Genomic DNA, 57,270 nt, shown 5'->3' with positions numbered 1-57,270 from the left:
CCCCGCGGGTCCGTCGGATCCGGGTAGACGTCGACGGAGACGATGTCCTCCTGCTCCGCCCAGGCCCAGGCGTCCTGGCCCGACCACAGCGGCATGAAGTTGGTCGTCACCGGGATGTGCGGGGTGTGCCGGGCGACGATGTCCCGCTCGGCGGTGTAGCACTCCATCAGGGCGTCGGAGGTGAACCGCTTGAAGTCCAGCTCCTGCGCCGGATTCCGCATGTACTGCGCCCGGCGCGGCGGCAGGATCTCGGCCCAGGAGCCGTAGCGCTGACTCCAGAACGCCGTGCCCCAGGCCTCGTCGAGTGCCTCCAGGGTGGTGTACCGGGAGGACAGCCACCGCCGGAAATGGGCGGCGGTCCCGTCGCACCAGCAGTGCGTGCAGTACTCGTTGTTGATGTGCCAGACGGTGAGCGCAGGATGGTCCGCGTACCGCGCCGCGAGGTCCTCGGTGAGGGCCGCGGCGTAGCGCCGGTACACCGGTGAGCTCGGACAGAAGTGCTGCCGGGAACCGTAGTTGACGACCGAGCCGTCCTCGGTGCGCGGCAGTGTCTCCGGGTGGAGCGCTCCCATCCACGGCGGCGGCGAGGACGTGGGGGTGGCGAGCACGACGCCGATGCCGTTGGCGTGCAGCAGGTCCAGCAGCCGGTCCAGCCAGCCGAACTCACGGGCCCCCGGGCGCGGTTCGATCATCGCCCAGGAGAAGACCCCGACGGTGACGGAGTTGACCCCGGCCTCCCTCATCAGCCGTACGTCTTCGGCCCACACCTCCTCGGGCCACTGCTCGGGGTTGTAGTCGCCTCCGAAGAGGACGCGGCCACGGGTGGCGTCGTGCAGGGACGGCATGGACGTCTCGTTCCTCTACTGGGGGTCTGCGTACTGGATGCCGCGGCCGTTGGTGCCCAGATAGACACGGCCGTGGACGCGGGGGTCGCCGGTGATGACCTCACCGGTCCACCCCCAGCGGTGGGCGTCGTCGTTGATGCGGACCCAGGTCGCGCCCGCGTCGTCGGAGCGGAGCACGGCCACGCCGTCGTACGTCGCCGAGACCCGTCCGGTCTGGAAGACCGCCGGGTAGCCGGCGCGCCCCTTCCGCGGGGCGGCCTTCCCGAATCCGAGGGCGTACGAGGCCTGGCAGCCCGCCACCGCGGTGAAGGTGCGGCCGCCGTCCGTCGAGCGCAGCAGCCCGTTGTCCTTGGCGGACAGCCACAGGTCGCCGGAGCGCCCCGGTGCCGCGGCGATGCGGAACTGCACATCCCCCGAAGGGAGGCCCGTCGCGCCTTCGGTGAAGGTCGCGCCCCGGTCCGTGGAGAGGAGGACCGAGCCCGTGTCCGTGTCGTAGACGTAGAAACGGGCCGGGTCGAGCGGGTCGGCGACCGGAGCGCCGCCCTTGGGGAACGTGGCCACCTCGGCCCAGGTCGCGCCGCCGTCCGTGGAGCGGTGCGCGGGGTACTTGGTGCCGTCCCAGTGGACGAACGACCACAGCAGCGTCGCCCCGTCGGCGGAGACCGCCACCGGGCCGGGGGCCGAAGGGGCGATCGCCGGCTGGGAGGCGAACGGCTGCCAGCTCGCCCCGCCGTCGTGGGAGTACGCGCCGGCCGAGTCGGACCCCGAGGGCCAGCCCGTCCGCACGACGTACGACGGCTTCAGGGCGGCCAGGGCGAGTCCGGTCGCCGTGCCGAACACGGGGTTCGACGCCATGCCGCGCGACGGGGAGGCGGTCAGGGAGTCGTGGTACATGACCCCGATGTCGCCCAGGCCGCTGAGCAGCCGGGCACCCGAGGGCGGTGCGATCAGCTGGCGTACCGAAGTCTCCTCCAGACCTCGGATCTCCGGCGCCCAGTGCACCAGGTCGCGCGTCCCGAAGATCGTGGCGCCGGTGCCGTACACGATGTGCCGCGAGTCGTACGGATCCAAGGCCACGGCCTGGATCCACCAGCCGAACTTGGGCTCGCCGCCCCACCTCAGAAACGGGGTCTCCGAGACGTCGAGGACCGCCGTGTCCTTGAGTGAGGTCCAGCTGGCCCCGCCGTCCGTGGAGCGGAAGAGGGTGTCCACCGGACCCCAGCGGTTGTTCGTGGAGACGACGACCGTCCCCGGGCGGGCCGCTTCCACGGCCACCCCGCCGTACCCGAACGCGTCCCCGGCACCCGGTGCCACCGGAGTCACGTCGGTCCAGGTAGCTGTCACCGTGTCGAGCCGGTGCACGGAGCCGTCGGCCTGGTTGTTGGGGCCCGGGCCGTCGGCGTAACTCACGTACAGCGCACGCGTGCCCGCGTCGTACGCCGCACGGACCGGAACCTTCGTCGCCGCACCCGACGGCTGTCCGGGGACGGCCTCCCAGCCGCCCGACGTGTTCGTACGGTAGAGGGCGGTGCCGCCGTCCCCCCAGCCCGCGTACACCGTCCGGCCGGCCGCCACCAGGAGGGTGACGCCCTGGCCGCCCGCCGACGCCGTGGCCGGGAACGACGTGTCGGCGGCCCAGGTGGCCCCACGGTCCGTGGAGCGCAGCAGCCCGTCGTGGCGCGTCCCGAGCCAGAGCGTCTCGCTGTCGCGCGGATCGACCAGGAGCCGCTCGCCGCAGCCCCGGCCGTCCTCGTTGGCCCCGAGGCGGACGGTGAGGTCGGCGCGCGTCCAGGTCGCGCCCTGGTCCTCGGACCGGAGCACCGCACCCGGGGAGGCGTACGCCTGTGTGTACGTACCCAGGGCCAGGTACAGCCGGCCGGGGTGTGCCGGGTCGACGGCCATCGCCTCGACCCCCATCAGGTTCCAGTCGTCCCAGCCGATGTGGTCGGTGAGCGCCGTCCACCGGGACCTGCGGTCGTCCCAACGGTAGGCGCCTCCGATGTCCGTCCGGGCGTAGGCGAGACCCCGCACGGCCGGATGGAACAGGATGCCCGTCACGAAACCCGTCCCGCCGATGGCGGCGGTGCGCCAGTGGTGAGGCTGGGTCTTCCCGGGCCGCCGGGCGGCCCCGGCCGCGCCCGCCGCCGGCAGCACGGCGGCCGCGGCCGCGGCCACCGCCGCACCGGCCAGGACGGTCCGGCGGCGGGGACGCGGTGCGGGTTCTGGCTGCGGGACGGGCGAAGCGCGCATGACGAGGACCCTCCGGTGGGGGAGTGACGTGGATGGACGGGGATGGAGCTCAGCCCTTGACGGCGCCGGTGAGCATGCCTTCCTTGAAGTGCTTCTGCACGAAGGGCGACAGGACCGCCACGGGCAGCAGCGCCAGGACCATGACGGCCATCTGGACGGCGAGCAGGGACAGATGGCCGGTGTTGATGACCTGGGTCAGGCCCGTGGGCCGTTCCTGCTTGAGGATCAGCTGGTTCATCACGTTCTGGAGCGGCAGCATGTCCGGGTCGGTGAGATAGATCGAGGCGTTGAACCAGGCGCTCCAGTAGCCGACCGCGTAGAAGAGCGTGATCACCGCAATGACCGCCCGCGAGAGCGGCATGACGATCTGCCACAGGATGCGGAAGTCGCCGGCCCCGTCGATGCGGGCGCTCTCGATCAGCTCCTGCGCGGTGCTCATGAAGAACGCGCGCAGGACCAGGATGTTGAAGACGTTCAGCGCGCTCGGGAGGATCAGCGCCAGATACGAGTCCGTGAGTCCGAGACCCTGCACCACCAGGTAGGTGGGGATCAGCCCCGCACTGAAGAACATCGTGGCCAGCATGAACACCAGCAGAGGCCGGTGCAGCACGGTCCCGGTGCGCGAGAGACCGTAGGCACACATGACCGACACGGCCATGCTGAAGACCGTTCCCACGACGGTCACGCAGACGCTGACCAGCGCGGCCCGGGTGACCTGGCCGCCGCCCAGCAGCTCCTGGTAGGCGACGAAGGTGATGCCGCGCGGAATCACCACCAGGCCGCCGGCATCCGTGATGGTCCTCACCGAGGACAGACTGGTGACGATCACCACCCAGAGGGGGAGGAGGACGCCGAGGCAGATCAGCACCAGGACCACGCCCTTGGAGGCGAGACCCGCCTTCGACGGTTCCTCCTCCCACGCGGGACGCAGACGGCCGCGTGTGCCGGGCTTCACCCCGGCGAGTCCGGTGAGACCGGAGAGCAGGCTGCTCACTTCTTGTACACCCCCTGCTCACCCATGAGATGGGCGACCTTGTTGGCCCCGAGGACCAGCAGCAGACCGAAGATTCCCTTGACGATTCCGACGGCCGCCGCGTAGCTGAACCCGCCGTAGGTGATGCCGACGTTCCAGACGTACGTGTCGAGCACCTCGGACGCTCCCGGGCCGACCGCGGTGCGCTGGAGCAGGATCTGCTCGAAGCCGACGGTCAGCGCGTTGCCCACCTGGAGCACCAGCAGCAGGGCCACCACGGGACGCAGGGCGGGCAGCGTGATGTGCCACATCCGGCGCCAGCGGTTCGCGCCGTCCATGGCGCTCGCCTCGTAGAGGTCCGGGCTGACCGCCGCCAGGGCGGCGAGGAAGACGATGACGCCCCAGCCGGCGTCCTTCCAGATCATCTCGAAGGTGATCAGGAACTTGAACAGACCGGGGTCGGTCATCAGGTCGAAGCCCTCGTGACCGTTCTCCCGCAGCGTCTGCGCGATGAGCCCGGCGCCGCCGAACATCTGCTGGAACACGGTGATGACCAGGACCCAGGAGAAGAAGTGCGGCAGATAGAGGATCGCCTGCGCCACCGCCCGGACCCGGGGCCGCACGAAGCTGTTGATGAACAGCGCGAGCAGGATCGGCACCGGGAAGAACAGCGTCAGCTGCAGCAGGAAGATCGTCAGCGTGTTCCGCAGCGCCGACCAGAACAGCCGGTCGTTCACCATCTGCTGGAACCACTCGAAGCCGACCCACGGGCTCTGCGCGATCGCCTGGAAGGCGTTGTCCGCTATGTACGGGTCGTAGTCCTGGAAGGCGACGACGTTGCCCGCCAGCGGGATGTACGCGAAGACCAGCAGCAGCACCATCGCCGGCAGGGTCATCAGGAGCAGGGTGCGGTCCCGGCGCAGCCGGTGACGCAGGGGCATGGCCCCGGTCACCTTGCTGCGCCGCGTGCTCCTGCCATTCTTCTCGGCCGACGGTGTGCGTGAATCCTGCGCGCGCCGGTCCTCTGTGCTCAGTGACATGTCAGGAAGCCGACTCACCGGTCTCGTCGAGCAGCTTCTTGTACCAGTCGCGAAGCTTGTCGCCGCCCTTGGTCTTCCAGTCCGAGACCTGCTGCTGCATGTCGCTGACCTTCTTGCGGCCGCGCACGATGTCCTTCTCCAGGTCCTCGAACTGAGCGTTGAGCTCCGTGTAGCGGGTCGGCTCCTGGATCTGCATGCCATGGAAGAGGGGCTTCTTGAGGAATGCGCCCTGACGCTGCTGCCACTCGATGACGCCCTTGGCGACGTCCGGGAAGTCGGGGTAGGCCCGGAAGGGGGCCGGGGAAGCAACGTACTCGTAGGTGGCGAAGACCTGGTTGTTGCCCAGCTCCGTCTTGACGAGCACGCCGTCCTTGAGGGTGTGGTGGGTGCCCTCCACGCCGTAGGCCCTCAGGCGCTGCTCCTTGGTGCCGTAGGGGGCGGCGGTGTAGTTGGCGAGGGCGAGGACGTCCTCGATGGTCTTCTTGTCCGCGTTCTTGTTGACGAAGCACCAGATGTTGGAGGGCTGCGCCTCGTAGATGACCGGGTCGCCGCCGTCGTGGGCGAAGAAGTCCATCGCACCCATCCGGAACTCCGGCTTGTCCAGCCGCTGGACCGCGGTCGCGGCGTACCAGTCCGAGATGTCGTTGTTGTACATGAGGGCATTGCCGGAGGAGAAGGTCGTCCGCATGTCACCCGTCTCGGCCTTGGCGTCCGGGTGCACGAAGCCGGCCGAGTACAGCGAGCGCGACCACTCCAGCGCCTCGAGGTACTCCGGGGTCTCGTAGCGGTTGACCAGCTTGCCGTCGACGAGCTTCCAGTAGTACGGCTTCTCGGGCAGCACCCCGAAGAAGACGAACGCCGACCACGTCATGTCGCCGCACGCCCACACCTTGCTCTTGGGGGCGTTGATCTCCTTGCAGAGGTCGTAGAACTCCTGCGTGGTGGTCGGGACCTCGTACCCCTTCTCCTCGAAGATGTCCGCTCGGTAGAAGGGGGTGATGTTCGGTGTCGCCTCGGCGGGCATGGGCAGGCCGCGCAGCTTGTCGGCGAAGATGGCTCGCTGCCAGGCGCCGGTGGGAATGGCCGCGAGGTTCGGGTAGGCCTTGACCTTGTCGCCCGAGAGGTAGGGGCCGAGGTCGGCGAACTTGTTGGCGATGGCGCTCGGTATCTTGCCGCTGAGCTCCCAGCTGGGGACGACGACCGCGTCGGGGATGTCGCTGGATGCGAGCACCGCGCCGAGCTTCTGGCCGTAGACGTTGCCGTCCTGGTTCTGCCACTTGACCTTGACGCCGGCCGCTTCGTCCATCGCCTTCCAGTACGGGTTGCCCTCACCCGGCGAGGTGCCCCACAACGGCGCCATGATGCTCAGCTCGCTGCCCTTGCCCAGCTTCTTGGGCACCGAGACCGCCAGCTCCGAGGCCGGGAGCGCGGTGGTGAATCCCACCGCGGAGCCGTTCTTGCTGGGGATGTCCGGGGTGACCGCCTTCGACGGCACATAGGCGGGAAGCAGGTCCTTCAGCTTCTTGCCCGTGGTCGTGCCCTCGTTCTTCGCACCGCCAGACGCGCCGCCGCAGGCGGCGAGGAGCGGCATCCCGCCGCCCACGGCTGCCGCGACAGCCACGGAGGAGGCGAGGAATCGTCTCCGGCTGGGAGCGGAGGGGGAGTTCGGCGTCATGGGGTCAACCCTTCGTGGTGCAACAGGACGGCCCGCGGCGGCGATTGCCGCTCGGCCCTGTGTCTGAGGTAGGGGGCGTTACCGGCCGAGCCGGTGGCACTGCACCGGCTGAGCTGAAGCGGTCAACGGACTGCCTCGTCGAAGCGCTTCGATGTTGCAGCGAGGTTAAGTGAAGGGTCACGGCCACACAAGAGTTCGTTTCGATATTCCTCGGACCTGTTTCCGAACCGTTTCCCGCCACGGTGCGGGTCCCGTGTGCCCGGGGGAGCTCTTCGATGCGGCAACGCCCTTGACACCTACGGGGTCGGCCGCAGAGCATCGAAGCGCTTCGAAAGATCTTCTCCTCGCGTCGAAGGACCACTCGGCGCCCGCAGAGCCCGAAAACCTCCCACCTCTCCAAGGGGACCCGCACGTGACGGACCATCCGTTTCCCTTCCGCGACCCGCAGCTGTCCTTCTCCCGGCGCACCGACGATCTGCTCGGACGGCTCACGCTCGACGAGCGGATCGCGATGCTGCACCAGTTCGCCCCCGCGGTGGAGCGGCTGGGCCTCGGCCCGTTCCGTACCGGGCAGGAGGCCCTGCACGGGGTCGCCTGGATGGGGCCCGCCACCGTCTTCCCGCAGGCCGTCGGTCTCGGCGCCACCTGGAACGACGACCTGGTCCGCCGCATCGGCGAGGCCGTCGGCGACGAGGTGCGGGCCAAGCGCGCCCAGGACGACCGCGTCGGGCTCAACGTCTGGGCGCCGACGGTGAATCTGCTGCGCCACCCGCTGTGGGGCCGCGGCGAGGAGGGGTACTCCGAGGACCCCGCGCTGACCTCCGCCATCGCCGTCGCCTACACCCGGGGACTGCGCGGGGACGACCCCCACTACTGGCGCACCGCGCCCGTGCTCAAGCACTGGCTCGCGCACAACAACGAGACCGACCGCGACACCGCCTCCTCCTCGGTCCGCCCGCGCGTCCTGCACGAGTACGACCTGCGCGCCTTCCGCGACGCCGTCCGCGCCGGGGCGGTCGCCGGGGTCATGCCGGCCTACAACCTCGTCAACGGCCGCCCCAACCACGTCTCGCCGCTCCTCGGTCAGTACCTGCGGCGCTGGACCGAGCAGCCGCTCGTCGTCTGCTCGGACGCGGGCGCTCCCTCCAACCTGGTCGACTCCGAGCACTACTTCGGCACCCACGAGGAGGCCACCGCGGCCTCCCTGAAGGCGGGCGTCGACAGCTTCACCGACCACGGCACGGACTCCACGGTCATGACCGGCCGCATCCGGGACGCGCTCGCCAAGGGCCTCATCGACGAGAGCGACATCGACACGGCGGTCCGCAGGCTGCTCACCATGCGCTTCGCGCTCGGCGAGTTCGACCCGGAGCTCGACCCGTACGCGAAGGTGGACGCCCTGGACACCGAGGAGCACCGGGCACTCGCCCGGGAGGCGGCGGAACAGGCCGTCGTCCTGCTGAAGAACGACGGCCTGCTGCCCCTGGAGCCGAGGCGCGGCCGGACCGTCGCCGTCGTCGGGCTTCTCGGCGACGCCTGCAAGCTCGACTGGTACAGCGGGACGCTCATGCACCGCTCGTCGCCGCTCGACGGGATCCGCGAGCGGTACGGCGCCGAGAACGTCCTCTTCGCGGAGGGCGTGGACCGGATCAGACTGAAGTGCTCCGACGGCTGGCTCCAGGTGCCCGCGGCCGAAGGGGCGGCGGACGGAGAGGCACGGGGCGCGGAAGGCGCCCTCGACCCGGCCCTCCTCGCCGGACGTACCGACCTGCCCCCGCTGACCTGCGGCGAGGAGGCCACCGAACTGGCCCTCGTCGACTGGGGCGACGGCGTTCTCACCCTGCGTACCGATGAAGGGCTGTATCTCTCGGTCGCCGACGACGGATACGTCAGGGCGTCCGCGGACGAGCCGGGCGGCTGGGTCGTCCAGGAGACGTTCCGCCTGGAAGCGGTGGAGGAGCACGACAGCGGGCACCGCCTTCTGCACATCGGGACCGGTGGGTACGTGTCTGTCGCCGCCGGCCGAGCGAAGGTTGCCGAGTCCGGCGAGAAGATTTCCCGGGACGCCGCCACGGTCTTCGAGCGGGAGACCGTCGAGCACGGCGCCGACGCCGTGGCCCGGGCCGCCGCGGCGGCCGACGCCGTCATCGTCGTCGCGGGCAACGACCCCCATATCAACGGCCGCGAGACCGAGGACCGCACGACCCTCGCCCTCCCCGCCCAGCAGGACCGGCTGTGGCGTGCCGCGCACGCCGCCAATCCGCGTACGGTCCTCGTCCTGACCTCCGCCTATCCGTACGCGGTCGGCGACGCGGCGGACGAGCTTCCGGCCCTGCTCTGGACGGCGCACGGCGGCCAGGCCGCGGGCACCGCGCTCGCCCGCGTCCTCGCCGGTGACGTGTCCCCGGCCGGACGGCTCCCGCAGACCTGGTACGCGAGCGACGACGACCTGCCCGGCCTGTTCGACTACGACATCATCGGCTCCCGGCAGACGTACCTCTACTTCGACGGGACCCCGCTGTTCCCGTTCGGGCACGGCCTCGGCTACGCCGACTTCTCCTACTCCACGCTGCGGACGGAGGTGGACGGCGAGCGGCTGCGGGTGTCCCTGACCGTCACCAACGACGGCAGTGTCCCCGCCGACGAGGTGGCCCAGCTCTACGTCCGCGCGGCCGGGCCGGGGGAGACGGACCTGCCCCTGCGCAAGCTCGTCGGCCACCGCAGGCTCCACCTCGCGCCAGGCGCGGCGGAGCGGGTCGAATTCGACGTGCCCGTAGCGGAGCTGGGGCACTGGAGCGTGGCGCACGGCCGGTGGGCCGTCGAGCCGGGCGCGTACGAGATCCTCGCGGGCGCGTCGAGCGCCGACATCCGGCTCACGGCCACAGCGGTCGTCGACGGGGAGCCGCAAGGCCCGCGCCCGGTGGCGGCACGCGGCCTGGAGGCCGCCGACTACGACGTCCAGCAGGGCACGGAGATCGTCGACCGCACGAAGGCCGAGGGTGACGCCGTCACGCCCGCCTCCGCCGACGCGGAGGGGCAACTCGTCTACCGGGCATGCGACTTCGGTGACGGTGTGGACGGCCTGAGGTTCCTGGCCGCGGGGGAGGGGACCCTCACCGTGCACGCGGACGGCCGCAGCCTGGGGCTCCAGCTCCTGGACACCGGCGGACCGTACGACTACCGCGTCCTCGAAACCGCGCTCGGCCTCCGGGGGGTGCAGGAGCTGCGTATCGGCCTCGAAGGCTCCGTGCGTCTCGCCCGCGTCGACGTCGTCCCCGGCAAGGAGTCCGTGTGAAGTTCACCGACGGTTTCTGGCTGATGCGTGAGGGCGTCCGCGCCTCCTACGCGACCGAGATCCGTGATCTGCGGGTCGACCCCGACCGGTTCACCGCGTACGCGTCGGTCAAGCGTGTCGCGGCGCGCGGCGACACGCTCAACACCCCGCTGATCACGGTCGAATGCTTTTCCCCGGCCGAGGGCGTCATCGGCGTACGCACCACCCATCACGCGGGCAAGGCCCGGCGCGGGCCGGACTTCGCCCTTCTGACGGACGACACCACGGGGCCCGGGGCCCGCACGCGCAGGAACGGCGCGGTCACCGAACTCACCAGCGGACCGCTGACGTTGCGCATGGACGGTGACGGGCCCTGGGGGATCACCTTCCTCGACGGCGAAGGACGGCGCCTCACCGCAGTGGATCCGAAGGGGACCGCCTTCGCGACCACACCTGACGGCATCCACCACATGATCGCCCAACTCGCCCTGGAGGTCGGCGAGAACGTCTACGGCCTCGGTGAGCGCTTCACCCCGTACGTGAAGAACGGCCAGACCGTCGACATCTGGCAGGCGGACGGCGGCACCAGCAGTGAACTCGCGTACAAGAACATCCCGTTCTACCTCTCCTCACGCGGCTACGGCGTCTTCGTCAACCACCCCGGCAAGGTCTCCTTCGAGGTGGGCTCGGAGTCCGTCGGGCAGGTGCAGTTCAGCGTCGAGGACCAGTCGCTGGAGTACTACGTCGTCGCCGGCCCGACGCCGAAGGACGTCCTGTCCCGCTACACGGCTCTGACCGGCAGGCCGGCGCTGCCGCCGGCCTGGTCGTTCGGCCTGTGGCTGACCACGTCGTTCTGCACGTCCTACGACGAGGAGACGGTCACCTCCTTCGTCGACGGCATGGCCGAGCGGGGCATCCCGCTGAGCGTCTTCCACTTCGACTGCTTCTGGATGCGCGAGTACCAGTGGTCGGACTTCCTCTGGGACCCCGAGGTCTTCCCCGACCCGGAGGGGATGCTGGCCCGTCTCAAGGAGCGCGGGCTGCGCATCAGCATGTGGATCAACCCCTACATCGCCCAGAAGTCGGCCCTGTTCGCGGAGGGCGCCGAACAGGGCTATCTGGTGCGGCGGGCCAACGGTGACATCTGGCAGTGGGACCTGTGGCAGCCGGGCATGGCACTGGTCGACTTCACCAACCCGGCCGCCCGCGCCTGGTACAACGACAAGCTGCGTCTGCTGCTCGACCAGGGTGTCGACTGCTTCAAGACGGACTTCGGCGAGCGCATCCCCACGGACGTGGTCTGGCACGACGGCTCGGACCCCGAGCGGATGCACAACTACTACGCGCAGATCTACAACCGCACCGTCTTCGAACTCCTGGAGAAGGAGCGGGGCGCGGGGGAGGCGGTGCTTTTCGCCCGTTCGGCGACGGCGGGCGGGCAGCAGTTCCCGGTGCACTGGGGCGGCGACTGCTTCGCCTCGTTCACGGCGATGGCGGAGTCGCTTCGGGGTGGTCTCTCCCTGTCGCTGTCCGGCTTCGGCTTCTGGAGCCACGACATCGGCGGTTTCGAGGGGACCCCCGACCCGGCGGTCTTCAAGCGCTGGCTTGCCTTCGGTCTGCTCTCCTCGCACAGCCGGCTCCACGGCAACGTCTCCTACCGGGTGCCGTGGGAGTTCGGCGAGGAAGCCGTCGACGTGGCACGGAAGTTCACCCTGCTCAAGCACCGGCTCATGCCCTATCTGTACGGAGTGGCCGCGGAGGCGCACCGTACCGGCGTGCCGATGATGCGGCCGATGCTGGCGGAGTTCCCCGGCGACCCCGCCTCCCGCACCCTGGACCGGCAGTACATGCTCGGCCCGGACCTCCTGGTCGCCCCGGTCTTCACGGAGGACGGCGACGTCGAGTACTACGTCCCCGAGGGCACCTGGACCTCCCTTCTCACCGGTGAGCGGGTCACCGGCCCCGCCTGGCGGCACGAGACGCACGGCTTCGACAGCCTGCCCCTGCTCGTCAGGGACGGCGCCGTGCTCCCGTGGGGCGCCGACGACCAGCGCCCGGACGGGGACTGGCTCGACGGCCTCACCCTGCGGATCTTCGGCTCCGGAACCGGCGAGAGCACGGTCACCGTGCCGGACCTGTCCGGCGCCACCGCGGCCGGGTTCCGCGTCGTACGGGACCGCAGCGGTACGCGGGTCACGGCGCAGGGCAGTGACCGGCCGTACCGCGTGAGCCTGGAGGAATCCGGTGCGGTGGCGGCGGGAGCGGGGACGGTCACGGTCGTCTGACCCTTCGCTCCCTGACGATCAGGCGGCCCGGTGCGCGACGCGCGCCGGGCCGCCTGGCGTATCCGTGCCCAGGCTCCGGGGCCGCGTCGTTGACACGGCCTGCCCATCGCTCGATACTTTGACGTGCTTCTATAGTTCTAACGATTGCGAACCATCAAACAGATGCTACCTGCTGTCCAGGAGGCGTGGTGTCCCGCATCGGAACGGAACCGGGCCGGAGCTCAGTTCACGTCGAGGATCTTGCCCACCAGCCGGGTCAGGGTCCGCCGCTCCGACGCGGTCAGGGCGCCGAACGCCCTGTCCAGCAACCGCGGTACGCCGTTCTCGGCCTCCTCCAGCGCAGGCCCCGCCTCCGGCGTCAGCGTCACGGCGTAGGCACGGCGATCCCGGGGGTGGCGCTCACGCCGCACGAGACCGGAATCCTCCAGGCCGTCGATACACCCGACCATCACGCTTCGGTCGATGCGCAGTTGCTCGCTGAGCTCCTGCTGGGAACACGGGCCCACATCGTGCAGCATCTTCAGCACCAGGTGCTGGGCCACGGTCAGGTGGTGCCCGGACAGCTCCTCGTCGATCGCGCGGGCCACCAGGGTCGTCGCCCGGCACATCGCGATGTCGGGGCGCTCCTGCGCCAGCTTGGAGAAGTACCGGTCGCGTCCGCCGGCCCTCGGCTCCCGGCTGTTCGAGGCGATACGGGAAGGCTGCGTGGCGGTCATGACTGCTCCTCCTGCGGTCCAGGACGGCGGGCCATCCGGTGATGTCGGATTGTCCATCCAAAGAATGTCTTCGCCCCTCAGTCTAGCGTCGGCTCCCGGATGCCGACCGAACGGAAGGTGCTTCCATGTGCAACCCCCAGACCGTCGCCGCGTCCCTCCCGTCGGAGTCCGGCAGTCCCGGCACGCACGGCTCCACAGCCCCCGCCGCGGAACGCCCCGCCGCGCGGGTCACGCTTCCCACCGGCACCGTCCGTGACCTCACCCACGTCGTGGGCCCCGACTGGCCGGTCTTCGACCTCTACGTCAAGCCGATGGAGATCCGGCGTCTGGCGAACCTCGCGGAGCATGAGTACAACGCGCTGGAACTGACGTACAACGAGCACATCGGCACCCACATCGACGCACCGCTCCACTTCGACGACGACGGCCTCTCCGTCGAGCGGATCCCGGTGGAGACCCTGGTCGCCCCGCTCGCGGTGGTCCGGGTCGGGGAACGTGCCGCCCGCGACCACGTCACCGAACTGACCGTCGACGACCTGCTGAGCTGGGAGAGCCGCAACGGCCGGATCCCCGACGGGGCCCTGCTCGCCGTCGACAACGACTGGGCGGTGCGGATCGAGACTCCCGGAGCGTTCCTCAACTTCGACGAGAAGGAGGGGCTCTACCGCTTCCCGGGCATCTCGGTGGAGGCTGCGGCCTTCCTCGTCGAGGAGCGTTCCGTGGTCGGCGTCGGCACCGACTCGCCGAGCCTCGACCCGGGCTCCCGCCCCGCCGACCCGTACACGCACCGGGTGCTGCTGCCCGCCGGCAAGTACGGCGTCGAATGCCTCGCGGGCCTCGGCACCGTCCCCGACGTGGGCGCGGTCGCCGTCGTCGGCGCTCCCCGCCACGCGGGCGGCACAGGCGGCCCGGCCCGGGTGCTCGCTTTCCTCTGAACCGCTGCACCGCCGCCCGGACGGGCTTGCCGGGAGGCGTCCGGGCCATGCGCGACGACGCGGGCTGCCCATGGACGAAGGGGAGCCGGACGGTTCGTCCGGCTCCCCTTCGCTGCCTTGTCCCGCCCGGCGCGACCGGAAGTCAGGAGATACGCGAGCTGTCGTCGGCGAAGGCCACATCCAGCAGCCCCGGGAACCGGGCGTCCAGGTCCTCACGGCGCAGCGACATGTAGCGGTGGGTGCCCTCGATGCGGGTGTGGGTCACGCCCGCGTCGCGGAGCACCTTGAGATGGTGCGAGAGCGTCGACTTGGAGAGCGGGATGCCCAGGCTGCCGCAGGACTGCTCCTCGATCCCGACCAGGCCGCGCACGATGGTGAGGCGCGTGGGATCGCTCAGTGCGTGGAAGACCGCGGTGAGCTCGATGTCCGACCGGGCGGGGTGGCTCAGGGTACGCACGGCTCTCTCCTCTCGCTCACCTCTGACTGCGGAGGGTGCGGGGCCAACTCTGATGGTTCGTAGGTTTGCACATCATCGAAACAAGGGCAACCGTGCCTGCGTCGGCGCGGCTGCCCTCGTCCGTATGACGGCTACCAGGTGTCCCAGTGGGCGATCTCCTCCGTGCCGACCCGGGGCCCGGGCCGGAAATCCGTGCCGATCGTGTGCGCGAGCGGGATCAACGCGGCCTGGAGCACCGTCTCGTACGGGATCCCGAGCAGTTCGGCCGCCTCCCGCTCGTAGTGCAGGTGCGGGGTGGTCCATGCGGTGCCGAGCCCGCGGGAGCGGGCCGCCAGCATGAACTGCCAGACGGCCGGCAGGATCGATCCCCAGGTGTTCGCCTGCCCGACGTGCGAACTGTTCTCGTGCCGGCCCTGGACGCGGATGCACGGAACCACCAGCACCGGTACCTCGTGCAGATGCTCGAAGAGGTGCTGGGCGCTGTCCGCGATCCGCCGGCCGCGCACCAGGTCGCCGCGGTTCACGCCGTCCCTCACGACCTGCTGGCGGGGCCGGGCGAGGCCCAGCCGGTACAGGTCGGCCAGTGCGGCCCGCTTGGCCGGGTCAGTGACCAGGACGAAGTCCCAGCGCTGCCGGTTGCGCCCGGTGGGCGCCTGGGAGGCGAGCTGAAGGCACTCCTCGATCAGCTCGCGTTCCACCGGCCGGTTCAGGTCGAGGCGTTTGCGGACGGCGCGGGTGGTGGTCAGCACGTCGTCGGCGGTCAGGTCGAGCGGGGGCATGGAGCTCCGTCCTTTGCAGCGGTCACAGGGTTGTGCGGGGGTCAGGAGAGGGGGCGGTGCCCGGCAGGCGCGGGACCGCGGCCAGCAGCCGGCGGGTGTACGGGTGCTGCGGTGAGCCCAGGACCTCGGCCACAGGCCCCTGTTCGACGACCACGCCGTCACGCATCACCAGTACCCGGTCGCTGACCTGCTGCACCACGGCCAGATCGTGCGAAATGAACAGCATGGCCAGGCCGTAGGCCCTACGGAGCCGGGCCAGCAGCTCCAGGACCTGGGCCTGCACCGTCACGTCCAGCGCCGACACGGGCTCGTCGCAGACCAGCAGCCGGGGCGACGTGGCCAGCGCGCGGGCTATCGCGACCCGCTGACGCTGTCCGCCCGACAGCCCGGCCGGCCTGCGCTCCAGCAGGGCCGTGTCCAGACCGACCTGGTCGAGCAGCTCGGCCGCCCGCTCCCGGCGCCGCGCGGCCCGGCCGGGCCCTGCCACGGACAGGGCCTCGTCCAGCAGGCGCCGTACGGTGAACCGGGGGTCGAACGACCCGAGCGGGTGCTGGTGGACCAGCTGTATGCCCCGGCGCAGGGGGCGTCGGCGCCGCTCGTCCAGCGCGCTCCACGGCTCGCCGTCCAGCAGGACCCGGCCCTCGTCGGGGGCCAGCAGCCCCATCGCCATGGCCGCCAGGGTGCTCTTGCCGGAACCGGACTCGCCCACCACACCGAGTGTCTCGCCAGGAGCCACCGTGAAGTCGACGGATGAGACGGCGGTGCGCGTCCCGCCACCGGGGGAGCGGTACCTCTTGACCAGGCCGGCCCCGGACAGCAGGGGCCGGCCGGCCGGCTCCACCGGCCGGGTCCGCACCGGCAGGGGCACACGGCCGGGGACCGAGGCGATCAGCGTCCGGGTGTACGGGTGCTGCGGGGAGCCGAGCACCGTGGCAGCCGGCCCGGACTCCACCACCCGCCCCTCGGTCATCACCGCGATCCGGTCCGCGAGCTGTGCCACCACGGCGAGGTCGTGGCTGATGAGCAGCAACGCGGTGCCCGACTCCTTGAGCTCCCGCAGGAGTTCCAGGACCCGGGCCTGGACCGTGACGTCCAGGGCGGTGGTGGGTTCGTCCGCGATCAGGACCCGGGGGCCGCCCGCCGTCGCCGAGGCGATCAGGGCCCGCTGGCGCAGCCCGCCGGACAGCTGGTGCGGATACTGCCGGGCGCGCAGCTCCGGTTCCGGGACCCCCGCGGCCGCGAGGAGCCCGGTCACCCGGCCCGGCACCTGCGCGCGAGTGGCCAGGCGGTGGGCGAGGAGGGGTTCGGCGACTTCCGCGCCGACCCGCCGCAGCGGGTCCAGAGCCTGGAGGGCGTCCTGCGACACGAGGCCCACGACCCGGCCGCGCACGGCGCGCCAGTCCCGTTCCCGGAAGCCGGTGGTGTCCACGCCGTCCACCCGCATTCCTTCGCTGCTCACGGCCGACTCGGGACCGGCCAGCCCGATCAGGGACCGGGCCGTGACGCTCTTGCCGGATCCCGACTCGCCGACCAGCGCCAGGCATTCGCCCGGTGCGAGGGCCAGCGAGACGTCGTGGACGACGGTCCGGCGCCTGCGGCCGTGGCCGAAGGAGACGGTCAGGCCGCTGACCGCCAGGACGGCGGTGGACGCCGCGGCTTCGCTCCCGGTGTCCGGTACGGAGCCCTTCGGGGGAGCGCTCACGCTTCTCGCCTGCCTTCAAGTCGGAGGTGCAGCTGCCGCCCGACCACGGTGACCGCGACCACCGACAGGGTGATCGCGGCCCCTGGGAACACCGCGATCCACCACGCGCTCTGCAGCGCATCCCTGCCCTGGGCGAGCATCGCCCCCCACTCGGGGGCGGGTGCCTTCGGGCCGAGGCCGAGGAAGCTGAGCGCCGACCCGGAGATGATCGCCGTGCCCACCCCGAGCGTCGCGGGCACGACCAGCGGGCCGAGCGTGTTGGGCAGCACATGGCGTAGCACCACCGTCCGGCGGCGCAGCCCGAGCCCGACGGCGGAGCGGATGTACTCGGCCCTGCGCACCACCTGGGCCTGCCCCCGGACGAGGCGTGCGTAACCGGGTACGGAGGAGACCGCGATGGCCAGCGCCGCGTTCACGGAGCTGGGCCCGACGACTGCGATCACCAGCAGGGCCAGCAGCAGTTCCGGCAGGGCGAGCATCACGTCCATGGACCGCATCGCCACCTGGTCCGCGAACCGCCCGAGCAGCGCGGCGGGCAGCCCGATCAGCAGACCGACCGAGACGCCGAGCACCGTGGCGCCGACGCCGAGGAGCAGGGAGTGGCGCGCTCCGTGGATCACCCGGGCGTACACGTCACGGCCCAACTGGTCTGTGCCGAACCAGTGTTCGGCGCCGGGGGGCAGCAGGGCGGCCACCGGATCGGCGTCGGTCGCGGACGCGTGGGACAGCAGTCCGGGGCTCACGCACGCGACGGCGGCGACGGCCAGCACGGTCAGGGCGAGCGCCGGCCCCGGCCGGAATACGGCCAGCCGCTCGCGCAGCGGGACGGAGGAAGGCCGCGCCACGGCCAGGCCGGCGGGAGGGGCGTTCATGCGGGGCTCCTGAGCCGCGGATCCGCCCACAGACAGAGCAGGTCCGCGCATGCGTTGACGACGAGATAGACGAGGGCGGACAGCAGCACCAGGCCGACGACGACGGGGATGTCACGGCCGGAGATGGCGTCCAGGGCCACCCGGCCGAGGCCCGGCCGGGCGAACACGGTCTCCACCAGAACCGTCCCGCCCAGCAGGCCGCCCGCCAGCCACCCGCTCAGCGTCACGGCCGGCACGGCGGCGTGCCGCAGCGCGTGCCGGAGCCGCAGCCCCGCACCGCTCAGCCCCCGGGAGCGCGCGGTGAGCGCGAACGGCTGGTGCAGGGCCGCCTCCATCCCCTCCCGGAGCACCTGGGCGAGCAGGGACCCGAACGGCACCGCCAGCGTGACGGCCGGCAGCACCAGCGACCGCCAGTCGCCCGCACCGGCCACCGGGAACACGTTCATCCGGAACGAGAACAGCGTCAGCAGCACGATGCCGAGCCAGAAGGCGGGCGTCGAGACGGCCACCAGCTCCGCTCCCGACACCGCGCCCCGCACCCGGCGCCGCCGCCCCGCGGTGGCGGACGCCATGACCACCGCCGTGACCACCAGCAGCGCCAGGGCACTGAGCGCCAGCTGGGCGGTGTCGCCGAGCTGCTCACCGATGATCAGCGAGACGGGCTGCTGCTGCTGGTAGGAGGTGCCCAGGTCGCCCGTGGCCAGCCTCGACAGGAACGAGACGTACTGCACCGCCGCGGGGTCGTCCAGGTGGTACTCGTGCCGGATCCGGTCACGCAGCGCCGACGAGTCGGTGGCCGACGCGCCGAGCAGGGTCGTCACCGGGTCCCCGGGCACGAGATGGAGTACCAGGAAGGTCAGGCTCGCCGCGCCCCAGAGCACCAGCACGGCGCCGACCGCGCGGTGCAGCAGCCAGCGGGCGACGGGTGGGAAGACCCCGCTCACCTCGTGTTCTTCCAGACCCCGGCGAACTGCGGCCACGCGTTGGCGTCGAAGGTCAGTCCCTCCGCGCCGCGGGCGATGCCGACGGAGGTGACCGGTACGTACAGGGGGAGCACGGTCGCGTGGTCGACGGCCCAGCGCTCCACCTTGGCGTACGACTTCTCGCGTTCGGCCGGCTCGGCCTCGCCGGCGCCCGCCCGCAGCCAGCTGTCGACCTGGTCGTCCTCGGTGCGTGAGACGTTCTGGCCGCCCGCCGCCGGCAGGTTGGACGAGAGGTAGAAGCCGGCCAGGATCGCCGGGTCGGCGCGGACCCAGGCGTTGTCCCACACGTCGTAGTCGCCCGTGCCGTAGCGCTCGAAATAGGCGCCGGTCTCCACCGGGTCGCGGACCAGGTCGATGCCGTTCTTCTTCAGTTCGGCCTGCACGGCCTCGCCCAGCACATCGCGCTGGTCGCGTACCAGGGCGCCGATGAACGGCCAGTGCAGTGCGAGCCGTTGCCCGTCCTTGGTGCGATAGCCCTTGGAGTCCCGGCCGCTCCAGCCCGCCTCGTCCAGCAGTTCGGCGGCGGCCGCCGGGTCGTGCTCCACCGCGCCCTCGATGGACTTGTCGTACGCGGCGGGTGTGGCGGGGCTCAGCGGGCTCCAGGCGCGTTCGTACTCACCCCGGTAGATGCTCTTGACCAGCGCGTCCACGTCGACGGACTGCTGGAAGGCCCGGCGTACCCGCTCGTCGCGGAGCGGGCCGCGGGAGGTGTTGAGGTAGAGGGAGTAGGAGGCGCCTGGGGCCTGCTGTGTGGTCAGCCGCAGGGAATCGTCGCGCTGCACGGCCGCGGACGAGGTCACAGGAACGGCGGCCGCGTCGACCTGACGGCTGGTCAGGGCGCCCGTGCGCACGGAGTCCTCGGGGAGGAAGCGGACGACGAGCTTGTCCACGAGCGGCGGGCCCTGGTGGGCCGCGCCTTGCGCGGCCCAGGCGTAGTCCTCGTTGCGGACGAACTCGGCCCGGTCGTTCTTCACGTACCGCTCCGCGCGGAACGGGCCCGTGCCGATCGAGTACGTCCCGCCCGCGCAGAGCTTGTCCTTGAACTCGGTCAGGGAGCGGGGCGAGGCGATGCCGAGATACGGGGTCGAGGCCGCCTGGAGGAAGGGGATGTTGGGCTCGGAGAACGTGACCTTGATGCTGTGCTTGCCGAGGACCTCGCTGCCGCTGTAGGGGCCGAGCAGGGCGGCGGCGTACAGCGACTTGGTGGCGGGGTCCTTGATGTGTTCGAGGTTGGCCTTCACCGCTGCGGCGTCGAAGGCGGTCCCGTCGTGGAAGGTGACGTCGTCGCGCAGCTGGAAGGTGTAGGTGCGGGCATCCTCGGAGACCGTCCAGGACGTGGCGAGCCAGGGGTGCAGCCTGCCCTTGGCGTCCAGCTGGACCAGGGAGTCGAAGACGTTGCGCTGGACGACGGCGGTGATGTCGCCGGGGCTGGTGTGCGGGTCGAGGCAGGAGGTGCCTACTGCGGCGGCGTAGGTGAACGTGCCCCCACGCACCGGTTCGCCTCCCTTGCGGTCGGCCTGCTCACCGCCGCTGCCGCAGGCGGTGACTAACAGCAGCAGGGCGGTGACAGTGACGGCCGCGACAGGTCTTGTGGCCATGAGCCTCTCCATACGTGGTGCGAAGCGCTGGTAGGGACGGGGCGCCCGGTGTGAGGGAGTCCGGGACTTGTGTGCGGCCGGCCGTTCCCCGACCGCGGCGCCGCGCTGCGTTGTGCGCCGGCCTGGACGCGGTCGGACATGCCGGGCCCGCGCCGGGCGGGGACATGCCGTCGGGCGGGCGGCACAAGGCTGTAGAGTACGAACTTTTCGTCTGCCCGTCAATCATCTGAAAAAAGATTAAATGTTGCGCGATTGTGTCGTATCTCTGTTCCTCGGGGCGTCGCGCGGCGAAGTCTGCTAGGGCCGCCGGGCCTCGCGGGAGTGAGTCGCGTCACTCAGAGTGAACTTTTCGGCATACATCCCGGTGGGCCGGACAGGTGTCCAGGCTGCTGGTGCGCCATACCCCGGACACCGGCACGCAGCAGTGCTCGGCCGGACCGGTGCGGAGCAATTCAGGCACGGAAGGCAGATCACTACATGTCGGTTTCTCACCCGTCGGCTCCGGCCGCACCGCGCGACGCGGTGCTGGAGACCGTGCACATCGACGGCGCCTGGCGCCACGCGGTCTCCGGCGCGAGCCGCGAGATCCTCGACCCCGCCGACGCCACCGTCCTCGCCCTCGTCTCCGAGGGCGGCATCGAGGACACCGACGCGGCCGTGGCCGCCGCCCGCCGGGCCTTCGACGACGGCCCCTGGCCCCACCGGCCCGTCGCCGAGCGCGCCGATCTGCTGCGGCGGGTCGCCGGGCTCCTCCAGCGGGACCGCGAGGAGATCGCGATCACCGAGAGCCGCGACACCGGCAAGACCTTGGAGGAGGGCCGCGTCGACGTCGACGACGTCACCAACGCCTTCCGCTACTTCGCCGACCTCGTCATGAACGAGAGCGGCGGCCGGGTCGTCGACGCAGGCGACCCCGACGTCCACAGCGTCGTCGTGCACGAACCGGTCGGTGTCTGCGCCCTGATCGCACCGTGGAACTACCCGCTGCTCCAGGCCAGCTGGAAGATCGCCCCGGCACTCGCCGCGGGCAACACCTTCGTGCTCAAGCCCAGCGAGGTCACTCCGCTCTCCACCGTCCACCTGATCCGGCTGCTCGCCGAGGCAGGACTTCCCGACGGCGCCGCCAACCTCGTCACCGGCGCCGGTGACCCCGTCGGCGCACGGCTCTCCGAACACCCGGACGTCGACCTGGTCTCCTTCACCGGCGGGCTCGCCAGCGGCACGAAGGTCGCCCAGGCCGCGGCGCCCACGGTCAAGAAGGTCGCCCTGGAGCTCGGCGGCAAGAACCCCAACGTCGTGTTCGCCGACTCCTGCGCCACCGACGAAGGCTTCGACACCACCGTCGACCAGGCGCTCAACGCCGCGTTCTTCCACAGCGGCCAGGTCTGCTCCGCAGGAGCCCGCCTCATCATCGAGGAGTCCGTCCGCGACCGCTTCGTCACCGAACTCGCCCGCCGCGCCGACGCGATCCGGCTCGGACGGGGCACCGTCGACGGCGTCGAGTGCGGCCCGCTGGTCTCCGCGCAGCAACTCGCCAAGGTCGAGGCGTACGTGGCCTCTGCCCGCCGGCAGGGCGCGGTCGTCCGCTCCGGCGGAGCGCGCCCCGAACCCTCCGACATCCGGCCCGCGAGCGGCTACTTCTACCGGCCGACCGTCCTGGACGGCTGCCACCGCGAGATGAAGGTGGTCCGCGAGGAGACCTTCGGCCCGATCCTCACCGTCGAGACCTTCCGTACCGAGGAAGAGGCCGTCACGCTGGCCAACGACACGGACTACGGTCTCGCGGGCGCCGTGTGGACCACCGACGCGGGCCGCGCCCGGCGCGTCGCCGGGCGGCTGCGGCACGGCACCGTCTGGATCAACGACTACCACCCCTACCTCCCGCAGGCCGAGTGGGGCGGCTTCGGCAAGTCCGGCACGGGCCGGGAACTCGGGCCCACCGGTCTCGCCGAGTACCGCGAGTCCAAGCACATCTACCAGAACCTCAACCCGCGTCCGCAGCGCTGGTTCGCCGGCTGAACAGGCCGTCTCCCTCCCCGCCCCGCTGTTCGCAGCACCACATACGCCAGCACCTTGCAGAAGGAGCAACCGATGCCCCCGTCCCCCAGCACCGCACGCCCCGAACCTGTCGACTACGTGATCGTGGGAGGCGGCACCGCCGGCTCGGTCATAGCCTCCCGCCTCACCGAGGACCCCGACGTCACTGTCACCGTCATCGAGGGCGGCCCCACCGACATCGACCGCGAGGACGTCCTCACCCTCCGCCGCTGGCTCGGCCTGCTCGGCGGCGACCTCGACTACGACTACCCCACCACCGAACAGCCCCGCGGCAACTCCCACATCCGGCACAGTCGCGCCCGCGTCCTCGGCGGCTGCTCCTCGCACAACACGCTGATCAGCTTCAAGCCGCTGCCCGGCGACTGGGACGAATGGGCCGAGGCCGGCGCCGACGGCTGGGACGCCGCCGCGATGGACCCCTACTTCGCCCGGCTGCGCAACAACATCGTGCCCGTCGACGAGAAGGACCGGAACGCCATCGCCCGCGACTTCGTCGACGCCGCCCAGGCGGCGGCCGGCGTCCCGCGCGTGGACAGCTTCAACACGAAGCCCTTCCACGAGGGAGCCGGCTTCTTCGACCTGGCCTACCACCCGGAGAACAACAAGCGCTCCTCCGCGTCCGTCGCCTACCTCCACCCGCACATCGAGGCCGGTGACCGTCCCAACCTCTCGATCCTGCTGGAGACATGGGCGTACCGCCTGGAGTTCGACGGCAACCGGGCCACCGGGGTGCACGTACGCACCAAGGACGGCGAGGAGATGCTGCTGCGCGCCGCCCGTGAAGTCATCGTCTGCGCGGGCGCGGTGGACACGCCCCGGCTGCTGATGCACTCCGGAATCGGCCCGGCGAAGGACCTTACCGAGCTCGGCATCCCCGTCCTCCACGACGCACCGGGCGTCGGCGAGAACCTGCTCGACCACCCCGAGTCGGTCATCGTCTGGGAGACCGACGGTCCCATCCCGGAGAACTCCGCGATGGACTCCGACGCGGGTCTGTTCGTACGGCGCGACCCCGGATCCCGGGGCCCCGACCTGATGTTCCACTTCTACCAGATCCCCTTCACCGACAACCCGGAGCGCCTCGGCTACGAGAGGCCCGAGCACGGCGTGTCGATGACCCCGAACATCCCCAAGCCACGCAGCCGCGGCCGTCTCTGCCTCACCAGCGCCGACCCCGAGGTCAAACCGGCCCTGGACTTCCGCTACTTCACCGACGAGGACGACTACGACGGCCGCACCCTGGTCGACGGCATCAAGCTCGCCCGCGAGATAGCGAAGACCGAACCGCTGGCCCACTGGCTCAAGCGCGAGGTGTGCCCTGGGCCCGAGGTCACGTCCGACGAGGACATCAGCGAGTACGCCCGCAAGGTCGCGCACACCGTCTACCACCCGGCCGGCACCTGCCGGATCGGGGCCGAGGGCGATCCGGCGGCCGTCGTCGACCCCCAGCTGCGGATCCAGGGACTGGAGGGCATCCGGATCGCCGACGCGTCCGTCTTCCCCACCATGCCCGCGGTGAACCCCATGATCGGCGTCCTGATGGTGGGCGAGAAGTGCGCCGAGCTGCTCCGAGCGACCCCGACCACCGGAGGCGATGTCCGATGACCGAAGCCGGCACCCCTGTATTCAGCGTCAAGGGCCTCTGGAAGGTCTTCGGCCCCAAGGCCGACCGCATCCCCAACAGCGAGTACGCCGCTCTGCCCCCCGCCGAACTGCGCGAGCGCACCGGCTGCACCGCCGCCGTGCGTGACGTCTCCTTCGACGTGCAGAAGGGTGAAGTCTTCGTCGTCATGGGCCTGTCGGGCTCCGGCAAGTCCACCCTCGTACGCTGTCTGACCCGGCTCATCGAGCCCACCAGCGGCACCCTCGCCATCGACGGCGAGAACGTCCTGGCCATGGACACCACCCGGCTGCGTGAACTGCGCCGCCACCGTGCCGCGATGGTCTTCCAGCACTTCGGGCTGCTGCCGCACCGCACCGTCCTCGACAACGTCGCCTACGGCCTGGAGATCCAGGGTCTCGGCAAGGCCGAACGCCGGGCCAAGGCCGCCGAACTGGTCGAGAAGGTCGGTCTCGCGGGTCTCGAGGACCGCCGCCCCGCCCAGCTCTCCGGCGGGCAGCAGCAGCGCGTCGGCCTCGCCCGCGCACTCGCCGTCGACCCGTCCGTCCTCCTCTTCGACGAACCGTTCAGCGCGCTCGACCCGCTGATCCGGCGCGAGATGCAGGACGAGGTCGTCCGGCTGCACCGCGAGGAGGGCCGCACGATGGTCTTCATCACCCACGACCTGAGCGAGGCGCTCCGGCTGGGCACCCGCATCGCGCTGATGCGCGACGGCGGCATCGTCCAGCTCGGTACCCCCGAGGAGATCGTCGGCTCGCCCGCCGACGACTACGTACGCGAATTCGTCCGGGACGTCCCCCGCGAACAGGTACTCACCGTCGCCAGGGCCATGCGCCCGCCGACCTCCGGCGAGAGCGACAACGGCCCCGCGGTCCGGCCCGGCGCCACCGTCTCCGAAGCCATCGAGGCCGTCGCCCGCTCCGGCGAACCGGTCGCACGGGTGATGGAGGGCGGCAAGCTGCTCGGTGTCGTCGACCACGCGTGCCTGCTCGACGTCGTCGCGGGTTCGGAGTCCCGCGAGGTGGCTGTCTGATGGCCACCGCCCAAGCCACCACGCGTACCGCCTCCGGGCCTCCGGGGAGCGGCCCGCTCGGCCTCCTTCGCGACCGGCCCGCCCTCGGCAAGATCCTTCTCCTGCTGGTGATCGCCGCCGTCGCCGTACCCTTCGCGCACGCACGCTGGGGCGGCGGACTCTGGCCCGGCGCCCTGACCGTCGACCTGAGCGGACCGCTCGGCGACGTCAACGACTGGATCATCGGCAACCGCGACAGTCACCCGCTGTTCCTCTACTTCTTCGGCCACATCAGCAACGCCGTCGTCCTGTCGGTGCGCGGGGTCTACCTGGCGCTGCTCGCACTCGGCTGGGCCGGCGTCACCGCCGTCGCCGCGCTCGTCGCCTGGCGTACGGCGGGATGGCGCCTCGCGCTGACCGCCGGGCTCTCCTTCCTCGTCTGCGGGCTGCTCGGCATGTGGGTGCCGACCATGCAGACCCTCGCCCTGATGACCGTCGCGGTCCTCACCTCCGTGATGCTGGGACTGCTCCTCGGACTCGCCGCCGGCCTCTCGGACCGTACGTTCCGTGTCCTGCGCCCCGTCCTGGACACCATGCAGGTGCTGCCCGCCTTCGCCTATCTGCTGCCCGTCGTGCTGGTCTTCGGCATCGGCGTGCCCGGGGCGGTCCTCGCGACCGTCGTCTACGCGGCTCCGCCGATGGCCCGGCTCACCGCACTCGGACTGCGCGGCGCCGACGCGGGCGTCATGGAGGCCGTCGCCTCGCTCGGCGCGACCGGCAGGCAGCGCCTGCTCAGCGCGCGGCTGCCGCTGGCCCGCAAGGAGCTGCTCCTCGGTCTCAACCAGACCATCATGATGGCGCTGTCCATGGCCGTCATCGCTTCCGTCATCGGAGCCGGCGGTCTCGGCGACCGCGTCTACCAGGCGCTCTCCTCCGTCGACGTCGGAGCCGCGCTCGCCGCGGGCATCCCCATCGTGCTGCTGGCCGTCGTGCTGGACCGCACGACCGAGGCGGCCGGCCGGAAGATCGGTACGGAACCCACCGGTCCGCAGGCACTGCGCGGGGTACGCGGCTGGGGGCTCGCCGCCCTGATCGCCTTCGCCGTAGCCGTCGTGGGCCGCTTCACCGGAGGCCGCGTCTGGCCCGAGGGCGGCATCGTCGCCATCGCGGAACCGGTCAACACGGCCAAGGACTGGATGGTCGACCACCTCTACACCGGCATCCCCCTCATAGGCGGAACCGCCGACTGGGCCGCGCACTTCACCAACTGGATCCTCAACCCGCTCCGCAGCGGACTGCAGGGCCTGCCGTGGTGGGGCGTGCTGCTGATCGTCGCCGCCCTCGCCTGGACCATCGGCACCTGGCGGACCGCGCTCACCGCCGTACTGGCCATGGCCGCCATCGGAGTTCTCGGCGTCTGGGACCTGTCGATGGACACGCTCAGCCAGGTCATCGCCGCCGTCGCCGTCACCCTGGTCCTGGGCTTCGGCATCGCCGTCGGCGCCGCGCGCAGCAGGCGCCTCGAACGGCTGCTGCGCCCCGTCCTGGACGTCTTCCAGACGATGCCGCAGTTCGTCTACCTCATCCCGGTCGTCGCCCTCTTCGGCGTCGGCCGCGCCCCCGCCGCCGCGGCGGCCGTCGTCTACGCGCTCCCCGCCGTCGTCCGCATCACCACCCAGGGACTGCGGGGCGTCGACCCCGCCGCGATGGAGTGCGCCCGCTCGCTCGGCGCCACCAGCGGTCAGCAGCTGCGCCAGGTCCAGATCCCCCTGGCCAGGCCCGCACTGCTGCTGGCCGTCAACCAGGGCGTCGTCCTGGTCCTCGCGGTCGTCATCATCGGCGGTCTCGTCGGCTCCGGCGCACTCGGTTACGAGGTCGTGTTCGGCCTCGCCCAGGGCGACCTGGCCACCGGCCTCGTCGCGGGGGCCGCCATCGTCTGCCTGGGGCTGATGCTGGACCGTGTCACCCAGCCGACCGCCCGCCGCCAGCGGAAGGAGAGCTGAGATGGCTCGCACCCGTACCCGCGCCCGCCTCCGCACGTCCGCGATCGTCGCCTCGGCCGGCGCGCTGCTGGCCGTCACCGGCTGCGGAGCGGCGGACATGACCAAGCAGGCCTCCCCGTTCGCGGCACCCGCGGACATCAAGACCGTGACCCTCTCGGTCCAGTCCTGGGTCGGCGCACAGGCCAACGTCGCCGTCGCGCAGAAGATCCTCGAGGACAAGCTCGGCTACCGCGTCGACCTCGTCCAGACCGACGAGGTGCCCGCCTGGGACGCCCTCAGCCAGGGCCGGGTGGACGCCATCCTGGAGGACTGGGGCTACCCCGACCAGGAGCAGCTGTACGTCAAGGACAAGAAGACCATCGTCTCCGGGGGCGACCTCGGAGTCACGGGCCACATCGGCTGGTACGTCCCCAAGTACTGGGCGGACGAGCACCCTGACGTCACGAACTGGAAGAACCTCGACAAGTACGCCGACGAGCTGCGCACCGCGGAGAGCGGTGACAAGGGCCAGCTGATGGACGGTTCACCGTCCTACGTCACCAACGACAAGGCGCTGGTGAAGAATCTCGGCCTGGACTACAAGGTCGTCTTCGCCGGCTCCGAGGCCGCGCAGATCACGCAGATGCAGCAGTTCGCCAAGGAGAAGAAGCCCTTCCTCAGCTACTGGTACCAGCCGCAGTGGCTGTTCAACGAGGTGCCGATGGTCGAGGTGAAGCTCCCGGAGTACTCCGACGCCTGCGCGGCCAAGGACCCCGCGGACATCGACTGCGCGTACCCGACGACCCCGCTCCAGAAGTACCTCAACGCGGACTTCTCGAAGCGCGGCGGGGAAGCCGCCGCCTTCCTGAAGAAGTTCAAGTGGTCGGAGAAGGACCAGAACGAGGTCTCCGAGCTGATCGCCTCCGAACGCCTGACGCCCGACGAGGCGGCCACCCGCTGGATCGAGAAACACCCGGCCACCTGGAAGAAGTGGCTGGACCGGTGACCTGAGCCGAGGACTCCTTCCGCCCCCCCGTCAGCCGCCGCGGCACATGCCGCGGCGGCTGACGCGCGTCCGGGATCTCGGTCCTCACTATTCACTCAGTACATGTACTGAGGATATAGTCCGCGCATGAGTACCCGTCATGTCCTCCTGGGCCTGCTCGCGGCCGGGCCCTGCCACGGCTACGACCTGAAGCGGCAGTACGACGCCCGCTTCCCGCAGGCCCGCCCGCTCGCGTACGGGCAGGTCTACACGACGCTGCAACGCCTGGTACGTGACGGCCTGGCCGCGGTCGACGGCACCGACTCCGACGGCGGCCCGGAGCGCACCCTCTACCGGTCCACCGGTGAGGGATCGCGTGAACTGGACCGCTGGGCCGAGGAGATCACCGCGCCCGCGCCCTTCGTGACGAACGAGATCTTCGCGAAGGTCGTGGTCTCGATCCTCGTCGCGGCGGTCCCCGCGCAGCCGGGCCAGGACGGACGGAAGCCCGACGCCACGGCGCATCTGAGGGCCCAGCGCGCCGCCCACATGGAGCGCATGCGCGAGCTCACCGCACTCAAGACCGCGCCGGGCGCCGATCTCAGCACGGTGCTCTCGGCCGACTACGCCCTTGTCCATCTCGACGCCGACGTGCGGTGGATGACCACTACCGCCGCCCGCATCGACACCCTGACCGCGGAGGTCAACGCAGCATGATCACACCGGACGAACGGCTCTTCACGGGGGAGGCCGCGCTGATCACGGCGCGCGGCCTGAAGAAGGCGTACGGGAGGGCCGAGGCGCTGCGAGGCGCTTCGCTCGACCTCCGCGCAGGCGAGATCCTCGCCGTCACCGGCGCCAGCGGCAGTGGGAAGTCCACCCTGCTGCACTGCCTGGCCGGCATCGTCCGCCCCGACGAGGGAGTCGTCGCCTACGGAAGCGAACACCTCGACCATTCGTCGGAAGAACGGCTCAGTGAGCTGCGGCGCAGCGACTTCGGGGTGGTGTTCCAGTTCGGCCAGCTGATCCCCGAGCTCACCGCGCTCGACAACGTCGCGCTGCCGCTGCTGCTCGCGGGGACACGCCGCGGCCCGGCGCACCAGAAGGCGCGGGAGTGGCTGGAACGCTTCGGCGTCCGGGGGCAGGCCGGCCTGCGTCCCGGCGAGATGAGTGGCGGTCAGAGCCAATGCGTCGCACTGGCGCGCGCCTTGGTCACCGAGCCCAAGGCCGTCTTCGCGGACGAGCCGACCGGGGCTCTCGACTCACTCGCCGGGGAGCAGGTGATGACCGCTCTGGTGCACACCGCGAGGGAGATCGGTACGGCGGTGCTGCTGATCACCCACGACGCCCAGATCGCCGCCTACGCGGACCGCGAGGTGTGGCTGCGGGACGGGGTCGTCCACTCCGCCCCGGCCGATGTCCTCGCGCGGGAGGCGGCTCGCCGTGAGGTCTGACATCCGTATCGCCTGGACACTCGCGCGCGGCTCCGAACGCCGTGAATGGTGGAGGATCTCCCTCACCTTCCTGGGCGCCCTTCTCGCCACGGGCTTCGCCCTCGCGGCAGCCACGGTCGCCGCCGTGCAGGGGCAGGTCTCGATCCCGTACGCCCACGGCCTGCTCGACCAGCCCGGCGAGCGTGGGGGCGTGGTGCTCGCGCTCGTGCTGCTGCTGGTCCCGGTTCTCGGCTTCCTCGGACAGTGCGCGCGCATCGGCGCCGTGCACTGTCACCGGAGGATGGCCGGGATGCGGCTCGCCGGAGCAACCCCCGCACAGGTGCGGAGGATCGCCGCGGTGGAGTCCGCGTTCGCCTGCCTGGCCGGCTCGGCAGCCGGGTTCGCCGCGTTCGCCGTGTTCCTCGCCGTAGCGGGACACACTCCGCCTCCGATGGCCTGGGCGGGATTCGTGGTGGTCGTACTCGCCGTTCCGGTGGTCGCCGCGCCGGTGAGCGTCTTCGCACTGCGTCACGTCGTCGCTTCACCCCTCGACCATGTGCGCAGGACAGGCCCGGACCGGGGACGCCGGGCGGCGCTCGTCTCCTTGCTCGCGGTCGGGCTGATCGCCACGGCGGCACTGCTGCATCTGTCCCCGGCCGGCCGAAGCGTGAAGCCGTTCGCGCTGCTGGTCCTCGGCCTGGTGCTCCTCACCGGGGCGGGTGCGGTCTGGGTGAGCGGAGCGTTCGCGGCATTCGTGGGCCGCAGGCTCACCCTCCGTGCCCAGAACCCCGCGGTGCTCATCGCCGCGAGCCGCCTGGCCCAGGACCCGTGGGCGGCAGCGCGGACCCATGCCGCGCTGCTGCTGGTCACCGTTGTCGGCGTGGGCTTCGTAGGGGTCCGGGGAGTGCTGCTCGCAGCGCTGGCGGAGGGTGATTACCGGCCGGCGAGCCTGGCGTTCTACACCACCGGCATCGACCTGGCCGGATCCGCCGTCCTGGTCGCCCTGGCGATCAGCCTCTGCGGCCTCGCCGTGGGCACGGCCGAGTCGCTGGCCACCCGCCGCAGAGGCCTGGCGGCCCAGGCCGCTGCCGGGGTGCCGCACCGGGTCCTGGCCCGAGCCGCGCTCCTGGAGACCGCGCTCCCTCTGGCGCCCGCGCTTCTGCTCGCCGGCGCCGGGGGAACGGTGGTGTATCTGGCGTACGCCACGCTCGTGGGCGGGCCCGTCCCCCTGCTCCCGCTCCTCGTTCCGGTGGTGGTCTACGCGGCCTGCCTGCTGGCCGCGGCGACATCCCTGCCGCTCCTGCGGCGCGTGTCGCATCCGGCCGAACTCCGGTTCACGTAGCGGCCTTGGAGAGATCAGCCCCGCCGCGCGCTCGCGCCGCCACCACCAGCGTGGCGGCGACCAGCGCGGCGGCCAGGAGGCCGGTGGCGAGGACCGGGGCCGGGGTGAACGTCACGGCCAGTACGGCGAGGACGGCCACGGGGTGGATGAGGTCGTTGCGGCTGCGGAGTTCCTCCGCCCGGTGGTGCAGCAGCCACACCAGGGTGATGAAGACGGCCACGGGGACGGTGAACGTGGCCGCGGCGGCGTGGTCGGAGAGGTGGCCATGACCGGTGGCGTGGGCGACGTTGACCGCGAGTCCGGCGCCGACCGCGGCAGCCGAGGCGAAGACGAAGTAGTGGCCGTAGCCCCACAGGAGCGCCGCCTTGAGGCCGGTGAGCCGTTGCGGGGCGTTCTGCGAGAAGTAGAGCCACCACAGGGCGAACACGGTGAGTACGCCGCCGACGACGAGGGTCGCGATGTCGCCGAGCGCCGTCTCCTCGTCGAGGGCCGTACGGACGGCCGCCGTGGCTGCCGTCATGGTCTCGCCGAGGACGATGAGCGTGAACAGGCCGTATCGCTCGGCGATGTGGTGCGGGTGCCAGGGGGTCATGGCCGCGTTCTCGGCCCAGACGGGGACGGCGATCTCGGCCAGGACCAGGACGGCGAACGTCGGCAGGCCCCAGTCCTCCGGCAGCGCCAGGCGGGCGACCCAGCCGACCTGCACGATCAGGATGCCCACCGCGTAACGCAGGCAGGAGCGCCGCCGTCCGGGGTCGGAGCGGGCGGCGCGCAGCCATTGGGTGACCATGGCCAGCCGCATGATCACGTAGCCCCAGGTGATGACGGTGAAGTCCTGGTGCTGGAGGGCCTCGGCCGCACCGGCGGCCACGACGAGGGCGCCGGCGATCTGGACCAGAGTCAGCAGCCGGTACGGCACGTCGTCGGTGTCGTACGCGGAGGCGAACCAGGTGAAGTTCATCCACGCCCACCAGATGGCGAAGAACACCATGGCGTAGCCGAGGACCCCGTGCCCGATGTGGCCTTCGGCGAGTTCGTGCTCGAAGGCGGCCGACGCCTGGGCGACGGCGGTGACGAAGCACAGGTCGAAGAACAGCTCGAGCGCGGTCGCCGTGCGGTGTTCCTCGCCGGCGAGGCGGGCGACCATCGGCCGGTACCATGCGCCGAAGGCGGAGTGTGACTGACTCATGCGTACCCGGTTTCAAGGGTGGGGGAGGCCTGCCGGGTCGGGCCGGCTCGACGGACACCGGTCACGTTACGAGCGGGCCCCGGAAGCACGCAACGTCGACAGGCCGCCTCCCGGTGGGCACGAACCGTCGGAGCGGGACCTGATGACGACGTCCGTGGCGCCGAAGGCGAGCGCACGCCGGAGTTCGCCGTCCTGCACGTCGACCGCGACGATGCGGGAGGCCCCGGCGATCCGCGCCGCGCTCACCGCGTTGAGCCCCACGCCACCGGCGCCGATCACCGCAACCGTCTCGTTCGCCGCGACGCGCTCGACCATCCACAGGCTCGCCTCACCCTTGCCGAGTTCGGTGACGCTGTAGAGCGGCCGTCCACCCCAGTGCGTATCAGTGTTGCGGAGGATGCCGGAGGGCGGGCGGGGCGGTGTGCTGCCCGCCGGTCAGCGCAGCGCGTGGGCCTCCGCGTCTCCCGGCCGCTCGAACTGCGTGCGGTGCAGCTGCTCGTACCGCCCTCCGGCGGCCAGCAGTTCCTCGTGCGTGCCTCGCTCGACGACCCTGCCCTCCTCGACCACCAGGATCAGATCCGCCGCCCGCACCGTCGACAGCCGGTGGGCGATGACCACGGCCGTGCGGCCCTCCAGGGCCTCGGCCAGTGCCTCCTGGACGGCCGCCTCCGAGGTGGAGTCCAGGTGGGCGGTCGCCTCGTCGAGGATCACGACCCGCTGACTGGCCAGCAGCAGCCGGGCGATGGTGAGCCGCTGGCGTTCGCCGCCGGAGAGCCGGTAGCCGCGCTCGCCGACCACGGTGTCCAGTCCCTCGGGCAGCGACGCCACCAGGCCGTCCAGGCGGGAGCGGCGCAGCGCGTCCCAGATCTCCTCCTCGGTGGCCTCCGGCCGGGCGAGCAGCAGATTGGCGCGCACCGACTCGTGGAAGAGGTGCCCGTCCTGGGTGACCATGCCGAGCGTCTCCCGGATCGAATCGGCCGTCAGATCGCGTACGTCCACCCCGTTCAGCCGCACGGCGCCCGCGTCGGCGTCGTACAGCCGGGGGAGGAGCTGCGCGATCGTCGACTTCCCGGCTCCGGACGAGCCCACGAGCGCGACCATACGGCCCGGCTCGGCCGTGAAGGAGACGTCGTGCAGCACCTGTGCGCCGCCCCCGGAGTCGAGTGTGGCGACCTCTTCGAGCGAGGCGAGGGAGACCTTGTCGGCGGTGGGGTAGCCGAAGGAGACCCCGTCGAACTCCACGGAGACCGGCCCGTCCGGCACCCGGCGGGCGTCGGGCTTCTCGGTGATCAGCGGCTTCAGGTCGAGGATCTCGAAGACCCGCTCGAAGCTGACCAGGGCGCTCATCACCTCGACCCGGGCACCTGCCAGCGCGGTCAGCGGTGCGTAGAGCCGGGTGAGGAGCAGGGCCAGTGCGACGACCGCCCCCGGCTCCAGGCTGCCGCGCAGCGCGTAGTAGCCACCGAGCCCGTAGACCAGCGCGAGGGCCAGTGCCGAGACCAGGGTGAGCGCCGTGATGAAGGTGGACTGCAGCATCGCCGTACGGATGCCGATGTCACGCACCCGGCTCGCCCGTGAGGCGAATTCGGCGGACTCGTCGGCGGGCCGTCCGAAGAGCTTGATGAGCGTCGCGCCCGGCGCCGAGAAGCGCTCGGTCATCTGGGTGCCCATGGTGGCGTTGTGACCGGCGGCCTCCCGCTGGAGATCGGCCATCCGGGCACCCATCCGGCGGGCGGGTACGACGAACACCGGCAGCAGCACCAGGGCGAGCAGAGTGATCTGCCAGGAGATCGTGAGCATCACGGCCAGGGTCAGCAGCAGCGTGACGAGGTTGGAGACGACACCGGAGAGCGTGTTGCTGAACGCCCGCTGGGCGCCGATCACGTCATTGTTGAGCCGGCTGACCAGCGCACCGGTCCTGGTGCGGGTGAAGAAGGCGACGGGCATCCGCTGGACGTGGTCGAAGACGGCGGTGCGCAGATCGAGGATCAGCCCCTCGCCGAGGGTCGCCGACAGCCACCGGGTGAGGAGTCCGAGTCCTGCCTCCGCCACGGCGATCAGGGCGATCAGCAGGGCGAGCCGGGCGACCGTTCCGCCGTCCTCGCCCCGCACGATCGCGTTGACGACCCACCCGGCGAGCACGGGTGTGGCCACCGCCAGCAGCGCGGTGACCACGCTGAGGAGCAGGAAGCGGAGGATCCTGTTCCGATGCGGCCGGGCGAACCTCCCGATGCGGCGCAGGGTGGCCTTGGAGAAGGGTCTGTGATCCTTCTGGGCGTTCACAGTGCTGTGCAGTGAATGCCACGCGGTGACTTCCATGTCCATGCGGTGCCTCCGGGAAAGTCGGTCGGTATGCGTGGCACGCTAGGACCTCAAGCAAACTTGAGGTCAAGTGTTCGCGCCCGGCTTCACCCGTCGGGGCGGTCAGCGCGCCCGTACGGTCGCCATGACCTCCCGGTCGGGCTGCAGGGTCAGCGTCGGTACGGGACCGACGGGCCCCGGGTCCACCTCCAGCTGGAACCGGCGCGCAAGGACGGCGAGGATCAGCACCGACTCCACCATCGCGAAGCGCGTACCGAGGCAGACCCGGGGCCCCCCGCCGAACGGGAACCAGGCGTACTCAGGGATCTCGTCCACGGCCTCCGCGTCCCAGCGCTCCGGGCGGAACGCCTCGGGCTCAGGGAACCACCGCTCGTCCCGGTGGGTGGCCCACTGGCTGCTCCACACCCGCGTGCCCTCCGGCATCGGCACGCCGCCGATCCGGGCCCCCTCCTTGGCGATCCCGGTGACCAGCCAGATCGTCGGATACAGCCGGAGGGTCTCCTTCACCACCGCCTGGGCGTACGGCAGTCGGGCGTAGTCGTCGATCCCCGGCTCGCGGTCGCCGAGGACCCGGTCCAGCTCCTCGGTGAGCGCCGCCAGGGCGTGCGGAGTGCGGGAGAGCAGGTACCAGGCCCACACCAGCGTGGAACTGGTCGTCTCGTGGCCACCGATGTAGAGGGTGACCGTCTCGTCGCGGATCTCCTGGTCGGAGAGGTGCGCCCCGGTCTCGTCCACGGCGGTCAGCAGCCGGCTCAGCAGGTCGGGGCGTTCCCCGTCACCGTCCCGGTGCCGGGCCACCACGCGACCGACCTCCGCGTCGATCACCGCCGCGGCCTTCTTGATCCTGGCCCGTCCGGGTGTGGGCACCCAGTCGGGCAGGACGGCGCCGAGGCCGCTGAACTCCTTGCCGATCTCCTGCTGGGCGATGTCCATCGCGCGGCCCATCGACTCCGCGTCGGCCGGTGTGTCCACCCCGAAGATGGTGCGGACGGCGATCTTCTGCGTCAGGGCCGCCATCTCCCGCTTGATGTCGACGCGTTCACCGCCCGACCAGGTGTCGGCCAGCTCCACCGCGCACGCCGTCATCGTGGAGGCGTACGACTTCACCTGCTTGGGCCGCACCGAGGGCTGCACCAGTGACCGCTTGCGCCGCCAGTCGGTGCCGCGCGCGACGACGACGCCGTTGCCCATGACCGTACGGAAGGCGATGCCCAGCAGCGGCTGGTCGAAGGTGCGTTCCGTCTCGGTGAGCAGCTCCCCGATGCACTCGGGATCGGCGATGAAGACGCAGTCGTGCCGGCCGAAGCGCCAGCGGACCATGTCCCCGTACCCTCGCAGCCGTTCGAAGAAGGCCAGGGGGTCCTTGCCGAACTGGGGCAGGCTCCCCAGCAGGGGGAGGCCCCTCGGCCCCTGGACGAGCCGGTGACCGCGCGGTTCGGCGTCGAGGGCCGCGCCGGTTTCCGTGGACATGGGCAACTCCCGTCATCTGCCTTGTGCAGTACGTGAGTTGCAGAGCCTAATGCCAGTCGGCCATGGGTTCGAGAGGGGTCTTCGGTGCCGGGGCCCGGTGTGCCCGAGGGCCGCAGGCGGTGTCCTGCGGCCCTCGGATCCGGTGCTGCGCGATCAGACCCCCGGCGGCACCCGGGAAGGACGGCCGCCGCCGCGGGTGAGGCCGTAGCCGAACACCGCGGCCAGCGCCGCGAGTACGCCTCCGCCGACGGTCCACAGCCAGCGGTCGGTCCACCATCCGGAGGACCAGCCGTCCTCCGGCTCGCCGGCGGCCGGGGCGCCGCCCTGCGCGGAGGCGACGGAGACGCCCGGCACCAGGGGCTCGGCGAGGGAGCCGCCGACGTCGTGGGCGCCGCCCTGGCCGTCGGAGGTGACCTCGGTCTCGACGTGGACCGGCAGACCGAGGTCTTCCTCGGCCAGACCGACCACCGTCAGGCGTACGTAGTAGGTGCCGGGCAGAGGGTCGGACGCCCACGGCTCGGACCAGGCGCGGACCGTACGCAGCACACAGGACAGCTCGACGGTGCCCGCGTCCGGTGCCGCCTTCCTGGTCTGGTGGCCGTACATGCAGGCCTGCCTGCGGCGGAGCCCGTCGTAGACGTCGACCTGCCAGGTCGACGCGCCGTGCCGGGTGGCGCTCTCCGGAAGGCTCACCTTCGCGCGGACGGTGGGGCGTTGGCCCGAGTCCGCCGGGAACGACCAGTAGAGGTAGTCACCCGTGGACGCGTCGGCGGTGGCCGTCTGTTCCTGGCGCATCGCCGTGGCGGTGCGGAAGGTGGTGCCGGCCTCGGTCGGTCCCGCCGTCCCGTCCTCCGCGGGGCTCGCGCTCGCGGACGGGTCGTCGGCGACGGCGCCGCCCGCCGAGGTCAGCAGGGTGACGGCGGCCAGCAGCGCTCCCGCACACGCGCGTCCGAAGGTGGTTCTGCCGGTGGTACGCATCAGTTGGTCCTCCATACGGCAACGCGCCAGCGCGAGATCCAGCCGAACAGCAGACCCGCGATCAGTCCGGTCAGCACCATGACGCCCAGCAGCCACCAGCCACGGCCCAGGCCGAAGGCGGCGACGTCGGAGGCGTCGTCGGAGGCGTCCACGACGTCGATGGTGAGTTCGACGGGCATGCCGGGAGTGGTCTTCACGGACGGGGGTGCCGAGAAGGAGTTGCTGAGCTGGAGGCAGACGGCCTCGGCGGCGGGCTTCACGTCCGTGTCGTCCGCGTCGTCCTGGTCGGGCTTCGGGTACCGCAGCCCGGTGGAGACGGCGTCCGTGCGCCCCGTTCCGGACTCCGAGCCCCGGACGATCTCGCGGCCGTGGGTGGTCACCGCGCGCAGCAGGACCCCGTAGTCGTCGTTCACGGCGCGGTCCGCCGCCACGCTCACCGAGGCGCGCAGTTCCTGGCCGGGCAGGACGTCCACCCGGTACCAGCGGTGCTTGCCGATCTCCTGGCGGTCCGTGTAGAGCCCGGCCTTCAGCTCCGGGGCCGCGGAGCAGCTGCCCGCACCCTCGGTGGCCACGGGGGTGATGACGGGCTCCGCGGCACGGTCCACCAACTGCTTGACACGTCCCGAGAGTTCATCGGTGTGCTGGACCGCCGTGTAGGTACCGCCGGTGGCCTCGGCGATGCAGGTCAGCTGCTGCCGGATCTTGGCGTTCGGCACCAGGCCCAGCGTGTCGATGACCAGGTGGATCCCCCGGGCGGCGATGTCGCGCGCGACCTCGCACGGGTCGAGCGGGCCGCAGGTGTCCTCGCCGTCGGTGATCAGGACGATCCGCCGGGTGGCGTCCCCGCCATCGAGGTCGTCGGCGGCGCCCAGCAGGGCGGGCCCGATCGGGGTCCAGCCGGTCGGCGCCAGGGTGGCGACGGCCGTCTTGGCCTCGGTGCGGTCGAGCGGGCCGACCGGGTAGAGCTGCTTGGTGTCCTTGCAGCCGACCTTCCGGTCGTCGCCCGGGTAGTCGGCGCCGAGCGTACGGATGCCGAGCTCCACCTCCTCGGGCACCGCGTCCAGGACGTCGTTGAACGCCTGCTTGGCGGCGGATATGCGGGACTCGCCGTCGATGTCGCGGGTGCGCATGGAGCCGCTGACGTCAAGGACCAGTTCGACCTTGGGCGATGCGGCGGTGGAGGGTTCGTCTGCGGCGGCCGGGAGGGCGGTGCCGGGCCCGGCGGCCAGGGTGGCGAGCAGGACGCACACCCCGGCCGTCAGCCGTTTTCTTATGATCATCGCCGGATCCTATTGAAGATCCGCGGTCATCCCCAAAACGCGTGCGCCGGACGCGATTTCGGGGCTTGCCTCATCCGCCGAGCAGGGGTTCCGCGGCCTTGTCCAGCACCGAACCGACGCGCTCCCAGGTCTCGGTGTCCCGTTCCACGGGCGGGAGTTCGGCGTCGTCCGACTTGGCGTTCCAGCGCGTCGCGATGGCGACCGGGTCGCCGCCGCCCGCCGCGGAGGCGGCCAGCGCGGCCGCACCCAGCGCGACCAGTTCGCCGCTGCCCGGCACGATCAGGGGCCGTCCGGAGAGCCGGCGCACGGTCTCGACCCATGTGCGGCCCTGGGCGCCGCCGCCGATCAGCCGCAGTGGCCGGCCCGCGACCTCGGGGTCGTCCGGGTCGAGGCCGCAGGCCCGCAGGAGTTCGTCGAGTGCCCGCAGCACGGTGAAGGCCGCGCCCTCGTACGCCGCGCCCAACAGCTGCTGCGGTGTGGTGTCGTGCCGGAGCCCGGTGAGGAGCCCGGAGGACGTGGGCAGGTCAGGGGTCCGCTCCCCGTCCAGGTACGGGAGGAGGACCGCCTCGCCGCCGGGCGTCGCGTCGTCGCGGTGCAGCCCCAGCAGGGAGGCCACCTTGTCGACGGCCAGGGTGCAGTTGAGGGTGCAGGCCAGCGGGAGGTACGTACCGTCGGCGGCGGCGAAGCCGGAGAGGGCCGTGGACGCCGGGCGGGTCCGGGAGGCGGCGAAGACCGTACCCGAGGTGCCGAGGCTCAGGACCGGATGGTCCAGCAGCCCCGCACCGCCCAGGCCGAGACCCACCGCGGCGCTCATGTTGTCACCGGTGCCGGCCGCGACGGCGATCCCGGCCGGCAGGCCGAGCGCCTCCGCCGCGGCCTCGGTCAGGGAGCCGATCCGGGTCCCGCCCGTCGCCGCCACCTCGGGCAGCATGGAGAGGTCCAGACCGAGCCGGTCCAGCAGCTCCGGGTCGTAGGCGCCCGTGGCGGTGGAGTACCAGCACGTGCCCGACGCGTCGCCCGGGTCCGTCGCGGCGACGCCCGCGAGCCGCTCCGTGAGGAAGTCGTGGGGCAGGCGCACGGCGGCCGTCGCCTCGGCGTTCGACGGGTCGTTCTCGCGCAGCCACCGCCACTTCGTCGCGGTCATGGAGGCGACGGGCACCGTGCCCGTGCGCGCGGTCCACGCCTCGGGGCCGCCCAGCTCGGTGACGAGCGCGGCGGCCTGGGGCGCGGAGCGGGTGTCGTTCCAGAGGAGCGCGGGGCGCAGCGGGCGGCCGGCCCGGTCGAGGGCCACGAGTCCGTGCTGCTGTCCCGCGACGGCGATGCCGATGACGGAGGACGCGGAGAGGCCGGACTCCTTGAGCCCGGCCGCCACGGCGTCGCACAGCGCCCGCCACCAGACCTCGGGGTCGGTCTCGCGCGCCCCGCCCTCGCCTGTGACGACGTGCTGGGCGCGGCCGACGGCCAGCAGCTCACCGGTCTCGGTGTCGGTGACTGCAGCCTTCGTGGACTGGGTGGAGCTGTCCACGCCGATGACGACGGTACGCGGCGGCATGGGCTACCTCTTCTCGTGCGGTTTCCGGCGGTGCGGGTTTTGGGAGTGCGACAAACAAATTACGTGATCGACGGTGTCCGGAACAGAGGCGGCCCCCGTTTCGCCTTCAGGGGGGTTACGTCCATCCGGTACCGTGTGCATAATTAATCATGTCAGTGAACAAATAGGTTCGGGGTACTGGCGACGGCTCCGGACCCCAGGCAGGCGAAGGCGGACACATCATGACGGATCGCTTCACTCCCACTCCCGCGGACAGGTTCACCTTCGGTCTGTGGACCGTGGGCTGGCGTGGCAACGACCCGTTCGGTGAGCCGACGCGTCCCGCGCTGGACCCGGTCGAGTCCGTGGAACGGCTCGCGGAGCTCGGTGCGCACGGGGTGACGTTCCACGACGACGACCTGATCCCGTTCGGGTCCTCCGAGACCGAGCGTGCCCGGCTGATCGGCCGGTTCAAGGACGCGCTGGAGCGCACCGGGATGAAGGTCCCGATGGCCACGACCAACCTGTTCACGCACCCGGTGTTCAAGGACGGCGGGTTCACCTCCAACGACCGTGACGTACGCCGTTTCGCGCTGCGCAAGGTCATGCGCAACATCGACCTGGCCGCGGAGCTCGGCGCCACCACCTACGTCGCCTGGGGCGGGCGCGAGGGCGCGGAGTCCGGCGGCGCCAAGGACGTGCGCGTGGCCCTGGACCGGATGAAGGAGGCCTTCGACCTGCTGGGCGACTACGTCACCGAGCAGGGCTACGACCTGCGCTTCGCGATCGAGCCCAAGCCCAACGAGCCCCGCGGTGACATCCTCCTGCCCACGATCGGGCACGCGCTGGCCTTCATCGAGCGCCTCGAGCGCCCCGAGATGGTCGGCGTGAACCCGGAGACCGGCCACGAGCAGATGGCCGGACTGAACTTCCCCCACGGCATCGCCCAGGCCCTGTGGGCCGGCAAGCTCTTCCACATCGACCTCAACGGCCAGTCCGGCATCAAGTACGACCAGGACTTCCGCTTCGGCGCCGGCGACCTGCGCCAGGCGTTCTGGCTCGTCGACCTGCTCGAGACCTCCGACTACACCGGGTCCCTGCACTTCGACTTCAAGCCCGTACGCACCGACGGCATCGACGGGGTGTGGGAGTCCGCGAAGAACTGCATGCGCAACTACCTCATCCTCAAGGAGCGCGCCCTCGCCTTCCGCGCCGACCCCGCCGTCCAGGAGGCCCTGACCGCCTCCCGCCTGAACGAGCTCGCCCAGGCCACCGCCGCCGACGGCCTCAAGGCACTCCTGGCCGACACGTCCGCCTACGAAGACTTCGACGCGACCGCCGCAGCCGAACGCTCCATGGCCTTCGAAGCCCTCGACCAGCTCGCCATGGAACACCTCCTCGGCGTCCGCTGACCCACCCCCGGGGCACCCGACACACCACCACCGGGCGCCCCGGCCCAGCGGGACCCGCTGTCAGACATCCACCGGCGCGGGCCCGGCGTACGCCACCGGGTCCGCCAGCACGTCCTGCACCACCAGCGCCGCCGCGCCCCGCGCCGCGTCACCGGCGACGGACGACGCGCGCAGTCTGCCGCCGCCCCGGGACCACAGGCCGGACACCACGCGGCCCGTCAGCTCCTCGTCGGCAGGGGGCGAGAGCCACGGCATCAGCCCGCGGTATATCCCGCCGAGCACCACCGCGTCCGGGTCGAACAGATTGACCGCGCCGGACAGCACCTGCCCCAGCATCCGGCCGGCGTCGGCCACGGCGGCCAGCGCCACCGGGTCACCGGCCCGCGCCCGGCGCTCCAGCTCCATCACTCCGGCCGCCCCGCCCGCGGCCTCGTCGATGCCGGCCGCGCGGAGCAGAGCCGACTGGCCGGCGTACTGCTCCAGGCAGCCGCGCGAGCCGCAGCGGCACTCCGGGCCCGCGGGGTCCACCACGACGTGCCCGATCTCCCCGGCGAAACCGTGGGCGCCGCGCAGCAGTTCGCCGTCGAGCACCAGGGCTCCGCCGACACCGATCTCGCCCGTCAGATAGAGGAAACTGCGGACCGCCTCGAGTCCGCCGAACCACAGCTCGGCCAACGCCGCGAGATTCGCCTCGTTCTCCGAGCGCACCGGCAGAGGCGCCGTGCCGGGACGCAGTCCGGCGAGCGCCTCCGCGAACAGCTCCTCGGCGGCGACCTCGTTCCAGCCCAGGTTCGGCGCCTGGCGCACCGAACCGTTCGAGACGAGCCCCGGCAGCGCCAGCGCCGTGCCGACCGGGTACAGATCCTGCTCCCGCGCCGAGTCCAGCGTGCGGGCGGCGATCGCCGCCGCCCGGGCCAGGACCTCTTCCGGCGGGGCCCCACGGTTGTCGAGGTGCTCGGTCTGCCGCACCCGGCCGGTGCCCGCCAGATCCACGACGCACACCGACACGTAGTCGATGTTGATCTCCACGCCGAGTCCGGCCGGCCCGGTGCGCGCCACCTTCAGGGCCGTACCGGGGCGCCCGGCCTGACCGCTGAACATCTTGCCCGACTCGGTCACGAAGCCGCTGTCCAGCAGCTGCTCGACCAGGGAGGACACCGCGGCACGGGTGAGCCCGACCCGGGCCGACACTCCGGCCCGGGTCGCCTCGCCGGCCTCGCCCTCGTCCCGCACGGCGCGCAGCACGAGGCTCAGGTTGTGGCGCCGCACGGTGTCCTTGTCGGCCTTGGACCCCAAGGGCGTGAGGTAGCTCTTCATATCGTCGCCGAGCCTATGCGATGCCCCTCCGCGCACGGCTCGCGGTACGAGGCCGGGCCCGTGCGCTACATGTCCGCCGCGTCCGTCACCGCGCCCAGGTCGACGAACTTGAAGCCGGTCGCGTCCCGGCCCTCCTCGCTGCCCGACGCGGACGTCTCGTGCCCGTCCTGGACCACGAGCAGCCCGCGCGGGTAACGGGAGCCCAGCGGCGCGTCGATCACCGAGGCACCGTCGCACTCCTCGCTGCCGTCGAGGTCCGCCGACACGGCGGTGACGCGGAAGCCGCCCTCGTACTCGTTGTCCTCGGAGACCTCGCGGTCGTACAGCGCGAAGCTGTTGTCACCCTGACCGGACGCCATGAGGTAGCCGTCGCCGCCGGACTCGCGGAAGAGGGTCAGGCCCTCCACGTCGGCCGCCAGCCGCTTGCCGCCGAAGCCCGGGTCGGCGCCGGGGGCGCACTCCTCGGTCTCCGGGTCGTACGTCCCGGGGACGCCGTACTCCCGGACCTTGTCCACCAGGACCGGGCGCCCGGTGAGCGAGGCCGGCAGCCGCCAGATACCGACGTCCTCCTGTCCGGCGTAGAGCGTGCCGTCGTCCGGGTCGACGACCATGCCCTCGACCTGGGGCAGCTCGCCCGGCTCGCCGCACGGCGTCCACGACGTGCCGTCCGGGAGCCGGAAGGACGAGGGGAGCGAGAAGGTGCGCACCTTCCGGTAGCCCACCGTGCCCGTCGCCGTCGGCCTCAGCTCCAGCAGCGCGAGGTCCGTGGTGTTGCGGCGGCTGACGAGTGCGTACGACCGCCCGGAGGAGCGGTCCTGCCAGGTCGCGAGTCCGTAGGCCGTCCGCTGCTCGTTGATCTCGGCCTGGTCCGACGAGAAGACCGGGGCGGCGCCGGGGTCCGTGACGTCCTTCAGCGGGCCTCCTGGCTGCGACGGGTCGACGCGGTAGACACGGAGGCGGTCGTTGCCCCGGTCGCTCACCACGGCCACGTCGGCGCGGCCGGACGGGGTGCGGAGCCCGGTCACGAGGTCGACGTTGTTGAACCTGCCCGGAGCGTCGTCCTCCGTCGCGGGTGACGGTGCCGGGACCGACTGGACCAGGGACGCGTCCAGACCGTAGACCCGGAGCCCGCCCTCCTTGGCGGTCGCGACGACCAGGCTGCGCCCGGGGTCGGCGTCGTTGCGCCAGATCGCGGGGTCGTCGGCGTCGGCGTTGCCGCCCGCCTCGTCGTCGTGGAGCGGGGCCGTCTCGGCCGTCGCGCCGACGGACGGCAGCGACTGTGCCCGCGCCGGGGACAGCGGGACCAGAGTGATCAGTGCCGTGCCGAGGAGGGCGGCTGCCGCCGGCCAGGGGGAGCGGTGCATGCGCACGGATGGTTCCTGTCGTGAGAGGGACATGTCCATGACTCGTCAGGAAGTGTCGGGCGGGTGAGCGGTGCCCCGGTGTCGTGTCCATGAGGGGGATGTGGGCGCCAGGTGAATTCGCGGGGGCGGGCGGGTCCGGCGACGTGTGTCACCGGGCCCGCCCGTCGCCCGCCCGGGGGCTCAGGGCCGCGCACCCCGGGCCTCGAGCATGTCCGCCATCAGCGAGATCTCCGACTCCTGGGCACGGGCCATCCCGGCCGCCAGGTCCCTGATCTCGTCCGTGCCCGCCGAACCGGCGGCCGCCCGCGCCATGTCGGCCCCCGCCCGGTGGTGGACGGTCATCAGCCGCAGGAAGCGCACCTCCGCGTCCCTGCCCTCGGCCGCGCGCAAGGCATCCAGTTGGGTGTCCGTCGCCATGCCCGGCATCAGGGAACCGTCGGACGGGGTGACCGGGTGGCCCATCCACTCCATCGGCGGCCGGTCCGAACTCTTGGGCCGGCCCCAGGACTCCAGCCAGCCCAGCATCATGCCCCGCTGATTGGCCTGCGTGTTGATGATGTCGTACGCGAGGCGGCGTACGTCCTCGTCCTCGGACCGGTCCCGGACGATGAACGCCATCTCCACCGCCTGCTGATGGTGGACCGACATGTCCCGGGCGAACCCCACGTCGACGGAACTCTCCGCGGGGACGGCGCCGGGCGCCCCGGAGTCCGACGAGGAGGCCACCGAGGGCCGTACGACCATCAGCAGCACGAGCCCCACGGCCACGACGAACACCGCGGCCCCCGACCACACCAGCGAACGGGGAACGCGCGCGGACGAGGTCACTTGGCGACCCCGCCGGAGCAGGCGGCGCCCGGCTCAGGGGTCTGCGCGCCCTGGACGTACTTGGTGAAGAACTGTGCGACGCGGGCGTCGGTGGCGCTCTTCACGGTGAGCTGCTTGCCCCAGGCGCTGAGCGTCAGCGGGTCCTTCTGGTCGGCCACGGGGCTCATCAGGGAGTACGGCGTCCTGGCTACGCGCTCGGACAGCGCCTTCACGTCCGCGTCCTTCGCCTTGTCGTTGTACGTGACCCAGACGGCGCCGTGCTCCAGGGAGTGGACGGCGTTCTCGTTCGGTATCGCCTCGGTGTAGACGTCGGCGTCGCAGTTCATCCAGACCGGGTTGTGGTTGCCGCCGACGGGCGGGTTCATCGGGTAGTCCACGGGTGTCTCGACGTGGTCCTGGGTCAGGTCGTCCCAGGACTTCTCACCGGTGACGGGCGACGTCCTGGCCTGCTCCTCGGCCTTGTCCTGCTCGTCGGCGGCCGACATCAGGTAGCCGCCACCGGCGACGAGGCCGGCGACCACGACGACGGCCGCGGTGATGGTGATGATGCGGCTGCGACGCTCACGGGCCCGCTCCTTGCGGCGCGCCTCGTCGAGCTTGGCGCGGCGTGCGGCAGCGGGGGTGTTCTGGTTCTTGGGGGAAGCCATGTCTGGTCCTCGGGTTCGGCGGATCGCGTGCGCGGACGGCGCGTCACGCGGGGGAACGGGCACACGGACGAGTCACCTGCCGGGCGCCGGAGGCGGCGCGGGAGGTGGATCCGGAGGCCTAGATCCGCTGGACCTGAAGACGCAGGTGGTCGACAGCGCCCACGCCGTCGTTGGTGGGGCCCCGGATGGCCGCCGCGCCGGTGAGCGGGGCGGTCCGGAGCGCCGCCGAGGGGCAGGGCAGGGCGACGGGAGAGGGATGGGCGGGCAGCACGACGGCCGTCGAGTGGTCCGCCGTTCCGTGACAGGAGCTGCCGATCCCGCGTTCGTCAGGGGCGTCGGCCACCACGACCGACGCGGCAGCCGAGGGCACCGGGGTGAAGGCCCTCGCGGCCGTCGCGGAAGGTGCCTCGGCTCGGGGCGAGGCCGTGGCCGCCGGTGAGCAGCAGAAGAACACCGCCACGAGCATCAGCGCCCAGACCGGGGCGACGGGCAGGCCTCTGCCGCTCCGTCGTCGGTCGGTCCACACACTCGCTCCGGTCATCGCCGCCATCGTAGAGGGTGTGTGAATCTTCAATGAGTCGGCCTCACAGATTGGCAGGATAGTGTGCCCCGGTGACGACGCAATCGAACGTACCTGCTGGTTGGCATCCGGATCCTCACGGCGCGCCCCAGCTGCTGCGCTACTGGGACGGCTCCCGGTGGACCGAGCACACGCACCCGGCCCAGGGACAGGCACCCGCCCAGGCCCAGGCCGCCGCTCAGGCTGTCCAGCCCCAGGCCGCTCAGCCCCAGGCCGCCCACCCGTACGCCGCTCAGTCGAACTCCGCGGTGCCGCAGCAGCAGGCGCCCGCCCAGCAGTTCGCCCCCCAGCAGGCCGTTCCCCAGCAGGCCGGACCCGGCGGCGGCACGCTCTTCAACCAGCAGGTCCTGGTCGTGAACCAGAAGGCCAAGCTGATCGAGCTCACCAACGAGTACAGCGTCTTCGACCAGCAGGGCAACACCCTCGGTTCGGTCGTCCAGGTCGGCCAGAGCGCCGTGCGCAAGGTGCTCAGGTTCGTCTCCAGCGTCGACCAGTACCTCACGCACCGCCTGGAGATCCGCGACGCCTACGGGCAGCCGCAGCTGCTCCTCACCCGCCCGGCGAAGTTCATCAAGTCCCGGGTCGTCGTCCAGCGCCCGGACGGACGACCCGTGGGCGAGATCGTCCAGCAGAACGCCATCGGCAAGATCAACTTCGCCATCATGGTCGACGGGCAGCAGATCGGCGCCATCAAGGCCGAGAACTGGCGCGCGTGGAACTTCGCCATCGTCGACCACAACGACGCCGAGATCGCCAGGATCACCAAGACCTGGGAGGGCTTGGCGAAGACGATGTTCACCACGGCGGACAACTACGTGCTGCAGATCCACTACCAGCTGCCCGAACCGCTGTTGAGCCTCGTCGTGGCGACAGCACTCACCGTGGACACCGCACTCAAGCAGGACGCCCGCGGCCTCGGCTGATCCTCCGGGGCCGGGGCCGCCGCCCCGGCCTCAGGCCTGCGCCGTCCCCTTCCGCTCCGCCTCCGCCAGCTCAGCCAGCACCCGTTCCGCCACCGCGAACGCCGAGTTCGCCGCAGGGACCCCGCAGTAGACCCCTGTCTGCAGGAGCGCGGCCCCGATCTCCCGGGGACTGAGCCCGTTGCGCACCGCCGCGCGGACATGCATCGCCAGCTCGCCGTGGTGGCCGTGCGCGACCAGGGCGGTGAGCGTGATCAGGCTGCGTTCGCGCCGGGACAGCGTGGGGTCGGTCCAGATCTCGCCCCAGGCGTAGCGGGAGATGAAGTCCTGGAAGGGTGCGGTGAACTCCGTGGTCGCGGCCTGCGCCCGGTCGACGTGCGCATCGCCGAGGACCTCGCGCCGCACCGCCGTCCCGCTCCCGCGCTCCCCGGGCGCGAAGTGGGCGCGCAGCGCCTCCCGTACGGCCGCCGGACGTTCGGCGGCAGCCAGGTGGGAGGCGCCCGGCAGTTCGGTCAGCGCGGCTCCGGGGATCCCGTCGGCGATCTCCCGGGCGTGCGCGGGCGGCGTCGCCGGGTCGTCGCGGCCCGCGACGACCAGCGTCGGAGCCCGTACCTCCGACAGCCCGGGCCGCAGATCACAGTCGGCGAGCGCATCGCAGCACGCGGCGTACGCCCCCGGGTCCGTACCCAGGAGATCGTCGAGCAGCCGGGGCTCGGTGAATCCGGGTGTGAACCAGCGGCCCGCCGCGCTCTCCGCCACCTTGCCGAGGCCCTCGGCGCGCACGAGGGCCGCGCGCTCCCGCCATGGACCCGGGTCGCCGAAGTGGGCGGAGGAGCAGACGACGGCCAGGCGGTCGACGCGCTCCGGGTGGTGGACGGCGAGCCAGAGGCCCACGGCGCCACCCAGCGACACCCCGGCGTACGAGAAACGGTCCAGGGACAGCGAGTCGGCGAGATCCAGGACCAGGGCGCCGAGATCGGCGATCCCCGCCCCGGGGCCGATCAGACCGGCCGGCGAGCCGCCGTGGCCCGGCAGGTCCCAGCGTACGACCCGGTGGGCGGCGGAGAGTTCGGGGGCGACCCCGTCCCAGAGAGCCGTGGAGGTGCCCAGCGACGGACCGAGCAGGAGCGGGGGAGCGCTCGCGGGCCCTTCGGCGCTGTGGTGGAGGAGACGGTCGGATGTCATGGTCATCGGCGCTCCAGAGCGCGGTCGGTGAGGGGGCCGGCGCAGCCGGTGTAACGGGCAGGGTCGGTCAGTTCCGCGAGATCCAGGCCCTCGAAGGCGGCCTCCCCGGCGAGGATCTCCGACAGCGGTCCGCCCTCGTCGCGGGCACGGCCGGCGGCCTCGGTGAGGATCTCCTTGGCGCGGGCAGGTCCCACCCGGCCGGCGGCGACGGCGGCCAGCCGCTCCGAGACGATGAGCCCGCCGGTCAGTCCCAGGTGGCTCCGCATGGCCGACGGGAACACCTGGAGCCCCTCGGCGAGTTCCGCCGCGTCCCGCGCGGCCCCGCCGACGAGGCGCAGCAGATCGCGCAGCGGCTCCCATTCGGCGTGCCAGGCTCCCGCGGGCCGTTCGTCCTCGGCGGTGAGCGAGCCGTACAGCGTGGCCGCCTGCCCCGGCGCGCGGCGCGCCGCGGCGGCGATCAGGGTGGCACGGACCGGATTGGCCTTGTGCGGCATCGCGGAGGAGCCGCCGCCGGATCCCTCCGCCACCTCGGCGATCTCGGTACGCGACAGGGTCAGTACGTCAGCCGCGGCCTTGCCGAGCGCACCGGCCGTGAAGGCGAGCGCACCGGCCAGGTCCGCGACCGGGGTGCGCAGGGTGTGCCAGGGCAGCAGCGGTTCGGCCAGGCCCAGCTCCCGGGCGTAGGCCGTGACGAGCGCCGGCCCCGCCCCGTCCCCGTCGGCGGCGAAGGCCGCAAGCGTGCCCGCCGCACCGCCGAGCTGCACGGGGAGCGTGTCACGCACCCCCCGCACCCGGTCCCGCGCGTCGAGCACCAGCGACCGCCAGCCGGCGGCCTTGAGACCGAAAGTCGTCGGCACGGCGTGCTGCGTCAGGGTGCGGCCGGGCATCGGCGTGTCACGATGCCCGGCGGCCAGCAGCTCCAGTGCGTCGGCGGTCCGCCCCAGGTCGTCGAGGACGAGCGCCAGGGTCCGCGACGCCACCAGCATCGCCGCCGTGTCGAGGATGTCCTGGCTGGTCGCGCCCCGGTGCACGAACGGCCGCGCGTCCTCGTCGACCGCCGCGGTGAGGGCGGCGACGAGCGGGATCACCGGATTGCCGCCGGACCGCGCCCGCAGCGCCAGCTCCCGTACGTCGAACCTGTCGGGGTCGGCCGCCGCGGTGACCGCCCGCCCCGCCTCGGCGGGGGCGAGCCCGGAGGCGGCCTGCGCCCGGGTGAGTGCCGCCTCGGCGTCCAGCAGCGCCCGCAGGAAGGCGTGGTCGCCGGTGGCGGTCTCGGCGGCGGAGCCGGCCCGCCCGGGGGCGAGGAGACCGGCGTCGCTCTCGTGCATCAGCTGAACTCCAGGAAGACCGTCTCGTCGTCGCCCTGGAGACGGATGTCGAAGCGGTAGGTGCGGGGGTCCGTGCGTGTCGCGATCAGTGTGGCGCGCCGCTCCGCGTCCAGCGACTCCAGCAGCCGATCGGCGTCGCCCGCGCCGTCGCCCAGCAGATCGGGAAGATACACACGGGTGTAGAGGTGATGGACCAGGCCGCGGGCGAACACGGCCGCACAGAGATACGGGACGCCGCCGGGAGGGAGCGTACGCACGAACCAGCGCCCGGCCGCGTCCGTCGGCGCCCGGCCGAACCCGGTGAAGTCCACCCCGTCGCGCCCGATCACCTTGCCCGTCGCGGGGTCGTGGCGCAGCGACCCCGGGAGACCCGCGCGCGAGCCGTCGGGCGCGGGCTGCCAGGTCTCCACGATCGCGTCGGGCACGGGCTCGCCCCGGCCGTCGAGCACGTGGCCGTGGACCGTGACCGTGTCGGGGTGCCCGGCCGGGGCGACCTCGCTGCCGCCGGGGAAGGGCAGCGCGTATCCGTAGAACGGTCCTACGGTCTGGGAAGGGGTCGGGGCGTGGGACATCAGGCGTCGCCTTCTTCCTCGGTCCAGGTGGCGCACGGTCCGTCGAGGACGATGTCCCAGCGGTAGCCGAGGGACAACTCGGGAACGGACAGCTCGTGGTCGTACGTCGATATGAGCCGCTCGCGCGCGGCCTGGTCGGTGACGGACCTGATCACCGGGTCGTAGGGGAGGAGCGGATCGCCCGGGAAGTACATCTGGGTGATGAGCCGCTGGCTGAACGACGTACCGAACAGCGAGAAGTGGATGTGCGCGGGGCGCCAGGCGTTGGTGTGGTTGCGCCACGGGTAGGCGCCCGGCTTGACGGTCGTGAACGCGTAACCGCCGTCGTCGTCGGTGAGGCAGCGTCCGAAGCCGGTGAAGTTCGGGTCGAGCGGGGCCGGGTGCTGGTCGAGCTGGTGGGCGTAGCGCCCGGAGGCGTTGGCCTGCCACACCTCGACGAGCTGACCCCGCACCGGCCGGCCCGCCCGGTCCAGCACCCGGCCGGTGACGGTGATCCGCTCGCCGAGCGGCTCGCCGTCGTGCTGGGCGGTGAGATCGCGGTCCAGCGCGGTCACATCGGTGACGCCGAAGGCCGGACCGGACAGTTCGACCGCCTCCGGGTCGCGTACGGGGATGAGCGAGCGGCGCGGGTGGCGGAAGTGGCTGCTGCGGTACGGGGGATAGTCACGCGGCGGGTGGTGGGCGCCCGGCTCGGCAGCCGCCTGGGCCCTGGCCACCTCGGAGTCGATCTCCTGCTGGCTCATCCCGTCGGGCAGTGGATATGCGGGAAGGTCACGTGCGGTCATGTCACGGCTCCGTGAATTGCTGAAATACTCAGTACACTGAGTAAAATGCGATGGCCATGAAGCTACCCAGGGCACACTGTTGAGGTCAAGACCCTCAGTACACTGTCTATCTCGGCACCCTGGCCGACGGAGCCGACGGCCGACGGCCGTCAGAGAGAGGGCGGTGCCGTGCAGGCGGTCGACCTGAGCACCCACCCCGGGCATCTGGCCCGGCGTCTTCAGCAGGCGCATCACCTGCTCTGGAACACCATGGTCTCCCAGGAGATCACCTCGCCCCAGTTCGCCGTCCTCAACGCCCTGACCGCGGAACCGGGCCTCGACCAGCGGACGGTGGGGGAGCGGGTCGGCCTCGACCGGTCCACCGTCGCCGAGGTGATCACGCGGCTGCTGCGCCGTGAGCTCCTGGACAAGGTGCGTGACTCCGGCGACGGGCGGCGCTTCCTGCTCCGGCTCACCGACGAGGGCGTCCGGACCCACCGGCGGCTCGCCCTGCGCACGGTCGGGATGAACCAGGTCTTCCTCGGCCCGCTCTCCGCGGAGGAGCAGGAGACGCTCTTCGGTCTGATGCACCGGGTGGCGGACGCGGCCGAGGCCTTCCGTGTGCCGGAGGAGGCCGCGCAGCCCGCGCGGCGGTGACGGCGGGGCACCTCAGGGCGTGTGGATGCCGAACCGCGCCCCCTGCGGGTCGCGGAGCACCGCGACCCAGGGCCCGCCCGGGATGTGCGTCGGGGGTGCGAGCGGCTCGCCGCCCGCGGTCAGGGCCCGTGCGGCGGTGGCCTCGGTGTCGGACACCGTGAAGTAGGGCAGCCAGTGCGGTGGCGCCTCGGCCCGTTCGTCGTCGTCCTGCACCTTCATGCCGCCGAAGTCGGCCCCGTCCGCGCCCCAGTGGGTGAAGTGCGCGGAGCTGCTCACCGTCCAGTCGAACACCGACGGGTAGAAGGCGAGTGCGCCCTGCGGATCGGGGGTGCGGAGCTCGGCCCAGCCCAGGGCGCCCGGATCGTTCAGGCGCTCCGCGCCCCGGAAGGCGCGGGCCTGCCAGAGGGAGAACACCGCGCCCGACGGGTCGGCGGCCACGGCGAATCTGCCCTGGTCGAAGACGTCCATCGGTCCCATCAGCACCGTGCCGCCGGCCGAGCGCACGGCACCGGCCGTGGCGTCCGCGTCCTCGGTGGCGAAGGAGACGGTCCAGGCGGGCTGCTGCTCCGGCCGGTAGAGAGGGCTGAAGGCCGCGACGGCGTCCTCCCCGACGCGCGCCGTCGTGTAGCCGCCCGCCTCGGGCCGTGGATCGGTCTCGGACCGCCAGCCGAAGAGTCCCGCATAGAACGCCTGGGCCGCCTCCACGTCCGGGGTGCTCAACTCGACCCAGCAGGGTCCACCGGGCACCGGTTCCGTGGGCTTCATGCGGTTTCCTCCCGAGGCGCGCCGACAGTCACGTTCCTACGCTGTTGTGCAGCACGCTAGGGCCGCGCGGAGAGGGCGGCTACCGGAGGCAGCCGGGTGCGAGCAGATATTTTACGTGTGTAACACCTGCTAAAGTAAATGGGTGAGTGATACAGCCATGCGACCCCGGAAGCCATCCGTCCACAAACTGCCGGTCACCGGTGTCCTGAGGCTGAACAGCCCCGCGGAGATCTGGTACAAGCCCGCGCTGAGCGTGGTGGTCGCCTCGGCCGTCCCGAATGTGCTGCTGTACTCCCTCGATCGCCTCGACCTCGTCATGTACACGATGGCGGGATCGCTCTGCGCGCTCTACGGACACAACCTGCCGTACGCCCGAAGGGCCCACACCGTCCTCCGCGTGATCCTGGGGATGGCGGCGGGCCTCGCCGTCGCACTGGTGGCCGCCTCGCTCACCGACTCGACCGCCGTGCTGATCGGTGTCGGCGCGCTGCTCGCGGCCGTGCAGAAGACCTTCTGCGACGCGACGCGCATCGGCCCGCCCGGCAACGTGATCTTCGCGTTCGTCACGTCCGCCGCGCTCTTCGCCCCGCAGGAGCTCGGGCAGGTGCCGGGGCACATGGCCCTGATGCTGGCCGCGGGCGCCTTCTCCTGGCTGGTCACCGCCGGCCCGGCCCTGTGGCACAGGGAGGGGCCCGAGCGTCTCGCCACCGCCCGCGCACTCGACGCCGCCGCGGCGCACGCGGCGAGTCCCGACGCCCGGACCCGGCACGCCGCGGCCGCGGCGGTCCAGGCCGCCTGGCAGACACTGCTCGCCGCCGGGCGCCCCACCCCCGTACGCCAGGAGCTCGAGCGGCTCGTCGTCCACGCCGAGCGGGCCCTCGCCACCACGGCGTCCGGCGGCCGCGTCCCCGGCGCCGGCCCCGACGAGCTCCGCCGGTGGGCGGCGGGGACCCGGACCCGTGGCCCCGTACCCAGTCCGCCCCCCGCGCCAGGCACGGTGGAACAGCTCTTCGGGATCGACGCCGAGCGGGCCGGACAGCGGATGCGGCGAGGCCGGCGCGAGGCCCGGCGCAGGCTGCTCCGCGCACTCGGCCCCGGTTCCCCGGTGCTGCCGGTCGCCTTCCGTACGCTCGTCGGCTGCGCCCTGGCCGGTTACGTGTCCTCGGCGCTCGGCGTCGGGCACCCGTACTGGGCCATCGTCACCGCGGCCTCCGTCTACCAGCCCAACCTCACCCTCTCCTGGAGCAGGGCCCTGCAGCGGACCGTCGGCAACCTTCTCGGCGTGCTGGTCTTCGCGGCCGTCATCCCGCTCGCCCGGGTCAGCCCGCTCGTCCTCGTCCTGTGCGTCCTGTTCTTCAACTTCGCCGCCGAGGCCCTGATCACCCGCAACTACTGGCTCGGTTCCGTCGCCGTCACCCCGATGGCCCTGCTGATCCTGGAATTCGGCGGGTTCCAGCCGGCCGGTGAGCTCATCGCCGACCGCGCCCTGGACACCCTCGTGGGCGTCGCGGTCGGCTTCCTCGCCGCGATCGCCGTCACCAACCGCCGGGCGTCCGGACGCGTGGAGCAGGCCCTCGCCGCGGCGGCGGATGCCCAGGACCGCGCCGAACGGGCGGTCGCCGACCCGGCAGTCGACGCCCTCGCACTCGAAACGGCGCGCAGGAGGCTGACCGCCTCGCTCGTCGAGCTGCGCGACGCCAGTGACATCGCGTCGGGCGAGTGGTGGCAGCACGCCCTGCCCGAGGAAGAGCTGCTGGCGGCCGAGCAGGCGGGACACCGTACGCTCGCGGCGGCAGCACAACGGCAGGGGTTGCTCACCCTGCCCCCGGCGAACGGAGCGGTGTGACCGACGACATCGTGGCCTCGGTGGTACGGCAGTGGCAGGCCGTCAACCCGGGGCTCGACACGGGACCGATGGAACTCATCGGCCGCATCAACCGCTGCGCGGCCCTGCTCCAGCAGGCCGAGGACGCCCCCTTGCGGGCCGCGGGGCTCACCCGTGCCGAATTCGACCTGCTCGGCGCGATGCGCCGTACCGACCGTGAGCTCACGCCGGGCGAGCTGGCCCGCGAGACCTTCTCGTCCGGAGCCGCCGTCACCAAGCGGCTTCGCGCCCTGCAGGAGTCCGGCCTGATCGGCCGCCGGAGCGATGCCAGGGACCGCAGGGTCGCCCACGTCGGGCTGACGGAGGCGGGGCGTGACCTGGTCGACCGCCTGCTGCCCGAACAGCTCGCGTACGAGCGGTCGGTGCTCTCCGGGCTCGACGAGGAGACCCGCAGCGGCCTCAGCGGACAGCTCGGCGAGCTGCTGGTGCAACTGGAGGGCCGGCTCGGCGGCCGCCGCTGAGGCGCCCCGCTCCGACGCGGACCGGGGACGGGCGAGCCCGGCCTCCGGGCGGCGGGGTGTCCTCACCGACGGTGAGGGCCGCGCGGGCGGGCGACGCCGCGCCGCCCTCGGCCGGCTGCCCGGCGGCCGGGCGGTGCGGCCCGCGCGGATTCCGCGCCGAAGCTTCGTACATCCGTCCGTCGCTCAGGGATCTGCTCCTTTCGATCCGATTCGATCACATGTGCCCTCGTCCCGCTCTGAGGTGCACTTCTATTCGTATGCACTGATGGTTATCGCTCGTGCGTACGTATTATTTCCCGTTTCTGCTGGAAATTCGCATTCCGTCGCGGACGCCTTGAAGGCTTCAATGTCCCGCAGGGTGGGACACGCGGGTCTACTTTCTCCCGATTCCTGCAGGGTGTCACTCCCCGCACACGCTCGACGGCGTTGAGTACGAAAACTGGCGAGTGTAGTACCGCCCGCGTGCTCGCGCAGGGGGTTGGGCGAATATGCCGAAGCGCTGTTCTGATCTGGCTAGGCTCACGCGCAGTGAAGTCGAGTTGATATGCATTCGAGCACTTGTTCGCAAATGTGCGTACTGGTGCTGTGCATCCCGAATACCTTCCCGAATCAACCGCCAGAGGGTTTAGATGGTCCGTGTTGAATCACCGCCGACCAACAGAGACATCCCCGTAGTGCGCGCAGCGCTCCTGCCCGTCGTGCTGATGGCCGGCGCGACCGCCGCCGGCGCGGTGCCGGTCACCGGGGCCACACGGGCGGCAGTCGTCTGGTGCGGTGCGATCGCCACAGTCGTGGTCGCCACGCTCACCGTCGTGCTGAACCGCCGGCGCCGGGCGATGCGTGTCCAGCGCGCCGAGTACGAACAGCGCATCGCCGCCCTGGAACACCGTGTCGCCTCGTACGACCAGGAGACCGAGCGGCTCAGCAAGGAACTCCTGCCGACCGCGATCCGCAGGCTGCGGGCCAGCAACTCGCCGCAGGAGGTGATGCGCGACATCGTCGACGCGGACGCGTCGTACCGGAACCTCCCCAAGGCGCAACGCGCCCTGGTCCTCCAGGTCCTCGACATCATCGACAACGAAGAGGCGATGCGTGACTCCGCGCAGCGAGCCTTCGTCAGCGTCGCCCGCCGGGTCCAGGCCATCGTCCACCGACAGGCCAGTGAACTCCGGGAGATGGAGGACCACCACGGGCGCAACCCCGATGTGTTCGACGACCTGCTCCGCATCGACCACGGCACCGCGCTGATCGGCCGGCTCGCCGACTCCATCGCCGTACTCGGCGGCGCCCGCCCCAGCCGCCAGTGGCCCAAGGCCGTACCGCTGTTCAGCGTGTTGCGCGGCGCCATGTCCCGCATCCTGGAGTACCAGCGGGTCGATCTGCACTCGATCGCCAAGGTCGCCATCGTCGGCACCGCGGTCGAGCCGCTCATCCACGCCTGCGCCGAACTCCTGGACAACGCGACGCGTTACTCGCCGCCCCAGACCCGGGTGCACGTCACCGCGGTCGAGGTCCAGACCGGCATCGCCATCGAGATCGAGGACGGCGGCGTCAGCCTCAGCGAGGAGGCCCGTGCGCGGGCCGAGAACATGCTCGCCCAGGCACAGGCCGGCATCAACATGAACGACCTGGGGGAGTCCCCGCGCCTCGGCATGGCCGTCGTCGGCCGCCTCGCCCGCATGTACCAACTCCAGGTCTCCTTGCGGCAGTCCGCATACGGAGGGGTCCGCGCCGTACTCGTCGTGCCGCGCGACATGATCACCACCGGCCCGGCTCCCGGCATCGCGCACGGCATCGGCGCCACCTCGCGGCCCCAGAGCTCGCTCGACATGTCGCAGATGAAGCACGTCGTCCCGCCGCGCGGCAAGCACAAGGCGCGCCCCGCCACGACGGGGCCCGTACCGTCGCTCGCGTCCCCTGTCCCCGCACCCGCGCCGGCTCAGGCGGCGTCCGCCGCACGGCCCGCGCCCCCCGTGGCGGCCATGGGTGACGACGAGATCGTCGTCACCGAATGGACCGAGGGCGGGCTCCCCCAGCGCCGCAGCCGGGGGCGTGCACCCCTCGGTTCGCACAACCTCCCGCAGCAGTCCGCGTCGGCGTCAGGGCCCTCCACGCGCAACGGGCACAACGGACACGGCGGCGGAGGCACGGCACCGCCCGGTCTCTGGCTGGAGGCCTTCACCCAGGCCGTCAACGGTGTGCCCAAGGAGCCGAAGAACGACACAGACTCTGATGACGCGTGGGACAAGGGAGACGAGAAGTGATCCAGCAGCGGGGAAACATGGACTGGATGCTCAAGGAACTGGCCGACGACGTACCGAGCATCCACCAGATCGTGGTGCTCTCCGCCGACGGCCTCCGCATCGCCCGGCACGGCGGCGACCCCGACGTCGCCGACCGTCTCGCCGCCGCCTGCGCCGGGCTGCAGAGCCTGGCCGCGGCCGTCGCCACCGAAATCCCCTACAGCGACGGACTGATGAAGCTCGTCGTCATCGAGGTCACCGGAGGATTCTTCTACCTGATGGCAGCGGGCGCCGGCGCCTACCTCGCGGTGCTGGCCGGAGAGACGGTCGACGCCGGGCTGGTGGGTGCGCGCATGCGCGACCTGGTCGTCCGCATCGGCGCGCACCTGACGAGTCCTCCGCGCCACGACGGGCAGACCGTATGAGTCCTCCCCGACGAGAACGCCGAAAGGCCGACCCGGCGGTGAGCGACCCGGAACGGCTGTATGTGATCACCGGTGCCCCTGACGGCGAAAGAGCGGAACTCGACCTCGTCACCATGGTGGTGGCGCAGGCCGAGCCGTCGCCCACGGTCCAGCCCGAGCAGGCCGCGATCCTGCGGCTCTGCAAGGCGCCGTTGTCCGTCGCCGAGATCTCGGCCTATCTGAGTCTTCCCTTCAGCGTGGTCACCTCGCTCCTGACAGAACTCCTGGCGACCGAACTGATCGAATCGCGCGCGCCCATCGTCCGCGCCGCGCTCCCGGACCGGTCCCTCC

48 protein-coding genes (2 of these 48 cut by a window edge) are annotated in these 57,270 nt (G+C 71.6%); 19 read left to right on the top strand and 29 right to left on the bottom strand.

Translation table 11 applies throughout. The features are described from left to right. The 5 genes in view from ACIBCU_RS12665 to ACIBCU_RS12645 are tightly spaced (at most 49 nt apart) and all read right to left on the bottom strand, a layout consistent with a single transcriptional unit that may run on beyond the window. Positions 1-845, bottom strand: the start of a protein-coding gene (locus ACIBCU_RS12665) for a beta-galactosidase (RefSeq protein ID WP_362938582.1). It extends 1,132 nt beyond the left edge of the window; 845 of the gene's 1,977 nt are visible here — the first part of the coding sequence; the start codon lies at positions 843-845; its stop codon lies off the left edge, out of view. A gap of 15 nt (positions 846-860) precedes the next feature. Continuing rightward, entirely contained in the window at positions 861-3,095 is a 2,235-nt protein-coding gene (locus tag ACIBCU_RS12660; RefSeq protein WP_399231093.1) for a 1,4-beta-glucanase, read from the bottom strand. Positions 3,096-3,144: 49 nt separating this feature from the next. Continuing rightward, entirely contained in the window at positions 3,145-4,080 is a 936-nt protein-coding gene (locus ACIBCU_RS12655; RefSeq protein WP_362938636.1) for a carbohydrate ABC transporter permease, read from the bottom strand. Positions 4,081-4,085: 5 nt separating this feature from the next. Beyond that, positions 4,086-5,108, bottom strand: a complete 1,023-nt coding sequence (locus ACIBCU_RS12650) for an ABC transporter permease (RefSeq protein WP_399231091.1) — start codon at positions 5,106-5,108, stop codon at positions 4,086-4,088. Between the two features lies 1 nt (position 5,109). Further along, positions 5,110-6,783, bottom strand: coding sequence for an extracellular solute-binding protein (locus ACIBCU_RS12645; protein WP_399231089.1), 1,674 nt, complete (start codon positions 6,781-6,783; stop codon positions 5,110-5,112). A 412-nt stretch (positions 6,784-7,195) separates the two neighbouring features. On the opposite strand from ACIBCU_RS12645, the gene ACIBCU_RS12640 reads away from it, so the two are divergent. After that, a complete protein-coding gene (locus ACIBCU_RS12640) occupies positions 7,196-10,078 on the top strand; it encodes a glycoside hydrolase family 3 C-terminal domain-containing protein (protein ID WP_399231086.1) in 2,883 nt (960 codons plus the stop codon). Then, the gene (gene yicI / locus ACIBCU_RS12635; protein ID WP_399231084.1) at positions 10,075-12,342 is read left to right on the top strand and encodes an alpha-xylosidase; all 2,268 of its coding nucleotides are present in this window, start codon (positions 10,075-10,077) and stop codon (positions 12,340-12,342) included. Before ACIBCU_RS12640 ends, yicI begins: the two co-directional genes overlap by 4 nt. A 221-nt stretch (positions 12,343-12,563) precedes the next feature. Here yicI and ACIBCU_RS12630 read toward each other — a convergent pair whose 3' ends face one another. Then, positions 12,564-13,058 (bottom strand): MarR family transcriptional regulator, encoded by a 495-nt coding sequence (locus ACIBCU_RS12630; RefSeq protein WP_362938598.1) that lies wholly within the window; start codon positions 13,056-13,058, stop codon positions 12,564-12,566. 125 nt (positions 13,059-13,183) lie between these two features. Between ACIBCU_RS12630 and ACIBCU_RS12625 the strand changes: the two genes are divergently transcribed. Further along, complete coding sequence (locus ACIBCU_RS12625; RefSeq protein WP_362938601.1) at positions 13,184-13,993, top strand: cyclase family protein; 810 nt, start codon at positions 13,184-13,186, stop codon at positions 13,991-13,993. Positions 13,994-14,135: 142 nt separating this feature from the next. Here the strand turns inward: ACIBCU_RS12625 and ACIBCU_RS12620 are convergent, their stop codons facing one another. The 6 genes from ACIBCU_RS12620 to ACIBCU_RS12595 form a co-directional block, all read right to left on the bottom strand. Then, positions 14,136-14,450 carry a metalloregulator ArsR/SmtB family transcription factor gene (locus ACIBCU_RS12620; protein ID WP_362938604.1) on the bottom strand — a complete coding sequence of 105 codons (315 nt, stop codon included), beginning with the start codon at positions 14,448-14,450 and terminating at the stop codon, positions 14,136-14,138. 131 nt (positions 14,451-14,581) lie between these two features. Continuing rightward, positions 14,582-15,229: a nitroreductase family protein gene (locus tag ACIBCU_RS12615; protein ID WP_362938607.1), complete on the bottom strand. Its 648-nt coding sequence runs from the start codon at positions 15,227-15,229 to the stop codon at positions 14,582-14,584. A gap of 22 nt (positions 15,230-15,251) precedes the next feature. Continuing rightward, complete coding sequence (locus ACIBCU_RS12610) at positions 15,252-16,931, bottom strand: dipeptide ABC transporter ATP-binding protein (RefSeq protein WP_399231080.1); 1,680 nt, start codon at positions 16,929-16,931, stop codon at positions 15,252-15,254. Next, positions 16,928-17,803: an ABC transporter permease gene (locus ACIBCU_RS12605; protein WP_362938613.1), complete on the bottom strand. Its 876-nt coding sequence runs from the start codon at positions 17,801-17,803 to the stop codon at positions 16,928-16,930. The genes ACIBCU_RS12610 and ACIBCU_RS12605 overlap by 4 nt, the downstream gene beginning before the upstream one ends. Next, entirely contained in the window at positions 17,800-18,747 is a 948-nt protein-coding gene (locus ACIBCU_RS12600) for an ABC transporter permease (protein WP_362938616.1), read from the bottom strand. The genes ACIBCU_RS12605 and ACIBCU_RS12600 overlap by 4 nt, the downstream gene beginning before the upstream one ends. Further along, complete coding sequence (locus ACIBCU_RS12595; protein ID WP_399231077.1) at positions 18,744-20,384, bottom strand: ABC transporter substrate-binding protein; 1,641 nt, start codon at positions 20,382-20,384, stop codon at positions 18,744-18,746. The genes ACIBCU_RS12600 and ACIBCU_RS12595 overlap by 4 nt, the downstream gene beginning before the upstream one ends. A 477-nt stretch (positions 20,385-20,861) precedes the next feature. On the opposite strand from ACIBCU_RS12595, the gene ACIBCU_RS12590 reads away from it, so the two are divergent. From ACIBCU_RS12590 to ACIBCU_RS12555, 8 genes are all read left to right on the top strand, one after another. Next, on the top strand, positions 20,862-22,403 hold the full coding sequence (locus tag ACIBCU_RS12590) for an aldehyde dehydrogenase family protein (RefSeq protein ID WP_362938622.1): 1,542 nt from the start codon (positions 20,862-20,864) through the stop codon (positions 22,401-22,403). Positions 22,404-22,475: 72 nt separating this feature from the next. Further along, positions 22,476-24,047: a GMC family oxidoreductase gene (locus ACIBCU_RS12585; protein ID WP_399231076.1), complete on the top strand. Its 1,572-nt coding sequence runs from the start codon at positions 22,476-22,478 to the stop codon at positions 24,045-24,047. Next, positions 24,044-25,096, top strand: a complete 1,053-nt coding sequence (locus ACIBCU_RS12580) for a betaine/proline/choline family ABC transporter ATP-binding protein (protein WP_362938628.1) — start codon at positions 24,044-24,046, stop codon at positions 25,094-25,096. The genes ACIBCU_RS12585 and ACIBCU_RS12580 overlap by 4 nt, the downstream gene beginning before the upstream one ends. Then, a complete protein-coding gene (locus tag ACIBCU_RS12575) occupies positions 25,096-27,078 on the top strand; it encodes an ABC transporter permease (protein ID WP_399231073.1) in 1,983 nt (660 codons plus the stop codon). Before ACIBCU_RS12580 ends, ACIBCU_RS12575 begins: the two co-directional genes overlap by 1 nt. 1 nt (position 27,079) lies before the next feature. Continuing rightward, positions 27,080-28,063 carry an ABC transporter substrate-binding protein gene (locus ACIBCU_RS12570; RefSeq protein ID WP_399231071.1) on the top strand — a complete coding sequence of 328 codons (984 nt, stop codon included), beginning with the start codon at positions 27,080-27,082 and terminating at the stop codon, positions 28,061-28,063. A 126-nt stretch (positions 28,064-28,189) separates the two neighbouring features. Beyond that, positions 28,190-28,759 carry a PadR family transcriptional regulator gene (locus tag ACIBCU_RS12565; protein WP_399231069.1) on the top strand — a complete coding sequence of 190 codons (570 nt, stop codon included), beginning with the start codon at positions 28,190-28,192 and terminating at the stop codon, positions 28,757-28,759. After that, positions 28,756-29,496 carry an ABC transporter ATP-binding protein gene (locus ACIBCU_RS12560; RefSeq protein ID WP_399231067.1) on the top strand — a complete coding sequence of 247 codons (741 nt, stop codon included), beginning with the start codon at positions 28,756-28,758 and terminating at the stop codon, positions 29,494-29,496. The genes ACIBCU_RS12565 and ACIBCU_RS12560 overlap by 4 nt, the downstream gene beginning before the upstream one ends. Then, entirely contained in the window at positions 29,486-30,817 is a 1,332-nt protein-coding gene (locus ACIBCU_RS12555) for an ABC transporter permease (protein ID WP_362942943.1), read from the top strand. Before ACIBCU_RS12560 ends, ACIBCU_RS12555 begins: the two co-directional genes overlap by 11 nt. On the opposite strand, the gene ACIBCU_RS12550 is transcribed toward ACIBCU_RS12555, so the two are convergent. From ACIBCU_RS12550 to xylB, 7 genes are all read right to left on the bottom strand, one after another. Continuing rightward, positions 30,810-32,006, bottom strand: a complete 1,197-nt coding sequence (locus ACIBCU_RS12550; RefSeq protein ID WP_362942946.1) for a low temperature requirement protein A — start codon at positions 32,004-32,006, stop codon at positions 30,810-30,812. The two genes, ACIBCU_RS12555 and ACIBCU_RS12550, sit on opposite strands and share 8 nt — an antisense overlap. Before the next feature lie 66 nt (positions 32,007-32,072). After that, the gene (locus tag ACIBCU_RS12545) at positions 32,073-32,321 is read right to left on the bottom strand and encodes a zinc-binding dehydrogenase (protein ID WP_399231064.1); all 249 of its coding nucleotides are present in this window, start codon (positions 32,319-32,321) and stop codon (positions 32,073-32,075) included. Positions 32,322-32,441: 120 nt separating this feature from the next. Further along, a complete protein-coding gene (locus ACIBCU_RS12540; RefSeq protein ID WP_399231062.1) occupies positions 32,442-34,331 on the bottom strand; it encodes an ABC transporter ATP-binding protein in 1,890 nt (629 codons plus the stop codon). A gap of 99 nt (positions 34,332-34,430) precedes the next feature. Further along, positions 34,431-35,798 carry a cytochrome P450 gene (locus ACIBCU_RS12535; RefSeq protein WP_399231060.1) on the bottom strand — a complete coding sequence of 456 codons (1,368 nt, stop codon included), beginning with the start codon at positions 35,796-35,798 and terminating at the stop codon, positions 34,431-34,433. A 153-nt stretch (positions 35,799-35,951) separates the two neighbouring features. After that, complete coding sequence (locus ACIBCU_RS12530; RefSeq protein ID WP_399231058.1) at positions 35,952-36,776, bottom strand: hypothetical protein; 825 nt, start codon at positions 36,774-36,776, stop codon at positions 35,952-35,954. Beyond that, positions 36,776-38,056, bottom strand: coding sequence for a VWA domain-containing protein (locus tag ACIBCU_RS12525; RefSeq protein WP_399231057.1), 1,281 nt, complete (start codon positions 38,054-38,056; stop codon positions 36,776-36,778). The genes ACIBCU_RS12530 and ACIBCU_RS12525 overlap by 1 nt, the downstream gene beginning before the upstream one ends. Before the next feature lie 70 nt (positions 38,057-38,126). Then, a complete protein-coding gene (xylB, locus tag ACIBCU_RS12520; protein WP_399231055.1) occupies positions 38,127-39,608 on the bottom strand; it encodes a xylulokinase in 1,482 nt (493 codons plus the stop codon). Positions 39,609-39,829: 221 nt separating this feature from the next. Between xylB and xylA the strand changes: the two genes are divergently transcribed. Then, the gene (gene xylA / locus ACIBCU_RS12515) at positions 39,830-40,999 is read left to right on the top strand and encodes a xylose isomerase (protein WP_399231053.1); all 1,170 of its coding nucleotides are present in this window, start codon (positions 39,830-39,832) and stop codon (positions 40,997-40,999) included. A gap of 60 nt (positions 41,000-41,059) precedes the next feature. Here xylA and ACIBCU_RS12510 read toward each other — a convergent pair whose 3' ends face one another. The 5 genes from ACIBCU_RS12510 to ACIBCU_RS12490 all read right to left on the bottom strand — a co-directional run bounded on the left by ACIBCU_RS12510 (position 41,060) and on the right by ACIBCU_RS12490 (position 45,705). Beyond that, complete coding sequence (locus ACIBCU_RS12510; RefSeq protein WP_399231051.1) at positions 41,060-42,316, bottom strand: ROK family protein; 1,257 nt, start codon at positions 42,314-42,316, stop codon at positions 41,060-41,062. A gap of 65 nt (positions 42,317-42,381) precedes the next feature. Next, positions 42,382-43,680 carry a phytase gene (locus ACIBCU_RS12505; protein WP_399231049.1) on the bottom strand — a complete coding sequence of 433 codons (1,299 nt, stop codon included), beginning with the start codon at positions 43,678-43,680 and terminating at the stop codon, positions 42,382-42,384. Between the two features lie 180 nt (positions 43,681-43,860). Then, positions 43,861-44,424 carry a DUF305 domain-containing protein gene (locus tag ACIBCU_RS12500; RefSeq protein ID WP_399231676.1) on the bottom strand — a complete coding sequence of 188 codons (564 nt, stop codon included), beginning with the start codon at positions 44,422-44,424 and terminating at the stop codon, positions 43,861-43,863. 80 nt (positions 44,425-44,504) lie between these two features. Further along, a complete protein-coding gene (locus ACIBCU_RS12495; protein ID WP_362940115.1) occupies positions 44,505-45,155 on the bottom strand; it encodes a DUF3105 domain-containing protein in 651 nt (216 codons plus the stop codon). 118 nt (positions 45,156-45,273) lie between these two features. Beyond that, a complete protein-coding gene (locus ACIBCU_RS12490) occupies positions 45,274-45,705 on the bottom strand; it encodes a hypothetical protein (protein ID WP_362940118.1) in 432 nt (143 codons plus the stop codon). A gap of 62 nt (positions 45,706-45,767) precedes the next feature. On the opposite strand from ACIBCU_RS12490, the gene ACIBCU_RS12485 reads away from it, so the two are divergent. Further along, the gene (locus tag ACIBCU_RS12485) at positions 45,768-46,658 is read left to right on the top strand and encodes a phospholipid scramblase-related protein (protein ID WP_399231046.1); all 891 of its coding nucleotides are present in this window, start codon (positions 45,768-45,770) and stop codon (positions 46,656-46,658) included. Between the two features lie 30 nt (positions 46,659-46,688). Here ACIBCU_RS12485 and pcaC read toward each other — a convergent pair whose 3' ends face one another. The 4 genes from pcaC to pcaH all read right to left on the bottom strand — a co-directional run bounded on the left by pcaC (position 46,689) and on the right by pcaH (position 50,483). Beyond that, the gene (gene pcaC, locus ACIBCU_RS12480) at positions 46,689-47,780 is read right to left on the bottom strand and encodes a 4-carboxymuconolactone decarboxylase (RefSeq protein WP_399231674.1); all 1,092 of its coding nucleotides are present in this window, start codon (positions 47,778-47,780) and stop codon (positions 46,689-46,691) included. A 62-nt stretch (positions 47,781-47,842) separates the two neighbouring features. Next, positions 47,843-49,168, bottom strand: coding sequence for a 3-carboxy-cis,cis-muconate cycloisomerase (gene pcaB, locus ACIBCU_RS12475; protein ID WP_362940124.1), 1,326 nt, complete (start codon positions 49,166-49,168; stop codon positions 47,843-47,845). Then, positions 49,168-49,740 (bottom strand): protocatechuate 3,4-dioxygenase subunit alpha, encoded by a 573-nt coding sequence (gene pcaG, locus ACIBCU_RS12470; RefSeq protein WP_399231044.1) that lies wholly within the window; start codon positions 49,738-49,740, stop codon positions 49,168-49,170. The genes pcaB and pcaG overlap by 1 nt, the downstream gene beginning before the upstream one ends. Then, positions 49,740-50,483: a protocatechuate 3,4-dioxygenase subunit beta gene (gene pcaH, locus ACIBCU_RS12465; RefSeq protein WP_399231672.1), complete on the bottom strand. Its 744-nt coding sequence runs from the start codon at positions 50,481-50,483 to the stop codon at positions 49,740-49,742. Before pcaH ends, pcaG begins: the two co-directional genes overlap by 1 nt. A gap of 210 nt (positions 50,484-50,693) precedes the next feature. Here pcaH and ACIBCU_RS12460 point away from each other — a divergent pair, with 210 nt between their 5' ends. Continuing rightward, positions 50,694-51,161 carry a MarR family transcriptional regulator gene (locus ACIBCU_RS12460; protein WP_362940130.1) on the top strand — a complete coding sequence of 156 codons (468 nt, stop codon included), beginning with the start codon at positions 50,694-50,696 and terminating at the stop codon, positions 51,159-51,161. 12 nt (positions 51,162-51,173) lie between these two features. Here ACIBCU_RS12460 and ACIBCU_RS12455 read toward each other — a convergent pair whose 3' ends face one another. Next, a complete protein-coding gene (locus ACIBCU_RS12455) occupies positions 51,174-51,926 on the bottom strand; it encodes a VOC family protein (protein WP_399231041.1) in 753 nt (250 codons plus the stop codon). Between the two features lie 157 nt (positions 51,927-52,083). Between ACIBCU_RS12455 and ACIBCU_RS12450 the strand changes: the two genes are divergently transcribed. The 5 genes from ACIBCU_RS12450 to ACIBCU_RS12430 form a co-directional block, all read left to right on the top strand. After that, positions 52,084-53,772: an FUSC family protein gene (locus ACIBCU_RS12450; protein WP_399231670.1), complete on the top strand. Its 1,689-nt coding sequence runs from the start codon at positions 52,084-52,086 to the stop codon at positions 53,770-53,772. Continuing rightward, on the top strand, positions 53,769-54,272 hold the full coding sequence (locus ACIBCU_RS12445) for a MarR family transcriptional regulator (RefSeq protein ID WP_356716747.1): 504 nt from the start codon (positions 53,769-53,771) through the stop codon (positions 54,270-54,272). The genes ACIBCU_RS12450 and ACIBCU_RS12445 overlap by 4 nt, the downstream gene beginning before the upstream one ends. A gap of 629 nt (positions 54,273-54,901) precedes the next feature. Continuing rightward, positions 54,902-56,536: an ATP-binding protein gene (locus tag ACIBCU_RS12440; protein WP_362940139.1), complete on the top strand. Its 1,635-nt coding sequence runs from the start codon at positions 54,902-54,904 to the stop codon at positions 56,534-56,536. Beyond that, complete coding sequence (locus tag ACIBCU_RS12435) at positions 56,533-56,940, top strand: roadblock/LC7 domain-containing protein (protein WP_362940141.1); 408 nt, start codon at positions 56,533-56,535, stop codon at positions 56,938-56,940. Before ACIBCU_RS12440 ends, ACIBCU_RS12435 begins: the two co-directional genes overlap by 4 nt. After that, positions 56,937-57,270, top strand: the 5' portion of a protein-coding gene (locus tag ACIBCU_RS12430) for a DUF742 domain-containing protein (protein WP_033302786.1). It continues 35 nt past the right edge of the window; only the first 334 of its 369 coding nucleotides appear in the window; the start codon lies at positions 56,937-56,939; its stop codon lies off the right edge, out of view. Before ACIBCU_RS12435 ends, ACIBCU_RS12430 begins: the two co-directional genes overlap by 4 nt.

Origin of the sequence: Streptomyces sp. NPDC051064 (genome assembly GCF_044455985.1) — a bacterium.
In the GTDB taxonomy this organism is placed as follows: domain Bacteria; phylum Actinomycetota; class Actinomycetes; order Streptomycetales; family Streptomycetaceae; genus Streptomyces.
The sequence above is the reverse complement of the archived record's forward strand: the minus strand, read 5'-3'. Positions and strand labels throughout refer to the sequence as shown.

What these genes read in the sequence shown, in the direction of transcription:
- ACIBCU_RS12660 (WP_399231093.1), bottom strand. Translation starts at nt 3,095, where the DNA reads ATGCGCGCTTCGCCCGTCCCGCAGCCAGAACCCGCACCGCGTCCCCGC.
- ACIBCU_RS12650 (WP_399231091.1), bottom strand. Translation starts at nt 5,108, where the DNA reads ATGTCACTGAGCACAGAGGACCGGCGCGCGCAGGATTCACGCACACCG.
- ACIBCU_RS12645 (WP_399231089.1), bottom strand. Translation starts at nt 6,783, where the DNA reads ATGACGCCGAACTCCCCCTCCGCTCCCAGCCGGAGACGATTCCTCGCC.
- ACIBCU_RS12630 (WP_362938598.1), bottom strand. Translation starts at nt 13,058, where the DNA reads ATGACCGCCACGCAGCCTTCCCGTATCGCCTCGAACAGCCGGGAGCCG.
- ACIBCU_RS12625 (WP_362938601.1), top strand. Translation starts at nt 13,184, where the DNA reads ATGTGCAACCCCCAGACCGTCGCCGCGTCCCTCCCGTCGGAGTCCGGC.
- ACIBCU_RS12615 (WP_362938607.1), bottom strand. Translation starts at nt 15,229, where the DNA reads ATGCCCCCGCTCGACCTGACCGCCGACGACGTGCTGACCACCACCCGC.
- ACIBCU_RS12605 (WP_362938613.1), bottom strand. Translation starts at nt 17,803, where the DNA reads ATGAACGCCCCTCCCGCCGGCCTGGCCGTGGCGCGGCCTTCCTCCGTC.
- ACIBCU_RS12595 (WP_399231077.1), bottom strand. Translation starts at nt 20,384, where the DNA reads ATGGCCACAAGACCTGTCGCGGCCGTCACTGTCACCGCCCTGCTGCTG.
- ACIBCU_RS12590 (WP_362938622.1), top strand. Translation starts at nt 20,862, where the DNA reads ATGTCGGTTTCTCACCCGTCGGCTCCGGCCGCACCGCGCGACGCGGTG.
- ACIBCU_RS12585 (WP_399231076.1), top strand. Translation starts at nt 22,476, where the DNA reads ATGCCCCCGTCCCCCAGCACCGCACGCCCCGAACCTGTCGACTACGTG.
- ACIBCU_RS12580 (WP_362938628.1), top strand. Translation starts at nt 24,044, where the DNA reads ATGACCGAAGCCGGCACCCCTGTATTCAGCGTCAAGGGCCTCTGGAAG.
- ACIBCU_RS12575 (WP_399231073.1), top strand. Translation starts at nt 25,096, where the DNA reads ATGGCCACCGCCCAAGCCACCACGCGTACCGCCTCCGGGCCTCCGGGG.
- ACIBCU_RS12570 (WP_399231071.1), top strand. Translation starts at nt 27,080, where the DNA reads ATGGCTCGCACCCGTACCCGCGCCCGCCTCCGCACGTCCGCGATCGTC.
- ACIBCU_RS12565 (WP_399231069.1), top strand. Translation starts at nt 28,190, where the DNA reads ATGAGTACCCGTCATGTCCTCCTGGGCCTGCTCGCGGCCGGGCCCTGC.
- ACIBCU_RS12560 (WP_399231067.1), top strand. Translation starts at nt 28,756, where the DNA reads ATGATCACACCGGACGAACGGCTCTTCACGGGGGAGGCCGCGCTGATC.
- ACIBCU_RS12550 (WP_362942946.1), bottom strand. Translation starts at nt 32,006, where the DNA reads ATGAGTCAGTCACACTCCGCCTTCGGCGCATGGTACCGGCCGATGGTC.
- ACIBCU_RS12545 (WP_399231064.1), bottom strand. Translation starts at nt 32,321, where the DNA reads ATGGTCGAGCGCGTCGCGGCGAACGAGACGGTTGCGGTGATCGGCGCC.
- ACIBCU_RS12540 (WP_399231062.1), bottom strand. Translation starts at nt 34,331, where the DNA reads ATGGACATGGAAGTCACCGCGTGGCATTCACTGCACAGCACTGTGAAC.
- ACIBCU_RS12535 (WP_399231060.1), bottom strand. Translation starts at nt 35,798, where the DNA reads ATGTCCACGGAAACCGGCGCGGCCCTCGACGCCGAACCGCGCGGTCAC.
- ACIBCU_RS12530 (WP_399231058.1), bottom strand. Translation starts at nt 36,776, where the DNA reads ATGCGTACCACCGGCAGAACCACCTTCGGACGCGCGTGTGCGGGAGCG.
- ACIBCU_RS12525 (WP_399231057.1), bottom strand. Translation starts at nt 38,056, where the DNA reads ATGATCATAAGAAAACGGCTGACGGCCGGGGTGTGCGTCCTGCTCGCC.
- xylB (WP_399231055.1), bottom strand. Translation starts at nt 39,608, where the DNA reads ATGCCGCCGCGTACCGTCGTCATCGGCGTGGACAGCTCCACCCAGTCC.
- xylA (WP_399231053.1), top strand. Translation starts at nt 39,830, where the DNA reads ATGACGGATCGCTTCACTCCCACTCCCGCGGACAGGTTCACCTTCGGT.
- ACIBCU_RS12510 (WP_399231051.1), bottom strand. Translation starts at nt 42,316, where the DNA reads ATGAAGAGCTACCTCACGCCCTTGGGGTCCAAGGCCGACAAGGACACC.
- ACIBCU_RS12505 (WP_399231049.1), bottom strand. Translation starts at nt 43,680, where the DNA reads ATGCACCGCTCCCCCTGGCCGGCGGCAGCCGCCCTCCTCGGCACGGCA.
- ACIBCU_RS12500 (WP_399231676.1), bottom strand. Translation starts at nt 44,424, where the DNA reads ATGGTCGTACGGCCCTCGGTGGCCTCCTCGTCGGACTCCGGGGCGCCC.
- ACIBCU_RS12495 (WP_362940115.1), bottom strand. Translation starts at nt 45,155, where the DNA reads ATGGCTTCCCCCAAGAACCAGAACACCCCCGCTGCCGCACGCCGCGCC.
- ACIBCU_RS12490 (WP_362940118.1), bottom strand. Translation starts at nt 45,705, where the DNA reads ATGGCGGCGATGACCGGAGCGAGTGTGTGGACCGACCGACGACGGAGC.
- pcaB (WP_362940124.1), bottom strand. Translation starts at nt 49,168, where the DNA reads ATGCACGAGAGCGACGCCGGTCTCCTCGCCCCCGGGCGGGCCGGCTCC.
- pcaG (WP_399231044.1), bottom strand. Translation starts at nt 49,740, where the DNA reads ATGTCCCACGCCCCGACCCCTTCCCAGACCGTAGGACCGTTCTACGGA.
- pcaH (WP_399231672.1), bottom strand. Translation starts at nt 50,483, where the DNA reads ATGAGCCAGCAGGAGATCGACTCCGAGGTGGCCAGGGCCCAGGCGGCT.
- ACIBCU_RS12455 (WP_399231041.1), bottom strand. Translation starts at nt 51,926, where the DNA reads ATGAAGCCCACGGAACCGGTGCCCGGTGGACCCTGCTGGGTCGAGTTG.
- ACIBCU_RS12450 (WP_399231670.1), top strand. Translation starts at nt 52,084, where the DNA reads ATGCGACCCCGGAAGCCATCCGTCCACAAACTGCCGGTCACCGGTGTC.
- ACIBCU_RS12440 (WP_362940139.1), top strand. Translation starts at nt 54,902, where the DNA reads ATGGTCCGTGTTGAATCACCGCCGACCAACAGAGACATCCCCGTAGTG.